At 70.5% G+C, this 57,671-nt stretch carries 44 protein-coding genes (1 of these 44 only partly in view); 31 read left to right on the forward strand and 13 right to left on the reverse strand.

Features of this window, described 5'->3' with window-relative positions; genetic code table 11:
* Positions 1 to 278: 278 nt before the first annotated feature.
* Positions 279 to 1,502, reverse strand: a complete 1,224-nt coding sequence (locus ACIBJB_RS35125; protein ID WP_398936766.1) for a cation:proton antiporter — start codon at positions 1,500 to 1,502, stop codon at positions 279 to 281.
* Between the two features lie 4 nt (positions 1,503 to 1,506).
* Positions 1,507 to 1,992: a cation:proton antiporter regulatory subunit gene (locus ACIBJB_RS35130; RefSeq protein ID WP_398936768.1), complete on the reverse strand. Its 486-nt coding sequence runs from the start codon at positions 1,990 to 1,992 to the stop codon at positions 1,507 to 1,509.
* Positions 1,993 to 2,153: 161 nt separating this feature from the next.
* On the opposite strand from ACIBJB_RS35130, the gene ACIBJB_RS35135 reads away from it, so the two are divergent.
* Together ACIBJB_RS35135 and ACIBJB_RS35140 are read left to right on the forward strand one after the other, a co-directional pair.
* Positions 2,154 to 3,101 carry a HAMP domain-containing sensor histidine kinase gene (locus ACIBJB_RS35135; protein WP_398936770.1) on the forward strand — a complete coding sequence of 316 codons (948 nt, stop codon included), beginning with the start codon at positions 2,154 to 2,156 and terminating at the stop codon, positions 3,099 to 3,101.
* Entirely contained in the window at positions 3,101 to 3,754 is a 654-nt protein-coding gene (locus ACIBJB_RS35140; RefSeq protein ID WP_266558755.1) for a response regulator transcription factor, read from the forward strand. Before ACIBJB_RS35135 ends, ACIBJB_RS35140 begins: the two co-directional genes overlap by 1 nt.
* Here ACIBJB_RS35140 and ACIBJB_RS35145 read toward each other — a convergent pair.
* Positions 3,741 to 4,190, reverse strand: coding sequence for a hypothetical protein (locus tag ACIBJB_RS35145; protein ID WP_398936773.1), 450 nt, complete (start codon positions 4,188 to 4,190; stop codon positions 3,741 to 3,743). The genes ACIBJB_RS35140 and ACIBJB_RS35145 overlap by 14 nt on opposite strands.
* 101 nt (positions 4,191 to 4,291) lie before the next feature.
* Positions 4,292 to 7,180: a SpoIIE family protein phosphatase gene (locus ACIBJB_RS35150; protein WP_398936775.1), complete on the reverse strand. Its 2,889-nt coding sequence runs from the start codon at positions 7,178 to 7,180 to the stop codon at positions 4,292 to 4,294.
* Positions 7,181 to 7,349: 169 nt separating this feature from the next.
* Between ACIBJB_RS35150 and rutA the strand changes: the two genes are divergently transcribed.
* A complete protein-coding gene (gene rutA, locus ACIBJB_RS35155; protein ID WP_398936777.1) occupies positions 7,350 to 8,423 on the forward strand; it encodes a pyrimidine utilization protein A in 1,074 nt (357 codons plus the stop codon).
* 46 nt (positions 8,424 to 8,469) lie between these two features.
* Here the strand turns inward: rutA and argG are convergent, their stop codons facing one another.
* The gene (gene argG / locus ACIBJB_RS35160) at positions 8,470 to 9,924 is read right to left on the reverse strand and encodes an argininosuccinate synthase (RefSeq protein ID WP_398936779.1); all 1,455 of its coding nucleotides are present in this window, start codon (positions 9,922 to 9,924) and stop codon (positions 8,470 to 8,472) included.
* A 450-nt stretch (positions 9,925 to 10,374) separates the two neighbouring features.
* On the opposite strand from argG, the gene miaB reads away from it, so the two are divergent.
* From miaB to ACIBJB_RS35175, 3 genes are read left to right on the forward strand one after another with little or no spacing between them, the layout of a single operon-like run.
* Positions 10,375 to 11,901 (forward strand): tRNA (N6-isopentenyl adenosine(37)-C2)-methylthiotransferase MiaB, encoded by a 1,527-nt coding sequence (gene miaB / locus ACIBJB_RS35165; RefSeq protein ID WP_398936781.1) that lies wholly within the window; start codon positions 10,375 to 10,377, stop codon positions 11,899 to 11,901.
* 39 nt (positions 11,902 to 11,940) lie between these two features.
* Entirely contained in the window at positions 11,941 to 12,237 is a 297-nt protein-coding gene (locus ACIBJB_RS35170) for a hypothetical protein (protein ID WP_398936783.1), read from the forward strand.
* A gap of 10 nt (positions 12,238 to 12,247) precedes the next feature.
* Positions 12,248 to 12,961 carry a class III extradiol dioxygenase subunit B-like domain-containing protein gene (locus ACIBJB_RS35175; protein ID WP_398936785.1) on the forward strand — a complete coding sequence of 238 codons (714 nt, stop codon included), beginning with the start codon at positions 12,248 to 12,250 and terminating at the stop codon, positions 12,959 to 12,961.
* Positions 12,962 to 13,068: 107 nt separating this feature from the next.
* On the opposite strand, the gene ACIBJB_RS35180 is transcribed toward ACIBJB_RS35175, so the two are convergent.
* Together ACIBJB_RS35180 and ACIBJB_RS35185 are read right to left on the reverse strand one after the other, a co-directional pair.
* Positions 13,069 to 13,341, reverse strand: a complete 273-nt coding sequence (locus ACIBJB_RS35180; RefSeq protein ID WP_398936787.1) for an antitoxin — start codon at positions 13,339 to 13,341, stop codon at positions 13,069 to 13,071.
* Between the two features lie 24 nt (positions 13,342 to 13,365).
* Positions 13,366 to 13,695 carry a hypothetical protein gene (locus tag ACIBJB_RS35185; RefSeq protein ID WP_398936789.1) on the reverse strand — a complete coding sequence of 110 codons (330 nt, stop codon included), beginning with the start codon at positions 13,693 to 13,695 and terminating at the stop codon, positions 13,366 to 13,368.
* Positions 13,696 to 13,878: 183 nt separating this feature from the next.
* Between ACIBJB_RS35185 and miaA the strand changes: the two genes are divergently transcribed.
* From miaA to hflX, 6 genes are all read left to right on the forward strand, one after another.
* Entirely contained in the window at positions 13,879 to 14,817 is a 939-nt protein-coding gene (miaA, locus tag ACIBJB_RS35190; RefSeq protein ID WP_398936791.1) for a tRNA (adenosine(37)-N6)-dimethylallyltransferase MiaA, read from the forward strand.
* A 108-nt stretch (positions 14,818 to 14,925) separates the two neighbouring features.
* On the forward strand, positions 14,926 to 15,429 hold the full coding sequence (locus ACIBJB_RS35195; protein ID WP_398937091.1) for a hypothetical protein: 504 nt from the start codon (positions 14,926 to 14,928) through the stop codon (positions 15,427 to 15,429).
* 109 nt (positions 15,430 to 15,538) lie between these two features.
* The gene (dapF, locus tag ACIBJB_RS35200) at positions 15,539 to 16,408 is read left to right on the forward strand and encodes a diaminopimelate epimerase (RefSeq protein ID WP_398936793.1); all 870 of its coding nucleotides are present in this window, start codon (positions 15,539 to 15,541) and stop codon (positions 16,406 to 16,408) included.
* 284 nt (positions 16,409 to 16,692) lie between these two features.
* Complete coding sequence (locus ACIBJB_RS35205) at positions 16,693 to 18,954, forward strand: RelA/SpoT family protein (RefSeq protein ID WP_398936795.1); 2,262 nt, start codon at positions 16,693 to 16,695, stop codon at positions 18,952 to 18,954.
* Positions 18,955 to 19,325: 371 nt separating this feature from the next.
* A complete protein-coding gene (locus tag ACIBJB_RS35210) occupies positions 19,326 to 20,867 on the forward strand; it encodes a M1 family metallopeptidase (RefSeq protein ID WP_398936797.1) in 1,542 nt (513 codons plus the stop codon).
* A 134-nt stretch (positions 20,868 to 21,001) separates the two neighbouring features.
* On the forward strand, positions 21,002 to 22,498 hold the full coding sequence (gene hflX / locus ACIBJB_RS35215) for a GTPase HflX (protein ID WP_398936799.1): 1,497 nt from the start codon (positions 21,002 to 21,004) through the stop codon (positions 22,496 to 22,498).
* Positions 22,499 to 22,676: 178 nt separating this feature from the next.
* Here hflX and ACIBJB_RS35220 read toward each other — a convergent pair whose 3' ends face one another.
* The gene (locus ACIBJB_RS35220) at positions 22,677 to 23,906 is read right to left on the reverse strand and encodes a trypsin-like serine peptidase (RefSeq protein ID WP_398936801.1); all 1,230 of its coding nucleotides are present in this window, start codon (positions 23,904 to 23,906) and stop codon (positions 22,677 to 22,679) included.
* Positions 23,907 to 24,299: 393 nt separating this feature from the next.
* Here ACIBJB_RS35220 and ACIBJB_RS35225 point away from each other — a divergent pair, with 393 nt between their 5' ends.
* From ACIBJB_RS35225 to ACIBJB_RS35240, 4 genes are all read left to right on the forward strand, one after another.
* Positions 24,300 to 25,889 carry a diaminobutyrate--2-oxoglutarate transaminase family protein gene (locus ACIBJB_RS35225; protein WP_398936803.1) on the forward strand — a complete coding sequence of 530 codons (1,590 nt, stop codon included), beginning with the start codon at positions 24,300 to 24,302 and terminating at the stop codon, positions 25,887 to 25,889.
* A gap of 617 nt (positions 25,890 to 26,506) precedes the next feature.
* Positions 26,507 to 28,441, forward strand: a complete 1,935-nt coding sequence (locus ACIBJB_RS35230) for an IucA/IucC family protein (RefSeq protein WP_398936805.1) — start codon at positions 26,507 to 26,509, stop codon at positions 28,439 to 28,441.
* A 38-nt stretch (positions 28,442 to 28,479) separates the two neighbouring features.
* A complete protein-coding gene (locus tag ACIBJB_RS35235) occupies positions 28,480 to 29,340 on the forward strand; it encodes a GNAT family N-acetyltransferase (protein WP_398936807.1) in 861 nt (286 codons plus the stop codon).
* Between the two features lie 410 nt (positions 29,341 to 29,750).
* Positions 29,751 to 31,769 carry an ATP-dependent DNA helicase gene (locus ACIBJB_RS35240; protein WP_398936809.1) on the forward strand — a complete coding sequence of 673 codons (2,019 nt, stop codon included), beginning with the start codon at positions 29,751 to 29,753 and terminating at the stop codon, positions 31,767 to 31,769.
* Positions 31,770 to 31,909: 140 nt separating this feature from the next.
* On the opposite strand, the gene lexA is transcribed toward ACIBJB_RS35240, so the two are convergent.
* A complete protein-coding gene (lexA, locus tag ACIBJB_RS35245) occupies positions 31,910 to 32,689 on the reverse strand; it encodes a transcriptional repressor LexA (protein WP_398936811.1) in 780 nt (259 codons plus the stop codon).
* A gap of 563 nt (positions 32,690 to 33,252) precedes the next feature.
* On the opposite strand from lexA, the gene nrdR reads away from it, so the two are divergent.
* From nrdR to ACIBJB_RS35260, 3 genes are all read left to right on the forward strand, one after another.
* Positions 33,253 to 33,828 (forward strand): transcriptional regulator NrdR, encoded by a 576-nt coding sequence (gene nrdR, locus ACIBJB_RS35250; RefSeq protein WP_057613272.1) that lies wholly within the window; start codon positions 33,253 to 33,255, stop codon positions 33,826 to 33,828.
* Positions 33,829 to 33,990: 162 nt separating this feature from the next.
* Positions 33,991 to 36,891 (forward strand): vitamin B12-dependent ribonucleotide reductase, encoded by a 2,901-nt coding sequence (locus ACIBJB_RS35255; protein WP_398936813.1) that lies wholly within the window; start codon positions 33,991 to 33,993, stop codon positions 36,889 to 36,891.
* 138 nt (positions 36,892 to 37,029) lie between these two features.
* Positions 37,030 to 37,737, forward strand: a complete 708-nt coding sequence (locus tag ACIBJB_RS35260; RefSeq protein ID WP_398936815.1) for a DUF6215 domain-containing protein — start codon at positions 37,030 to 37,032, stop codon at positions 37,735 to 37,737.
* A gap of 4 nt (positions 37,738 to 37,741) precedes the next feature.
* On the opposite strand, the gene ACIBJB_RS35265 is transcribed toward ACIBJB_RS35260, so the two are convergent.
* A complete protein-coding gene (locus tag ACIBJB_RS35265) occupies positions 37,742 to 38,266 on the reverse strand; it encodes a TerD family protein (RefSeq protein ID WP_398936818.1) in 525 nt (174 codons plus the stop codon).
* Between the two features lie 148 nt (positions 38,267 to 38,414).
* On the opposite strand from ACIBJB_RS35265, the gene ACIBJB_RS35270 reads away from it, so the two are divergent.
* From ACIBJB_RS35270 to ACIBJB_RS35280, 3 genes are all read left to right on the forward strand, one after another.
* Positions 38,415 to 39,020: a YdbC family protein gene (locus ACIBJB_RS35270; RefSeq protein ID WP_398936820.1), complete on the forward strand. Its 606-nt coding sequence runs from the start codon at positions 38,415 to 38,417 to the stop codon at positions 39,018 to 39,020.
* A 118-nt stretch (positions 39,021 to 39,138) separates the two neighbouring features.
* Positions 39,139 to 39,798, forward strand: coding sequence for a histidine phosphatase family protein (locus ACIBJB_RS35275; protein WP_125191933.1), 660 nt, complete (start codon positions 39,139 to 39,141; stop codon positions 39,796 to 39,798).
* Between the two features lie 12 nt (positions 39,799 to 39,810).
* A complete protein-coding gene (locus ACIBJB_RS35280; RefSeq protein ID WP_398936823.1) occupies positions 39,811 to 40,716 on the forward strand; it encodes an ADP-ribosylglycohydrolase family protein in 906 nt (301 codons plus the stop codon).
* A 280-nt stretch (positions 40,717 to 40,996) separates the two neighbouring features.
* On the opposite strand, the gene ACIBJB_RS35285 is transcribed toward ACIBJB_RS35280, so the two are convergent.
* Positions 40,997 to 42,544, reverse strand: a complete 1,548-nt coding sequence (locus ACIBJB_RS35285; protein WP_398936825.1) for an MFS transporter — start codon at positions 42,542 to 42,544, stop codon at positions 40,997 to 40,999.
* 187 nt (positions 42,545 to 42,731) lie between these two features.
* On the opposite strand from ACIBJB_RS35285, the gene ACIBJB_RS35290 reads away from it, so the two are divergent.
* The 3 genes from ACIBJB_RS35290 (at position 42,732) to ACIBJB_RS35300 (ending at position 44,866) form a co-directional block, all read left to right on the forward strand.
* A complete protein-coding gene (locus tag ACIBJB_RS35290) occupies positions 42,732 to 43,355 on the forward strand; it encodes a TetR/AcrR family transcriptional regulator (RefSeq protein WP_398936827.1) in 624 nt (207 codons plus the stop codon).
* An 81-nt stretch (positions 43,356 to 43,436) separates the two neighbouring features.
* The gene (locus ACIBJB_RS35295) at positions 43,437 to 44,138 is read left to right on the forward strand and encodes a ribonuclease HII (protein ID WP_398936829.1); all 702 of its coding nucleotides are present in this window, start codon (positions 43,437 to 43,439) and stop codon (positions 44,136 to 44,138) included.
* 68 nt (positions 44,139 to 44,206) lie between these two features.
* A complete protein-coding gene (locus ACIBJB_RS35300; protein ID WP_398936831.1) occupies positions 44,207 to 44,866 on the forward strand; it encodes a hypothetical protein in 660 nt (219 codons plus the stop codon).
* A 228-nt stretch (positions 44,867 to 45,094) separates the two neighbouring features.
* Here the strand turns inward: ACIBJB_RS35300 and ACIBJB_RS35305 are convergent, their stop codons facing one another.
* Together ACIBJB_RS35305 and ACIBJB_RS35310 are read right to left on the reverse strand one after the other, a co-directional pair.
* Entirely contained in the window at positions 45,095 to 45,727 is a 633-nt protein-coding gene (locus tag ACIBJB_RS35305) for a hypothetical protein (RefSeq protein WP_398936834.1), read from the reverse strand.
* Between the two features lie 293 nt (positions 45,728 to 46,020).
* A complete protein-coding gene (locus ACIBJB_RS35310; RefSeq protein WP_398936837.1) occupies positions 46,021 to 48,192 on the reverse strand; it encodes a RecQ family ATP-dependent DNA helicase in 2,172 nt (723 codons plus the stop codon).
* Positions 48,193 to 48,332: 140 nt separating this feature from the next.
* Between ACIBJB_RS35310 and ACIBJB_RS35315 the strand changes: the two genes are divergently transcribed.
* The 6 genes from ACIBJB_RS35315 to ACIBJB_RS35340 all read left to right on the forward strand — a co-directional run.
* Positions 48,333 to 50,051, forward strand: coding sequence for a DUF4192 domain-containing protein (locus tag ACIBJB_RS35315; RefSeq protein WP_398936839.1), 1,719 nt, complete (start codon positions 48,333 to 48,335; stop codon positions 50,049 to 50,051).
* A 299-nt stretch (positions 50,052 to 50,350) separates the two neighbouring features.
* Positions 50,351 to 52,351: a glycogen debranching N-terminal domain-containing protein gene (locus ACIBJB_RS35320; protein ID WP_398937093.1), complete on the forward strand. Its 2,001-nt coding sequence runs from the start codon at positions 50,351 to 50,353 to the stop codon at positions 52,349 to 52,351.
* A 144-nt stretch (positions 52,352 to 52,495) separates the two neighbouring features.
* Complete coding sequence (locus ACIBJB_RS35325; protein WP_398936841.1) at positions 52,496 to 53,254, forward strand: NUDIX domain-containing protein; 759 nt, start codon at positions 52,496 to 52,498, stop codon at positions 53,252 to 53,254.
* 38 nt (positions 53,255 to 53,292) lie between these two features.
* Entirely contained in the window at positions 53,293 to 55,296 is a 2,004-nt protein-coding gene (locus tag ACIBJB_RS35330; RefSeq protein WP_398936844.1) for an ATP-binding cassette domain-containing protein, read from the forward strand.
* A gap of 162 nt (positions 55,297 to 55,458) precedes the next feature.
* Positions 55,459 to 56,346: a FadR/GntR family transcriptional regulator gene (locus ACIBJB_RS35335; RefSeq protein ID WP_398936846.1), complete on the forward strand. Its 888-nt coding sequence runs from the start codon at positions 55,459 to 55,461 to the stop codon at positions 56,344 to 56,346.
* Between the two features lie 428 nt (positions 56,347 to 56,774).
* Positions 56,775 to 57,671: the 5' portion of an RNA polymerase sigma factor gene (locus tag ACIBJB_RS35340; protein WP_398936848.1), read on the forward strand. Its footprint extends 639 nt past the window's final position; 897 of the gene's 1,536 nt are visible here — the first part of the coding sequence; it begins with the start codon at positions 56,775 to 56,777; its stop codon lies off the right edge, out of view.

The following is a 57,671-nucleotide window of genomic DNA, read 5'->3' on the forward strand; positions in this document are numbered from 1 at the left end:
GGCGGGGGGGGGGGGGCGCCGCCCGGGGGCGGGGGGCGGGTTTTCTGGCGCGGGGCTCGGTAACGGACGCCGGCCGCTGCGGGCGGACACCCCCCACCCCGTCCCCTGCGCGCCGTACGCGGCTAACGGCCCGTCGTGGCGAACGGTCCATTGCGACGGGGGTGACTGCAACCCCCTAGGGGCGCGGGGAACTGCGCGACCAGCCCCCACCGGCCGACAGCCGCCCGACAACCTGACCCGGCACCCCCGTAGGCGCCCTGCCCAAGCCCAGCGCAGCCTTAGGCGCCGTCCCGCCCCACCGACGCCTCCGCCACTCGCGAACCGCTCTCCGTCGTCGTCGGGGACTCGCGGCGCGTCGTCAGTCGTGTTGCCAGGGGCTCCGTGTAGCGGGCTGTGAGGGGGCCGAGGATGACCAGGATGAGGACGTAGGCCGTGGCCAGGGGGCCCAGGGAGGGTTCTATGCCGGCGGAGACCGCCAGGCCCGCTATGACGATGGAGAACTCGCCGCGGGCGACCAGGGCGCCGCCGGTGCGCCAGCGGCCCTTGGGGGAGATTCCGGCTCGGCGGGCTGCCCAGTAGCCGGTGGCGATCTTTGTGGCTGCGGTGACCAGGGCGAGAGCGAGGGCGGGGAGCAGGACCGGGGGGATGCTCGCCGGGTCTGTGTGGAGGCCGAAGAAGACGAAGAAGACCGCGGCAAAGAGGTCGCGCAGGGGGCTCAGGAGGGTGTGGGCGCCCTCGGCCACCTCGCCCGAGAGGGCTATGCCCACGAGGAACGCGCCCACCGCTGCCGAGACCTGGAGTTGCTGGGCCACGCCCGCCACCAGGATCGTCAGGCCCAGGACCACCAGCAGGAGCTTCTCCGGGTCGTCGCTCGAGACGAAGCGGGAGATCAGGCGGCCGTAGCGGACCGCTACGAAGAGGACCAGGCCGGCCGCGCCCAGGGCGATCGCCAGGGTCAGGCTTCCGGCCAGCAGGCCCGCGCCGGCCACGAGGGCGGTGACGATGGGCAGGTAGACCGCCATCGCCAGGTCCTCCAGGACCAGGACGCTGAGGATCACCGGGGTTTCCCTGTTGCCGACTCGGCCGAGGTCGCCCAGGACCTTGGCTATGACGCCGGAGGAGGAGATCCAGGTGACGCCCGCCAGGACCACTGCCGCCACCGGGCCCCAGCCGAGGAGGAGGGCGGCCGCCGCTCCCGGGAGGGCGTTGAGCGCGCCGTCGACCAGGCCGGAGGGGTAGTGAGCCTTGAGGTTGGTGACCAGGTCGCCGGCCGTGTATTCGAGGCCGAGCATCAGGAGCAGGAGGATGACGCCTATTTCGGCGCCTATCGAGACGAACTCCTCGCTCGCGCCGAGCGGGAGCAGGCCGCCCTCGCCGAAGGCCAGGCCGGCCAGGAGGTAGAGAGGGATGGGGGAGAGGCGGAAACGGGCGGCGAAACGGCCCAGGAGACCCAGGCCGAGGATGATCGAGCCGAACTCGATCAGGAGGGTCGCGGAGTGCACCCTGTCACTCCCGCCCGAGGATCGCCGCGGCGGCGTCCACGCCCTCGCGGGTGCCCACGACGATCAGGATGTCGCCGCCCGCCAGGCGGAAGTCCGGTGCGGGTGACGGGATCGCCTCGGCCCGGCGCAGGACCGCCACGACGGACGCGCCGGTGTCCGTGCGCATCTTCGTGTCGCCGAGGACCCGGCCGTTCCAGCGGGAGCCGGCCGCCACCTCGATGCGCTCGGCCACCAGGCCCAGGTCGGAGGCGTAGAGGAGGCTCGCGCTGTGGTGGGAGGGCTTCAGCGCGTCGATCAGGGCGCCCGCCTCAGAGCCGGTCAGGCGCAGCGACTGGGCGCAGGAGTCGGGGTCGTCGGCCCGGTACACGCTCACGGTCCGGGCACCGTCCCGGTGCGCCACCACGGAGAGATGGCGGTCCTCGCGGGTCATGAGGTCGTACTGGACCCCGATCCCCGGCAGCGGCGTCGCCCTCAGGCGTGGTGCAGACACGTTTCTTCCCCTTGTTGTTCGTGTGATCACGGGTGCCGGATTGGCATGCTGCCAGGCCCCCGTACGGTGGCGATATGGGTGACGTGACGGATATACGCGAGCGGCGGGGACCGGCGAGGCTGGGGCCTCGGGCGTCGTACGGGAGGAGTGAGGGCAAGGCCGTGTCGCTGTTCTGGCGGATCTTCTCGCTCAACGCCGTGGGCCTCGTCGTCGCCGCCGCGCTGCTGCTGGGGCCGGTCACCGTGTCGACGCCCGTCCGGCAGGGGGAGGCGGTGGTCGTCCTTGGGGGGCTCGCCCTGCTGCTGGTCGCCAATGCCCTCGTGCTGCGGGTCGGGCTCGTCCCGCTGCAGCGGCTCGGGCGGGCCATGGCCGCCGCGGATCTGCTGCGCCCCGGTGTGCGTGCGCCCGTCTCCGGGCCTTCCGAGACGGCCGCGCTGATCACGACGTACAACACCATGCTCGACCGGCTGGAGGCCGAGCGGGCGACCGGCGCGGCCCACGCGCTCTCCGCGCAGGAGAGGGAGCGGCATCGCATCGCGCGTGAGCTGCACGACGAGGTCGGGCAGACGCTGACCGCCGTTCTGCTCCAGCTGAAGCGGGTCGCCGACCGGGCGCCGGAGGAGCTGCGGGAGGAAGTGGGACAGGCGCAGGAGGCGACCCGGGCCGGGCTGGACGAGATCCGTCGGATCGCGCGGCGGCTGCGGCCCGGTGTGCTGGAGGAGCTCGGGCTGCCCAGCGCCTTGCGGTCGCTCGCGGCCGAGTTCACCACGCACGGACTCACCGTGCGCCACCACGTCGGCGGCGATCTGCCCCGGCTGACCGAGGAGTCGGAACTGGTCGTCTACCGGGTGGCCCAGGAGGGGCTCACGAATACCGCGCGGCACTCCGCCGCCGACCGTGCCGAGGTGCGGCTCCAGTCGGTTTCGGGGGGTGTCGAACTCCTCGTACGTGACAACGGCAAGGGGGTGGGCAGGGCGGTCGAGGGAGCCGGGATACAGGGCATGCGGGAGCGGGCGCTGCTGGTCGGCGCGGTGTTCTCGGTGGCGCCGGGGCCCGGGCGGGGGACGGATGTGCGGTTGCGGATACCGGTCGTGGCGGGGGTGCGCTGATGTCCGCGCCGACGCGTGTACTGCTCGCCGACGACCACACTCTCGTACGGCGGGGAGTGCGGCTGATTCTCGAGGGGGAGCCGGACCTCACGGTCGTGGCCGAGGCGGGCGACGGTGCGGAGGCGGTGGAGCTGGCACGCGCGCGTGAGGTCGATCTCGCCGTACTGGACATCGCCATGCCACGGATGACCGGGCTCCAGGCGGCTCGCGAGCTGTCCCGGCGGCTGCCGGACCTGCGGATCCTGATTCTGACGATGTACGACAACGAGCAGTACTTCTTCGAGGCCCTCAAAGCTGGGGCCAGCGGATACGTCCTCAAGTCCGTCGCCGACCGCGATCTCGTCGAGGCGTGCCGGGCCGCCGTACGCGACGAGTCCTTCGTCTACCCCGGGGCCGAGCGGGCCCTCGTCCGCTCCTACCTCGACCGGCTGCACCGCGGCGACGACCTGCCCGCGCGGGCCGTCACCGAGCGCGAGGAGGAGATTCTCAAGCTCGTCGCCGAGGGGCACACCACGAAGGAGATCGGCGAACTGCTGTTCATCAGCGCGAAGACGGTCGAGCGGCATCGGGCGAACCTGCTGCACAAGCTGGGGATGCGGGACCGGCTGGAGCTGACCCGGTATGCGATACGGGCGGGGCTCATCGATCCTTGAGGCGGGACTGCGGCTGTGTGGCCCGACGCCGCCGCACCACATAAGCACCCGCGAGCCCTGCCCCGCCGAGTGCCAGTGCCACCCCGATCGCCCGCTCGAAGCCGGCCGGGCCCACGCTGCCACCGGACCCGCCCTGGACACCGAGCGTCGGAAGAGCCGTGGTCGGAAGAGCCGTGGTCGGAGGACGTGTGGCCACGCTCACGGCCGCGGTGTCCCTTCGGGGCAGCACCTCACAGGCGATGCCGTCGTCCCGTCCCTGGTCCTCGTCGAGCCGGTTGGGGTCGGTGCGGTCGCGGTCGAACTCCGCCTGCGCGTCCTCCTGGAAGCGGAAGTCGGCGCAGTCCAGGTCGCCTTGAGCGTGTGCGACGCCGGTCAGCGGTCCTGCGGTCGCCAGGACCGCCACCGCGGCGCCGGTGAGTGTGGTGCGTATTGCCATGGGTCGTGCCTTTCGGGTGGGGCCTCAACAGCCGTCACCGCGACCCTAGGGACGCGCCCCGGCGTCCGGCCCGTTGTGCTGGGCCGAACGGGCACACGTCGTCACAGGAGTGCGTCCCAGTCCTCGTCGAAGTCCGCGGGGTTCAGGAAGAGCACGTCCGACGGCAGGTCCGGGCCCCGCAGGGACTGTTCCGTCCAGATGCACTTGCCCGTGGGGGTGAAGCGGGCGCCCCAGCGGGTGGAGAGGGCCGAGATGAGCTGCAGACCCCGGCCGCCCTCGTCGGTCTCCGTGGCCCGGCGGATACGGGGCATGGTCTGGCTGCCGTCGTAGACCTCGCAGATCAGCTCGGTGGTGTGCAGAAGGCGCAGCCGGACGGGACCGCGGGCGTGCCGGACGACGTTGCCGACCAGTTCGCTGACCAGGAGCTCCGTGGTGGGGGACAGGTCGTCCAGGTCCCAGGCCGCGAGCTGTTCGCGGATGTGGCGGCGGGCCTGGCTCGCCGCCTTCGGGTCCTCGGGCAGGGACCAGCCGGCCATCCGGTCGGCCGGCAGCGCGTGCAGACGGGCCACCAGGAACGCCGCGTCGTCGGCCGCCTGCTGGTCCGTCGGCAGGAGCCCGGCCGTCAACGTGTCGCACAGGCGTTCAAGGTCTACGGCGGTCCCGTCGGCGTGGGCGGCCCCGAGCAGCCGCGCCAGCTCCGCCATGCCCTCGTCGATCTCCCGCTTCGCCGATTCCACCAGCCCGTCGGTGTACAGCACGAGCAGACTGCCCTCGGGCACCTCCAGCTCGGCCGTCTCGAACGGCGGCTTGGCGGCTCCCAGCGGGGGATCGGCGTCCGGCTCGGGGAAGTGCACGGTTCCGTCGGGCCGTACGAGAGCCGGCGGTGGATGGCCGGCCCGGGCGATGGAGCAGACCCGGGTCGTCGGGTCGTAGAGCGCGTACAGACAGGTGGCGTACGACGTCTCGCCCATGCCGCCGACGATGTCGTTGAGGTGGCCGAGGATCTCGCCGGGCGGCAGCTCCAGGTCGGCCAGGGTGTGCACCGCGGTGCGCAGCCGGCCCATGGTGGCCGCCTCCGGCAGACCGTGGCCCATCACGTCGCCGACGACCAGCGCGACCCGGCCGCCGGACAGCGGGATGAGGTCGTACCAGTCGCCGCCCACGTCCGCGCCCGGTCCGGCCGGCAGATAGCGCGCGGCCGCCGTGCACGCGGGCAGGTCGGGCAGCGCCTGGGGGAGCAGACTGCGCTGGAGTTCCCGGGACCGGGTGTGCTCGGCGTCGTAGAGCCGGGCCCGCTCCAGGGACTGGGCGACGAGGGCGGTGATCGTGGTGAGCAGGGCGCGTTCCTCGTCGTCGAGCAGGCGCGGCCGGTCGAAGGAGACCACGCACACGCCGAAGGTGTGCCCGGACGCCGTCAGCGGCAGGAAGGCCCAGGACTTCTTCTCGCCGCGGGCGGGGAAGCCGGCCAGTTCGGGATAGCGGGCGGCGTACTCGTGGGCCGAGGACATGAACAGCGGGAGGCCGGACGCGATCGTGTCCCAGGCGGGATCGCCGGTCGCCGCCCGGGAACGGCTGTCGAGGAGGGCCACGAAGTCCTGGGGGTAGCCGACCGCACCGACGTGGTGGAGCCGGTCGCCCTCGCTGACCTGGACCATCAGCCCGGAGGCGGCGAACGGCGGCAGCACCCGCCGGGCGACCGCGTCCACCACGTCCCGTGACGTCGTCGCCTTGGCGAGCTCCGTGGTCAGCTCGGCGATCCGCACCGCACGCTCGGCCGCGGCCCGTTCCGTCGCCTGCCGCTCCTCCGCCAGCCGGCGCTTCTCCGTGACGTCCTGGAAGTAGAGGGTGCGGCCGTCGGGTCCCGGCACCAGCCGTACGTGCAGTCGCCGCCGGCAGTCCGCGATGTACACGTCGAACCCGGCGGGCCTCTCCTCGGCCGCGGCCTCCAGACAGCCCTCCCTCAGACCCGGGACCTGTCGGGTGGCCGGCAGGTCCCACAGCAGGCGCCCGAACAGCTCCTCCTCGGAGAAGCCGAGGAAGCGTTCCGCCTCCAGGTTGGCGAAGGTGATCCGCCACTCGTCGTCCACCGCGAGGAAGCCGTCGCTCATGTGTCTCAGGGCCCTGCTGAGGGCGTCGCGCGCGGTGCGCGACTCGTTGCTCTCCCAGCCCACCCCGATCATCCGGAGGGGCTCGCCCTGCTCGTCGTAGGTGGCCCGGCCGCGGGCCTGCGTCCAGCCCCACGTGCCGTCCAGGCGCCGTACGCGGTACTCGGCCTCGTAGACGCTGTGGTCGAGGATGGCCCGCTGCGCCGCCGCCAGCGTGGGCGCCAGGTCGTCGGGGTGGACGATCCGCATCCAGTTGTCGATCCGGCCGGTGAAGTCGGTCGGGCGGGTGCCGTACAGCGCCAGGGCGGCCTCGTCCCAGATCAGGTCACCGTTGCGGATGTCCCAGTCCCATGAGCCGACCTGGACCTCCTTCAGTGCCTGCCGGAGCCGTTCGCCGCCCGGTTCCGCCTGGGAGGGGCCGGACGGCGGCGGTGCCTGGGCCATGCGGTCCTCGGTCCAGGCGACGACGTCCCGCAGGAAGTTCCAGTGCCGCGGGGTGGGTTCGCCCCGCTCACCGGCCAGGACGGTCAGCGCGCCGATGCTGCGCCGGCCGCTGAACACCGGGAGGGCGGCGAGGCCGGTGCCGGGCCAGGGGACCTCGTCCTGCGCGTCCTGGGACAGCGGCACCCAGACGCCCTCGCCCTGCTGGAGCGCGCGGGCCGGGGCCAGGGGGCCCTCCTGGTCGACGATCTCCCAGGAGCGGGTGAGGGCGGGTGGCAGACCGACGGACGACACCAGGCGCAGCGCGGACATCGGGCCGCGCAGGTGCATGGCCCCGCCGAGCGCGCTCAGCTCGCCGACCGCATGCCCGAGCGCCAGCCGGAAGACCTCGCTCTCCGTCGCACCAGGGGTGACCGTGCCGAGAAGAGCGAGCCGCGCGTTCATGGAGGGAACTTATCGTTCCCGTTTCCGTTCGAAACCTGCTTCACCGTTTCCGTCGAGCTGTCCTCCGCCCCTTCCTCACCTCAACTGCCCATACTTCACAGGAAGTTGCCGAAATCCCGGCCGTGTACCGTGCCGTCGGACCGGGCAGTCTCCGATCATGAGGAGCGGCATGGACATCGGTGTCTTCATCCCCATCGGCAACAACGGCTGGCTCATCTCCAAGAGTTCCCCGCAGTACATGCCGACCTTCGAGCTCAACAAGGCGGTCGTGCAGAAGGCCGAGGAGCACGGGTTCGACTTCGCCCTGTCCATGATCAAACTCAAGGGCTTCGGCGGCGAGACCGAGTTCTGGGACCACTGCCTGGAGTCGTTCACGCTGATGGCGGGCCTGGCCGCGGTCACCGAGCGGATCAGGCTGTACGCCTCCACACCGATCCTCGCCCTGCCGCCGGCGATCGTCGCGCGCATGGCGGTCACGGTCGACTCCATCGCTCCCGGGCGGTTCGGCGTCAACATCGTCACCGGCTGGGCACCCGGCGAGTACGCGCAGATGGGCGTATGGCCCGGCGACGAGCACTTCGGCAACCGGTACGCGCGGGCCGTGGAGTACGTGACGGTGATGAAGGAGCTGTGGAGCGAGGGCGTCAGCAACTTCAAGGGCGAGTTCTACGAGATGGACGACTGCGTGCTCTCGCCGCGGCCCACGGACGGGCACATCGACATCGTGGCCGCAGGGCAGAGCGGCACGGGCATGCGGTTCGCCGCCGGGCACGCCGACTACAACTTCATCCTGGGCAGCGGGGTGAACACACCGCTGGCCTTCTCGGACAGCGCGGCCACGCTGGTTCAGGCGGCGCGGGAGACCGGCCGTGACGTCGGTGCCCTGTCCCTGTTCATGGTCATCGCCGACGAGACCGACGAGGCCGCCCGCGCGAAGTGGCAGGACTACCACGACGGTGCCGACCACGCGGCGCTCGCCTACATGGCCGGGGAGTCGGCCACCGACACCAGCGCCGACGACTCCTCCACGGCCCGCACCATCGTGCTGCCCGAGGGCGCCGTGAACTTCAACATGGGGACGCTCGTCGGGTCGTACGAGAGTGTCGCGCGCATGCTCGACGAGATCGCCGGGGTCGAGGGGACCAAGGGGATCATGCTCGTCTTCGACGACTTCCTCGAGGGGATCGAGACGTTCGGGACGCGGATCCAGCCGTTGATGCGGTCACGGGAGGGGCGGGCATGAGAAGAGGCCGGCGCTGTCTCGCACCGGCCCCTTCGACACAGGTCACTCAGTCCGTGCCGAACTCCATGGCGGCCCGGTCCAGCAGGGCCTCGTCCTCCGAGACCTCGCCGCGCGACGCGATCGCCTCGGCGCCGCCCTCGGGCAGTTCCGGCATGGTGCCGATCAGCCCGGTCGCGGCGGCCTGGGAGGCGCCGATCGTGGGGCTGCCGGTGCCGATGAGGCCGAGACCGGCGTACTGCTCCAGCTTGGCGCGGGAGTCGGCGATGTCGAGGTTGCGCATGGTGAGCTGGCCGATCCGGTCCACCGGGCCGAAGGCCGAGTCCTCGGTCCGCTCCATCGACAGCTTGTCCGGGTGGTACGAGAACGCCGGGCCCGTGGTGTCGAGGATCGAGTAGTCCTCGCCGCGCCGCAAACGCAGGGTGACCTCGCCGGTGATCGCCGCGCCGACCCAGCGCTGGAGCGACTCGCGGATCATCAGGGCCTGCGGGTCCAGCCAGCGGCCCTCGTACATGAGACGGCCCAGGCGCCGGCCCTCGTTGTGGTACTGGGCGACGGTGTCCTCGTTGTGGATGGCGTTGACGAGCCGCTCGTAGGCCGCGTGCAGCAGGGCCATGCCGGGCGCCTCGTAGATGCCGCGGCTCTTCGCCTCGATGATCCGGTTCTCGATCTGGTCGGACATGCCGAGGCCGTGCCGGCCGCCGATCGCGTTGGCCTCCATGACCAGGTCGACGGCGGAGCCGAACTCCTTGCCGTTGATGGTCACCGGTCGGCCCTGGTCGAAGCCGATCGTCACGTCCTCGGGCGCGATCTCGACCGACGGGTCCCAGAACTTGACGCCCATGATCGGCTCGACGGTCTCGATGCCGGTGTTGAGGTGCTCCAGGGTCTTGGCCTCGTGCGTGGCGCCCCAGATGTTGGCGTCCGTGGAGTACGCCTTCTCGGTTGAGTCCCGGTACGGCAGCTGGTGCGCGACCAGCCACTCGGACATCTCCTTGCGGCCGCCGAGCTCGGTCACGAAGTCCGCGTCCAGCCAGGGCTTGTAGATCCGCAGGTTCGGGTTGGCGAGCAGACCGTAGCGGTAGAACCGCTCGATGTCGTTGCCCTTGAAGGTCGAGCCGTCGCCCCAGATCTGGACGTTGTCCTCCAGCATCGCCCGGACCAGGAGCGTGCCGGTGACGGCGCGGCCCAGGGGCGTGGTGTTGAAGTACGCGCGTCCGCCCGAGCGGATGTGGAACGCCCCGCAGGTGAGCGCGGCCAGTCCCTCCTCGACCAGCGCGGCACGGCAGTCGACCAGGCGCGCGATCTCGGCACCGTAGGCCTGCGCGCGGCCGGGCACCGAGTCGATGTCGGGCTCGTCGTACTGGCCGATGTTCGCGGTGTAGGTGCAGGGGATGGCGCCCTTGTCGCGCATCCACGCGACCGCGACGGAGGTGTCGAGACCGCCGGAGAAGGCGATGCCGACGCGCTCGCCGGCGGGGAGGGACGTGAGGACCTTGGACATAGGAAGATTATGCATCACCGCGCATGGTCATGCAAAGCCCCTCAGTGCCACCCCTCACGTGATTCACGTCATCCGTGCAGCCGCCTCGAAAGTCGGCGCCTGTCGGCCCCGACAATGGCGTGGGCGTGGGCGGTGAGCGCGCGCAGACCCCCGTCGCTCAGGTCCGCGACCACGTCCTCGATCCCGGGGTCCACGGAGGGAGCTCGCCACGTTCACCACCAGGGCCACCCCGCGCTCCAGGGGCGTGCACGCCTGCTGCGAGCGGCCGACACCACCGGCACCGGGGTTCGGGCGCTCCGCGGGTCAGGCCCGCCGCACGCCTTGCGGCGGACAGGTCCCAGGTGTCCGCTTCGTGGTGGTCGGGGGAGAGGTCCGGTCCGGAGGGGGCGGGAGCGCGGGGAGCCGCTCACCCCGGGACGGGCGCTCCCCGCAAGCGCCTACCCTTGACCCATGACCATCAGCAGCGACCGGAGCCCGGCAGTGGACGTTTCATCTCCGAAAACGTATGAAGTGCGCACGTACGGGTGCCAGATGAACGTCCACGACTCCGAGCGATTGTCCGGGCTGCTGGAGGAGGCGGGATACGTGCCCGCCCCCGAGGGCTCCGACGGGGACGCGGACGTCGTCGTCTTCAACACCTGCGCGGTGCGGGAGAACGCCGACAACCGGCTCTACGGCAACCTCGGCCGGCTCGCGCCGCGCAAGGCCTCGCGGCCCGGCATGCAGATCGCGGTCGGCGGCTGTCTCGCGCAGAAGGACCGCGACACCATCGTGAAGAAGGCGCCCTGGGTGGACGTCGTCTTCGGCACGCACAACATCGGCAAACTGCCGGTCCTGCTGGAACGCGCGCGCGTGCAGGAAGAGGCGCAGGTCGAGATCGCCGAGTCCCTTGAGGCGTTCCCGTCCACGCTGCCGACCCGGCGCGAGAGCGCCTACGCGGCCTGGGTGTCGATCTCCGTCGGCTGCAACAACACCTGCACCTTCTGCATCGTCCCGGCCCTGCGCGGCAAGGAGAAGGACCGTCGCACCGGCGACATCCTCGCCGAGATCGAGACACTGGTCGGCGAAGGCGTCTCCGAGATCACGCTGCTCGGCCAGAACGTCAACGCGTACGGCTCCGACATCGGCGACCGCGAGGCGTTCAGCAAGCTGCTGCGCGCGTGCGGGGCGATCGAGGGCCTGGAGCGCGTCCGCTTCACCTCCCCGCACCCGCGCGACTTCACCGACGACGTCATCGCGGCGATGGCCGAGACGCCGAACGTCATGCCGCAGCTGCACATGCCCCTGCAGTCCGGCTCCGACACGGTGCTGAAGGCGATGCGCCGCTCGTACCGCCAGGAGCGCTACCTGGGGATCATCAAGAAGGTGCGCGCCGCCATCCCGCACGCGGCGATCACCACCGACATCATCGTGGGCTTCCCCGGCGAGACCGAGGAGGACTTCGAGCAGACCATGCACGTGGTCCGCGAGGCCCGCTTCACGCAGGCCTTCACCTTCCAGTACTCCAAGCGTCCCGGGACCCCCGCCGCGACCATGGAGAACCAGATCCCCAAGGAGGTCGTCCAGGCGCGCTACGAGCGTCTTGTCGCCCTCCAGGAGGAGATCTCCTGGGAGGAGAACAAGAAGCAGGTCGGCCGCACCCTGGAGCTGATGGTCGCCGAGGGCGAGGGCCGCAAGGACGGCGCCACCCACCGCCTCTCCGGCCGCGCCCCCGACAACCGCCTGGTCCACTTCACCAAGCCCGACCAGGAGGTCCGCCCCGGCGACGTGGTCACGGTCGAGATCACCTACGCTGCCCCCCACCACCTCCTCGCCGAGGGCGCCGTCCTCGATGTGCGCCGCACGCGCGCGGGGGACGCATGGGAGAAGCGGAACGCGGCAGAGGCCGCCGAACCCGCGGGTGTCATGCTGGGCCTCCCGAAGATCGGGGTCCCCGAGCCGCTGCCGGCGGCCACGGGCGGCTGCGCGGCGCACTGAGCGCCCGCCGCCGGTCAGGGAGGAGAGGCGGGGCGGGGCATGGGGCGCTGGGTGGTTTTGGTCGACCGCAGTTTCGGGGACCATCACGACCTCGACGAGGTGGCGCACTTCGAGGGCACCCGGGAAGAGGCCCGCGCCCGCCTGTACGAGATCGCCTGTACCCACCGTCCACGCGTCGCTCTGCGCCAGAAGCGCCGACAGGTCTACCGGATCGGCGACGGGGACGCCTACTACGCGAACATCGAGGGCATGATGGCCACTTTTCGCGTGGTGTACCGGCTCGCCGAACTGACGTGGAGCACCCATCCCGAGTCCTGGCCGTGGGCCTGGAAGTAGGCTGCCGATCATGCTTGTAGCAGCCGCTGTCTGTCCGTGTCCGCCCCTTCTCGTGCCGCCGGTCGCCGCCGGGGCGGCGCCCGAGCTCGACGGGGCCCGCGCCGCCTGCACGGACGCGCTGGGCGTGCTCGCGGCGGCCCGGCCGGACCACCTCGTCGTCGTGGGGCCCGCCGAGCAGAGCGGGCGCGGCCCGCACCCGCAGGGCGCCCGCGGCTCGTTCCGCGGCTTCGGGGTGGACGTGGACGTGCGGCTCGGGCCGGAGCGGGGACCGGCCCCACAGCGCCCGCTGCCCGCCTCCCTCGCCGTCGCCGCCTGGCTGCTGGACCGCATCGGCTGGTCCGACACCCCGGTCGAGGGACTCGGTGTGGGGGAACCTCTGGAGCCCGAGCGGTGTATTCAGACCGGGAGGGACATCGCCGCCCGGGCGGAGCGGGTGGCGCTGCTGGTGATGGGCGACGCCAGCGCCTGCCGCACGCTCAAGGCGCCCGGCTACCTGGACGAGCGCGCGGCCCCGTTCGACGCGGAGGTCGCGCGGGCGCTGGGCTCGGCCGACGTGGCGGCCCTGCAAGCGCTGGACGCCGAGCTGGCGTACGAACTGAAGGCCTCCGGCCGGGCCTGCTGGCAGGTCCTCGCGGGCGCGGCCGAGGGCGCGGACCTCGGCGGCTCGCTGTTGTACGAGGACGCGCCGTACGGCGTGGGGTACGTGGTCGCGACCTGGTCCTGACGGCTGGAGGACCCCCAGGAGCCGTAGAGAAGTCCCGGGCGGGAAAACGGCGGCCGGCCGGGGGCGGTCCTGCCCCGCGGCCGTCCGTCGGTGTGCCGTGCTGCCGTTCAGGAAGCCGGCGGCGGTGAGGCCGGTGGCGGCGTGCTGCCGCCGCCCGGTCCCTCCGTGCCGTCCTTGTGCGCGAGTCGGTCCATGGCGCCCTTGGCCTTGCCCATGCCCGTCTGGATCTTGCCGCTGTACTTTCCGCTGGTCTTCTCGTCCACCACCTGCGCGGCCTTGTCGAGGCCGTGCTGGACCTTGTCCCCGTGCTGTTGCGCGAGGCCGGAGACCTTGTCCTTGGCCGGGCCGAGCTTGGCCTTCACCTTGTCCAGGAGACCCATCGTTCGCCTTCCCACGCGGGGCAGTTACGTTCGGGCGCCCTCACCGGCCTCACGGTCGGCCGCCTCGTCGGCGGACTGCTGCTTGGGGATCTCGACGCCCTCGGCGGCGGTGTCCTCGCCGGCCTCCGTCGCCGTCGCTCCGTCCGCGTCCTCGGCCGTGTCGGCGACCTCGGCCTCGGTCCTGCCCTCGGCCTGGGGTTCGGTCTCGACCTCGGCCTTGGCGTCGGTCGACGCCTTCGCCTCTCCCGCCTCCTCCGCCGCGGGCTCGGCCGTCCGGATGTCGGCCTGCGCCTCGGCGGTTGACGCCTCCTCCGTGGCCTTCGACCTCCGGAGAAGTCGTGCGAAAACGCCCATATCCACTCCATACGTTACTCGTGCGGGGGGAACCCCGCGTCGTCCGGAGCGCCCGATTGCGCCACCCGGATCGCCGCCTCCGCGAACAGGGCGGCGGAAACCACGCAACTGGCAACGACACCGGACCCGCGTCGTCACGTAACTCGTTCGAGGTGGTGCTCCCGGGTTTGCGAGACTGGGGCGGTGAGCAGCGCACCCCCCTCCCCCCGCGTCATCGCCGTCGTCGGACCCACCGCCGCCGGAAAGTCCGATCTGGGCGTCTTCCTCGCCCGGCGACTGGGAGGCGAGGTCGTCAACGCCGACTCCATGCAGCTCTACCGAGGGATGGATATCGGCACCGCCAAGCTGACGCCCGAGGAACGCGGCGGCGTCCCGCACCACCTCCTGGACATCTGGGACGTGACCGTCACGGCGTCCGTCGCCGAGTACCAGAGGCTGGCCCGTGCCCGGATCGACGCGCTGCTCGCCGAGGGCCGCTGGCCGATCCTCGTCGGCGGCTCCGGGCTGTACGTCCGCGGGGCGGTCGACAACCTGGAGTTCCCCGGCACCGACCCCGACGTCAGGGCCCGTCTGGAGGAGGAACTCGTGCTGCGCGGCTCCGGCGCGCTGCACGCCCGCCTCTCCGCCGCCGACCCCGGGGCCGGGCAGGCGATCCTGCCCAGCAACGGCCGCCGTATCGTCCGGGCCCTCGAGGTGATCGAGATCACCGGCAAGCCCTTCACCGCCAACCTCCCCGGCCACGACTCGGTCTACGACACCGTCCAGATCGGCGTCGACGTCGCGCGGCCCGAGCTCGACGAGCGCATCGCGCGCCGTGTCGACCGGATGTGGGAGGCGGGGCTCGTGGACGAGGTGCGGGAGCTGGAAGCGCGGGGGTTGCGAGAGGGGCGCACGGCCTCGCGTGCGCTCGGGTACCAGCAGGTGCTCGCGGCGCTCTCGGGGGAGTGCACGATGGAGGACGCGCGGACCGAGACCATCCGTGCCACGAAACGCTTCGCGCGCCGTCAGGATTCATGGTTCAGGCGCGATCCACGGGTGCACTGGTTGAGTGGGGCTGCGGCGCATCTCACAGAACTTCCGCAGCTCGCACTGGCGTTGGTCGAACGACCGGTTACAGCCTGATCACGTCCTGGCATCGGGACGCTCCGGCCGTCATCCGGGCCTCCGGCGCCGTGCCATCATCGAGCTTCGATCGACCAAGTGGAGTCCGAGTTGGGAGGGCGCGTGGCGATGGAGGCCGGCCCTCGCGACACCGCACACGGCACCGAGCCCCTCACCGCCGAGAGCGGTGAACCGGAGCAGGACGCAGACCGTCTGAGCCCCGACGGGCCCGACGAGACCCAGGGCGGTGTGACCGCCGACGGTCCCGAGCCCGAGGAGATGTTCCCGGGCGGGGAAGAGGTCGAGGTCGAGCTGCGCCCGCAGCGCCGTCTGCGGATCTGGCAGCTCGCTCCCATCGTCTCGCTGGCCGCGGTCGGCTCCCTGATGTTCGCCTTCCCCCTGGCCTTCGATTTCGGCGACAGCGGAGCGGTGATCGCGATGCTGGGCCTGCTGATCTGCTCCTGTGCGGCGGGCTGGGGCATGATGGCCGCACGCCGGGTTGGTTACACGTGGCCGGGACTGCCGCAGCGGGGATCCGGCCGCCGCGCGAACTGGCGGGTCGTGCTCGGGTACGTGTTGCTGGTAGCGGTTGTGGTCGTTCTCGCGGTCTGGCGCGTGGCGAGGCTCCGCTAGAGGCTTTCAGGGGTGCGGGGCTGTGTCGATCTACGGCTATCGCTGCGTGGGCGCGACCAGCCGATGAGCTGGGGGCCGCCCCCCACCGGCCTGCACGTACGATCGAGACATGAGCACCCGGATCCCCTTTCTCAAGGGCCACGGCACCGAGAACGACTTCGTGATCGTCCCGGACCCCGAGAACACCCTCGACCTGCCCCCCGCCGCCGTCGCCGCCCTGTGCGACCGCCGGGCAGGCATCGGCGGTGACGGTCTGCTCCACGTCGTACGGTCCGCCGAGCACCCCGAGGCCGCGCACATGGCCGGGGAGGCCGAGTGGTTCATGGACTACCGCAACGGTGACGGTTCCATCGCCGAGATGTGCGGCAACGGCGTACGCGTCTTCGCCCGCTACCTCCAGCGCGCCGGTCACGTCACCGAGGGCGACCTCGCGGTGGCCACGCGCGGGGGCGTGAAGGCCGTGCACATCGCGAAGGGCGGTGACGTCACCGTCGGTATGGGCAAGGCGCTGCTCCCCGAGGGGGACGTCACCGTGAGCGTCGGCGACCGCAGCTGGCCCGCACGCAACGTGAACATGGGCAATCCGCACGCCGTCGCCTTCGTGGACGACCTGGCGCACGCCGGTGACCTGTACTCCCCGCCGCCGTTCAGCCCGGCCGCCGCCTACCCGAGCGGGGTCAACGTCGAGTTCGTGGTCGACCGCGGCCCCCGCCACGTCGCCATGCGCGTGCACGAGCGCGGGGCGGGCGAGACCCGGTCCTGCGGCACGGGCGCGTGCGCCGTCGCCGTCGCCACGGCCCGCCGGGACGGCGCCGACCCGGTGGCCACCGGCACCCCGGCGACCTACACCGTCGACGTGCCCGGAGGCACCCTGGTGATCACCGAGCGGAGCGACGGCGAGATCGAGATGACCGGCCCCGCGGTGATCGTCGCCGAGGGTGAGATCGACGCCGACTGGCTGGAAAACACGGTTGGTTGACCATATGAATCGCAGCACTCGGACGGCCCAGGGCATGGAACCACAGCCTTCGGTCCCCTGTGCGATGCAAAACCGCGGTTGGCCGCAGGTCAGGCGGCGCGAAATCGTAAACCTGGAAGCCTTCGCTCGATTGGGTGATCCGTTTCACGCTCGCCGAGAGGCGGTCAGTCGGGCGTGATGGGCTCGGTAGCATCAAGCACCGGCCCGGACGGGGACAGATGCCATCCCCTGAGCCGTGTCCGCCATGGGGCACCCCGTCCGCCGGTCCACAGCCGGAGGTGCCCATGAGTGCGGAGGCCACGAACCCCGCGACCCCAGGTCCGGTATCAGGTGCGGCCGCCCGCTGGCGGGCGCGGATCGACCTGCGCCGCCTGGGCCGCGCCGCGCTGCTCGGCCCCGCCGCCCGAGACCGGCTGCCCGACGCCATCGGCCATGTCGCCGAGGCCCACCGCGCCCACCACCCCGACGCCGACCTCGAGCCGCTGCGCCGCGCCTGGGTCCTGGCCGAGTCCTCGCACCGCGGCCAGATGCGCAAGAGCGGTGAGCCGTACATCACACATCCGCTCGCCGTGACCCTGATCCTCGCCGAACTCGGCGCCGAGACCACGACGTTGACGGCCTCTCTGCTCCACGACACCGTCGAGGACACCGAGGTGACGCTCGATCAGGTCGGCAAGGAGTTCGGCGCGGAGGTCCGCTTCCTCGTCGACGGCGTCACCAAGCTGGAGAAGGTCGACTACGGCGCCGCCGCCGAGCCCGAGACCTTCCGCAAGATGCTCGTCGCCACCGGCAACGACGTCCGCGTGATGTCGATCAAACTCGCCGACCGGTTGCACAACATGCGCACCCTCGGCGTGATGCGCCCCGAGAAGCAGGCCCGCATCGCCAAGGTCACCCGCGACGTTCTGATTCCGCTCGCCGAACGCCTCGGTGTCCAGGCGCTCAAGACCGAGCTGGAAGACCTGGTCTTCGCGATCCTCCACCCCGAGGAGTACGAGCACACGCGTGAGCTGATCGTCGACAACGCCGCCCGCGCGGACGACCCGCTCGCCGAGATCGCCGACGAGGTGCGGGGGGTGCTGCGGGAGGCCGGGATCCCGGCCGAAGTCGTCATCCGGCCACGCCACTTCGTCTCCGTGCACCGGACGGCCCGCAAGCGCGGCAGGCTGCGCGGTGCGGACTTCGGCCGCCTGCTGGTCCTGGTCGGCGAGGACGCGGACTGCTACGCCGTCCTGGGCGAACTGCACACCTGTATGACGCCTGTCGTCTCGGAGTTCAAGGACTTCATCGCCGTACCGAAGTTCAACCTGTACCAGTCGCTGCACACCGCCGTGGCCCGCGGCGACGGCCAGGTCGTCGAAGTCCTCATCCGCACCCACCAGATGCACAAGGTCGCCGAGGCCGGCGTGGTCGCGCTCGGCAATCCGTACGCGTCGCCCTCGGACGCCTCGGAGGCGCCGAGCGCGTCCACGGGCGCGGGCGCCGACGAGGAGCGGGTGGACCCCACCCGGCCCGGCTGGCTCTCCCGCCTCCTCGACTGGCAGGCGGCCGCGCCCGACGCCGACACCTTCTGGTCGACCCTCCGTGAGGACCTCGCCCAGGACCGTGAGATCACCGTCTTCCGGCCTGATGGCGGCACCCTGGGCCTGCCCGAGGGCGCGACCTGTGTGGACGCCGCGTACGCGCAGTACGGCGAGGACGCGCACGCGTGCCTCGGCGCCCGCGTCAACGGCCGTCTGGCGACCCTGAGCACCGTTCTGAAGGACGGCGACACCGTCCAGCTCCTCATGGGGCAGGACCCCGCCGCGGAGCCCTCCAAGGAATGGCTGGAGCACGCGCACACGCCCGCGGCGCGGATCGCCATCCAGCGGTGGATCGCGACCCATCCGTCGCACGAGACGCCGGAGGAGATCGCGGAGCGGGGCGGGACGGTCGGCGTGACGACTGAGGACGTGCAGGCCGTGCAGGCCGGGCGTGGGGATTCGAACCCCTTCCGGGCCTCCGCCGCGGAGCCACCGGTTGCCGACACTCCCGACAGCGTGGGTCGGATCATCGCCGAGTCGCAGGCCTCCGACATCCCGGCCGCCGACCGCCCCGGCGGCGCCGTCGTCCTCGTGGACAAGCCCGGCGGGACGGTACGGCTCGCCGGTTGCTGCACGCCCGTACCGCCCGACGAGATCACCGGCTTCGCCGTGCGCGGGGGAGTGGTCACCGTGCACCGCGTCGAGTGCGCCGCGGTGGCGCGGATGAAGAGCGTGGGGCGCACGGAGGTCGGCGTGCGCTGGGGCGACACCGCCGGGTGCCGGGTCACGCTGTTCGCGGAATCGTTCGGCCGACCGCACCTCCTCGCCGACCTCACCGAGGCCATGGCCGGCGAAGGCGCCGAGATCGTCTCCGCGACCGTCGAACCCCCCAGCCAGCAGCAAGTACGCCACACCTACACCGTCCAGCTGCCGGATGCGGCCCGGCTGCCGGCGCTGATGCGGGCGATGCGGAACGTGGCCGGCGTGTACGACGTGAGCAGGGCCCAGACACCTGGAGCCTGAGGGACACCTCAGGGGTCGCGGTCGCGTCCGACCGGGATGCGGCCACAGGTCTGTACGCGCGTGGGAGACCGGTCCATAGGTCTGCACGCATGCGAAGGGCCGGTCCAAAGCTCTTCGTGAGCGGATGCAGGACCTCGTCGTGAGCGGACGCAGGACCTCGTAGTGAGCGGATGCAGGGTCGGTCGACGGGCCCTCACGCGCGCGTGGCGGCGCACAGGACTCACGCGCGCGTGGTCGGTCACAGGCCCTCACGCGCGCGTGGCGGGCCACAGAACCTCGCGCGTCTCCTCAACGGAACCGAAGCACCCCGTTCGAGTGGGACAGTCGCGCGTCGTCGCCATCGCGCACGCGCGCGCTGGTAGCGGTGGTGCATGCCGCTCAGCTCCCACACACACGCCGGTCCCAGCGACACGCACCCAGCCCACGCCGACCGGCTCGGCTCCGACGCCCCCCGTCGCCGTACCGGAAACGCCCGACGGCGCAAGGCGGCCGCGCTGCTCGCCTCCGCCGTCTCCGTCTGCCTGCTGGCCGCGAGCGCCCCGGCCACACCGCTCGGGGTCGGTGACCGCCTCTTCCCGCACCTCGGCAACCCCGGCTACGACGTGGCGTCGTACGACCTCTCCTTCACCTACCCCGGCGACAACAGCAAGCCGCTCACGGCCGTCACCACGATCGACGCCTGGACGACGACCGAACTCGACCGCATCAACCTCGACTTCGCACACGGCGAGGTCCAGTCGGTGGAGGTCGACGGTCTGTCCGCGGCCTTCACCAGTGCCGGCGAGGACCTCGTCGTCACGCCCGACGGACCGCTGCCCGCCGGCAGCTGGATGCGGATCACCGTCCGGCACACCAGTGACCCCGTCTCCGCCGACGACCGGGACGGCGGCTGGCTGCGCACCGCGGACGGGCTCGCCATGGCCAACCAGGCCGACGCCGCCCACCTGGTGTTTCCCTGCAACGACCACCCCTCCGACAAGGCGATGTTCACCATCCGGGTCACCGCACCCGACGGCTACACGGCCGTCGCCAACGGCCTGCCGACGGACGTGGAGCGCGCCGGCCGGGCGACCACCTGGACGTACCGCACCCGGCACCCCATGGCCACCGAACTCGCTCAGGTGTCCATCGGCCGCTCCACCGTGCTGCGCCGCAGCGGACCGCACGGACTGCCCGTCCGGGACGTCGTGCGCACAAAGGACCGCGCCAAGGTCGAACCCTGGCTCAAGAAGACCCCCGGCCAGCTCGCCTGGATGGAGGGCAAGGTCGGGCCGTACCCCTTCGAGACGTACGGCATCCTCATGGCCGCCGCCGACACCGGTTTCGAGTTGGAAACCCAAACCCTGTCCCTCTTCGAGAAGGACCTCTTCACCGAGCCCGCGTACCCCAAGTGGTACGTCGAGTCGATCATGGTCCACGAGCTCGCCCACCAGTGGTTCGGCGACAGCGTCAGCCCCCGCACCTGGTCGGACCTGTGGCTCAACGAAGGACACGCCACCTGGTACGAGGCCCTGTACGCGGAGGAGAAGGCGGGCCGCACCCTTGAGGCGCGCATGAAGGCCGCGTACGGCGCCTCCAACCGCTGGCGGACCGAAGGCGGACCGCCCGCCGCACCCAAGCCGCCCCAGCCCGGCCAGAAGATCAGCATCTTCCGGCCGAACGTCTACGACGGTGCCGCCCTGGTCCTGTACGCCCTGCGCCAGGAGATCGGCCGCAAGTCCTTCGAGAACCTGGAACGGGCGTGGGTGCAAGAACACCGGGACGGTGCGGCGTCGACCGCCGACTTCGTGCACCTCGCCTCCCAGATCTCCGGTCGCGACCTCGGCGGCTTCCTCCAGGGCTGGCTCTACGGCAAGAAGACCCCACCGATGCCCGGCCACCCGGACTGGAAGGCTGTGGCACGGGTGAAATAAGGCGGTGACGAGACGCCCCGTACCGTGCGACCATCTTCAGGTCGGCGCGGCACGGGGCGCGGGAATCTCCCGGGGTGCTCGTGCGTTGTGACACATGACCGCCGAATCGGAATCCCCATCGACGTAAGGACCAAATGACCTCCTCTTCATCCCCTTCCCAGGACACGCAGCGCCTCGCGCACACATACGCCGAAGGTCTTCGGGCCGATGCCCTGATGGAAGAGGACGTCGCCTGGAGCCACGAGATCGACGGAGAGCGGGACGGCGAGCAGTTCGACCGCTCCGAGCGCGCGGCCCTGCGCCGCGTCGCGGGCCTCTCCACCGAGCTCGAGGACGTCACCGAGGTCGAGTACCGCCAGCTCCGTCTGGAGCGGGTCGTCCTCGTCGGCGTGTGGACCACGGGGACCGCGCAGGACGCGGACAACTCCCTCGCGGAGCTCGCCGCCCTCGCGGAGACCGCCGGCGCACTGGTGCTCGACGGCGTGATCCAGCGCCGTGACAAGCCCGACGCGGCCACGTACATCGGTTCCGGCAAGGCCGACGAGCTGCGGGACATCGTCCTGGAGACCGGCGCGGACACCGTCATCTGCGACGGTGAGCTCAGCCCGGGCCAGCTCATCCACCTCGAGGACGTCGTCAAGGTCAAGGTCATCGACCGTACGGCCCTGATCCTCGACATCTTCGCCCAGCACGCCAAGTCCCGAGAGGGCAAGGCGCAGGTCGCGCTCGCGCAGATGCAGTACATGCTGCCGAGGTTGCGAGGCTGGGGTCAGTCGCTGTCCCGTCAGATGGGCGGCGGCAAGGGCGGCGGCCTCGCCACCCGTGGTCCCGGTGAGACCAAGATCGAGACGGACCGGCGTCGGATCCGCGAGAAGATGGCGAAGATGCGCCGGGAGATCGCGGACATGAAGACCGGCCGCGAGATCAAGCGCCAGGAGCGCAAGCGCCACAAGGTGCCCTCGGTCGCCATCGCGGGCTACACCAACGCCGGCAAGTCGTCCCTGCTCAACCGCCTCACGGGCGCGGGCGTCCTGGTCGAGAACTCGCTGTTCGCGACCCTCGACCCGACCGTCCGCCGCGCGGAGACCCCGAGCGGCCGCCTGTACACGCTGGCCGACACCGTCGGTTTTGTACGGCACCTGCCGCACCACCTGGTCGAGGCGTTCCGCTCCACCATGGAGGAGGTCGGCGAGTCCGACCTGATCCTGCACGTGGTGGACGGCTCGCACCCGAACCCGGAGGAGCAACTGGCCGCCGTCCGCGAGGTGATCAGGGATGTCGGCGCCACCAACGTGTCCGAGATCGTCGTGATCAACAAGGCCGACGCGGCCGACCCGCTGACGCTCCAGCGGCTGATGCGGAACGAGAAGCGCTCCCTCGCGGTCTCGGCCCGTACCGGCCAGGGCATCACCGAACTGCTCGCCCTGATCGACAACGAACTGCCCAGGCCGTCCGTCGAGATCGAGGCGCTCGTGCCGTACACCCACGGCAAGCTGGTCGCTCGTGCCCATGACGAGGGCGAGGTGATCTCCGAGGAGCACACCGCGGAGGGCACCCTGCTCAAGGTCCGGGTGCACGAGGAGCTGGCCGCGGAGCTGGCGCCGTATGTGCCGGCACCGGTGGTGGCCTGAGTGTCGTAGCAGCTCTCTGGGCCTCGGCTCTCTGAGCCGTAGCTCTCTGAGAGGCCCGCCCTTTCCCGAAGGGCGGGCCTCCAGCGTGTTCAGGTCACCGACGGTTCGTGGTCGTTGCGGTCGTTGCGGTGGTCGGGGTGGCCGGGGTCGGTCAGGGTGCTCGGGGAGGCCGAGGCCCTCACTGGCCCGCGTACTTCTCGCTGACCGAGTCGTACACGCCCTTGGCCACCTCACCCAGCCGTGGCCCGGCCAGCCAGCCCGCGTTCACCGGCCCGATCGAGGTGTTGGACACCAGGGCGGGCCGGCCGTCCGCACCGGTCGCGACCCAGCCGCCGCCGGACGAACCACCGGTCATGGTGCAGCCGATGCGGTACATCGTCGGGTCGGAGGCGTTGATGGACAGCCGTCCCGGCCTGTCCGCGCACTGGTACAGCGTCTCCCCGTCGAACGGCGCCGCCGCCGGATACCCGTCGGCCGTGATGCTCTCCACCCGGGGCACCGCCGGTGCGGCGAAGTTCACCGGCAGGGCGGAACCGACCGTCTCCTCCAGCGACTTGCCGCTGCCACCCTCCTCCGGCGTCACGTGGATGACGGCGAAGTCGTACGGGGCACCGTTCCCACCGGTCGGACCACCCTGGGCGATCCACTGGTCCGAGGTCTGCGCCCAGTCGGCCCACCAGACACCGTAAGGAGCGACATCCTTCTCGGTCGCGCTCTCCAACTCCGCGGCCGACAAGGCCTGGTCGTTGTACGACGGCACGAACGCGGTGTTGCGGTACCAGCCACCGCTCTTGCCCGCGTGCACACAATGCCCCGCCGTCCACACCATGTCGGACTTGCCCGGGTGGGCCGGGTCCTCCACGACCGTCGCCGAGCAGACCATCGTGCCCTCGGGGGAGTCGAAGAACACCTTGCCCGCTTCGGGCACGTTGTCGTGGTACGTAGGCGATACGGGCTTCGCGTCCACCGGCGCCGGCTCCGGGTCGGTCACACCCTGGTCACCCGAGAGGTCGCTCTCCTGGACACCGCGGTCGGGATCCTCGGCCTCCCGCATCCGGTCCGGGTCCCACAGGCCCTCGATGATCGGGTTGATGTAGTCCTGGGCCTCGCGCAGCCAGTCGTCCCTGTCCCAGTTCTTCCAGGCGCCGTTCTTCCACTCGTCGACATCGATCCCGTGCTCCTTGAGCCGGTCCCGGATGTCGTCCGGAATCGTGATCTTGCCGTCGCCCTCGGACGCGGCCGAGGCGGAGGCCTGCGCGTTCGCGTCCGAGTCGCCCGAACCGCAGCCGGTCGCGGTCAGCGCCAGCACGGAGGCGAGGGCCATTGCGGCGAGCGCGGGAGAGGTTCTGCGGCGCGCCCCCCTTTCGCCTTTGCCGCGAGCGGTCAAGGACAGCGGTTCGGATCGCATGCTCTGCCTCCCCCTGTGTGGACGAACCTGGGTGCGCAACCGAGGACTTCCCGCAGCCGTCCCGCGAGCTCACCCTCTGGCACCGCACCTTGGAACGGCATCACACACTATGCGCCCGTTATGGGGGACTTCCGACGGAACCGCAACAGTTCCGTCACGCCAAAGATCTTCAGGCAACCCGTAACCCCGTGAACGGTCCGGGGTTGGTAGCGGTGGGGGCTTGCTGCCGGCGGACGGGTCGGTCCCCGGCGCCCCAATCCCTGGAGATTTCGCGGCAGTCGGGACACCGATGTGCCGAGATGTCGAGCAAAGGGTCCCGGGGTTCCGTATGTCGGGGCGGGTGAGTCCGCGAGGGAACCGCTTGCCCCTGCACAGCGCGACGACGGGAGAACCATGGCCGTGACCGAGACCGCACCCGGGGAGGCCATGGCGGGGCACACCGCCGTCGAGGAACCGTCGGCGACCCGCTCCGCGCACGAGGGAATCCTGCGGCGCCAGTCGGCCCGCGAGTCGGCGGCCCGCACCTATGCCCGTGCCCTCCCGATCGTGCCGGTACGCGCACGCGGTCTGACCATCGAGGGCGCCGACGGCCGCCGCTACCTCGACTGCCTCTCGGGCGCCGGCACCCTTGCCCTCGGACACAACCATCCCGTCGTCCTGGAGGCGATCCGCAAGGTCCTCGACTCGGGCGCACCCCTCCACGTCCTCGACCTCGCGACGCCCGTCAAGGACGCCTTCATCACCGAACTGTTCCGCACCCTGCCACCCGGTCTCGCCGACCACGCACGCGTGCAGTTCTGCGGTCCAGCCGGCACCGATGCGGTGGAGGCCGCCTTCAAGCTCGTGCGCGCCGCGACCGGCCGCAACGGCATGCTGGCCTTCGCCGGCGCCTACCACGGCATGACCTCCGGCGCTCTGGAAGCGTCCGGCGACGCCTTCGACGTACGGGTCGCCCGGCTGCCCTACCCTCAGGACTATCGCTGTCCCTTCGGGGTCGGCGGCCCGCACGGCGCCGAACTCGCCGCCCGCTGGACGGAGTCCGTCCTCGACGACCCCAAGTCCGGGGTGCCGCTGCCCGCAGGGATGATCCTCGAACCCGTCCAGGGCGAGGGCGGCGTTCTTCCGGCCCCCGACGCGTGGATGCGACGCATGCGACGGATCACGGCCGACCGCTCGATCCCGCTCATCGCCGACGAGGTCCAGACGGGAGTCGGCCGTACCGGGGCTTTCTGGGCCGTGGAGCACAGCGGCATCACCCCCGACGTCATGGTCCTGTCCAAGGCCATCGGCGGAAGCCTGCCCCTCGCCGTGGTCGTCTACCGCGACGACCTCGATGTCTGGGAACCCGGCGCCCACGCCGGCACTTTCCGCGGCAACCAACTCGCGATGGCTGCGGGCACGGCCACGATGGCCTACGTCCGCGAGAACGGCCTCACAGAACGCGCGGCAACGCTCGGTGCGCGGATGCTGGACCAACTCCGAGGGCTGAGTCGGGAGTTTTCTGTGATCGGTGATGTGCGGGGGCGGGGGTTGATGATCGGAGTCGAGATGGTGGAGGGGGAAGGCGAAGGGGAGGAGTGGGGTGTCGCGGGTGTCGCTGGACGCGGGGGATCCAACGGGCCCGATGAGACTGGTGGATCCGGTGGACCTGATGAGGATCGTGGGTCCGCTGGGTCCGCTGGGTCCGCTTGGTCCGCGGGACTGCTGGGCTCGGTCGGGCTGAGTAGCGACGATGGTGCGGGAGCCGTGGCGATGCCGGGTTCCCTCCCGTCCCCTCGCCCTGCCTCGCCTGAGCTTGCCGTCGCCGTCCAGCGGGAGTGCCTCCGGCGTGGCCTGATCGTCGAACTCGGTGGTCGTCACGCGAGCGTCGTGCGCCTGCTCCCCCCTCTGACGATCACCGACGAACAGGCGGCCGCCGTCCTCGACCGACTCGCCGACGCCGTGGCAGCTGTGGCCCGCGATCGCGGCCGCGGTGCCGGGTGACAACAGCAGCGTCGGCACCGGAGCGAGGGGACGGGGTAGCTGCCGGAGTGGCGGCGGGAGCCGAAGGAGCGGCAGGAGCTGGGGTGCCGCCTGGAGCCGCACCGGGAACTGGGGCCGCAGCCAGGCCCTCAACCGGAGCGACAACTCCTCACGAAGCCGGTGGGACAGCCGCACACGGAGCCGGAGTCGGAGCCGAGGCCGGGGCCGGGGCCGGAGGGGGGGCGTGGCCGAGGCCGGGGTCGGGGCCGGAGGGGGGGCGTGGCCGAGGCCGGGGTCGGGGCCGGAGGGGGGCGTGGCCGAGGCCGGGGTCGGGGCCGGAGTTGGGACTGGGGCTGGTGCTGGAGTTGGAATCGGGGCTCGGCAGGAAGCCGGAATCGGGGCCGAGCCCATACCTGCCGCCACCTCTCGCGCCACAGACCGAGCCGCGAGCCGCTTACCGACGCCTTCGAACTGTCGCCGTCATCACCCCGATTCCTCACCGAAGCCCTCCCGAACACCACTCACCTCCACGCGATTCGACCGCTCATCTGTCCCAGATCCCCGATCAACCGGTCGCCCTTGGCACCGGCACAACAACCTCCGCCCACGAGAAGAATCACCCCCGAGGAACACCGAACTTGAACACCACCCCCATCCACTCGCTCAACCACTCCGAGACATCCCCCTCTCCGCAGCGCCGCTCCCGCCCCGAACACACCCCGTCCCAGGCCGGCCCTCCCGAACGGGAACGCCTGCCCGGTGCCACCAGCGACCCGCCGGATCACGCAGACCCGCACGCCGTGGCCGAAGCCGCCGCCGTGGAGAATCTGCTGCGCTGCTGGGCCCGCGAGATGGACCTGCCGGCCCCCACTGACGGCACTCTCCGCATTCCCCTCCGCTCCAGCGGCACCTCCCTCCTCGTCCCCGTCCACTACTGGTCGCCGACGGGGTGGCACCGCTTCGGCCTTCCCCGTCTCGCCGACGCCCCCGGCCAGGCCCCGCCGGCCGATGCGGTCACCGTCGCGGCGCTGCTCACCCGGGAGTCACTGACGGCAGAACGCCCCGCCTCTGCAGCCGGTGCCGAGGTCGTGGCCCGTGTAGCCGACTCCGTCCGCCGTACCGCCACCTTCGTCCGCGAGCACCGCAAGCACGCCGACGACGGCCCCGACCTCTTCCTCGCCGCCGAACAGGCACTCGTCCTCGGCCACCCTCTGCACCCGGCCCCGAAGAGCCGCGAAGGTCTCTCCGAAGCCGAAGCAGCCTCGTACTCACCCGAGCTGCGCGGCTCCTTTCTCCTGCACTGGCTCGCTGTCGACCCCTCTCTCCTCGCCACCGACTCGGCCTGGACCGAACGCGGCCGTCCCGTCACCGCCGCCCAGCTCACCCGACGCCTGGCCGGCCCCGACCTTCCGCTGCCCGACGGCCGCACGGCCCTGCCGCTGCATCCCTGGCAACTCCGCGAGGTCCGGCACCGCTCCGCGACCGCCCCGCTGTTCGATGCCGGACTGCTCCAGGACCTGGGCGCCCACGGCTCCCCCTGGCATCCCACGTCCTCCGTACGCACCGTCCATCGCTCCGGCGCCCCCGCCATGCTCAAACTCTCGCTGGGCCTGCGCATCACCAACTCCCGCCGCGAAAACCTTCGCAAAGAACTCCACCGTGGTGTCGAGGTGCACCGGCTCCTGCGCAGCGGCCTGTCCAAGCAGTGGCAGGCGGTCCACCCGGCCTTCGACATCGTCCGTGACCCTGCCTGGCTCGCCGTCGACGGGCCCAACGGCAGTCCCGTCCCCGGAATCGACGTGATGATCCGGCACAACCCGTTCAGCCCCACTCACGACGTCTCCTGCATCGCCGGACTCGTCTCGCCGCGTCCCGGTCCCGGCTCCGCTGCAGAGGACCGCCCGGGCAGGGACTGGCCGGACCGAGACCGTCCGGAGACGGACCGGCCGGTCTGGCGGTCCCGTCTGGCCGAGGTCGTCACCCGTCTCGCGGCCCGCACCGGCCGCCCTCGGGGAGCCGTCGCCGCCGAGTGGTTCCTGCGCTACCTGGAACACGTCGTCCGCCCGGTGCTGTGGCTCGACGGGGAGGCGGGCATCGCTCTGGAGGCGCATCAGCAGAACACCTTGGTTCTGTTGGACGCCGACGGCTGGCCCTCCGGGGGCCGGTACCGCGACAACCAGGGCTACTACTTCCGCGAGTCCCGACGAGCGGAGCTCGATGCCCGCCTGCCCGGCATCGGTGCACACAGCGACACCTTCGTCTCCGATGAGGTCACCGACGAGCGTTTCGCCTACTACCTCGCGATCAACAACGTCCTCGGCCTCATCGGTGCGTTCGGCTCCCAGCGCCTGGCCGACGAACGGCTGCTGCTCGCCGCCTTCCGCCGCTTCCTCCAAGACGTGGCCTGTGGACCCACCCGACTGCGCACCACGCTCGCCGGCCGCCTGCTCGACTCACCCGTCCTGCGCTGCAAGGCGAATCTGCTGACCCGCGTGCACGGCCTGGACGAACTCGTCGGCCCGGTCGACACCCAGTCCGTCTACGTCACCATCGCCAACCCCCTTCACTCCTGAGGAACATGACCCACCCCACCTCCTGAGAGGAGCGCCCTGTGTCTCCCACCGACGCGAGTGCCGATGCCGTTTCCGCCGCCTCGAACGACGTCGGCTCCGGCGCCTGTCCCGACGAGGGCGAGGACAGCGCCGCCCGGGGCATCGGCCGGGGCACCGACAACGAGGACACGCTGGACCTGCGTCTGCCCGACGAACTCGTCGCGCTCTTCGAGGAGGGACGGTCAGGCGCAGATGCAGCCACGGCCAGTGCTGCAGGCTGGCACGGACACGGACAACGGAGCTGGAGCGACAGCACCGCCCTGCGCGCCTCACGCGCCTCTGGCGGCGATGACCTGCTCGACGGGGTCGCCGACTGGGGCCCGATCGCGACCCCGGCAGGCGTGTTCCAACTCGTGCGCGTATGCGTCGAGCGGGACCTGGCCCTCATCTGCCGCTGGATGAACGACCCCGCCGTCACCGCGTTCTGGGAACTGGCCGGGCCCCAGAAGGTGACGGAGGACCACCTGGGGCCCCAGCTAGCCGGTGACGGGCGCAGCTTTCCCTGCCTCGGGGTGCTGGAGGGCACTCCTATGAGCTACTGGGAGATCTACCGGGCAGACCTGGACCCGCTGGCTCGCCACTATCCGGTCAGACCGCATGACACCGGTATCCATCTCCTCATCGGCTCCGTCACCGATCGAGGGCGCGGTCTCGGCAGCACTCTTCTCAGAGCCGTCGCCGATCTCGTACTCGACAGGCGACCCGCCTGTGCTCGTGTCATCGCGGAACCCGACCTTCGCAACATCCCGTCCGTCACCGCCTTTCTGGGCGCAGGCTTCCGCTTCTCCGCTGAGGTCGACCTGCCCGCCAAGCGGGCGGCCCTCATGATCCGAGATCGGTCCCTGCGCGACCTGCTGTAGCAACACGTCATTGCGCAATCACTTTTGGTACACCGCTCGCGCCGAACCGGTTCCCACCCACCGCGAGACTTTTTCAACGACCCAGCCGCACGACCCCAGCCGCACGACCCCGGCCGCACGACCCCGGCCGCACGACCCCGGCCGCACGACTCCGGCCGCGCGACTTCGGACACACGACCTCGCACCCACGGGTTCCGGCGTACCCGACCCGCCCACAACGCCTCGGTCAATTCCGGCCGCCGCCCGACCGAAGTCGCAACCGGCCGAATCAGACACGACCGACGGCGAACTGAGTCGAGCAGATCTGATCCCGCCCGCCACCTCTCCGAGGAGTTCCCGGTCTTGATCCCGCCCCTCGTCCCCGCCTTGATCACCCCTTTGTCAGTGCCGGGCCGTAGGGTGGTCGCGCTATGACGAAGCCCTCACTCCCCGAACTCCTGCATGCTGCCGTCACTGCCGTCGGCGGTACGGAGCGCCCCGGCCAGGTGACCATGGCCGAATCCGTTGCGGACGCGATCGACGACAGTTCCCACCTGCTGGTGCAGGCCGGCACCGGTACCGGAAAGTCGCTCGGCTATCTCGTGCCCGCGCTCGCGCACGGGGAGCGGGTCGTCGTCGCGACGGCCACCCTCGCCCTGCAGAGACAACTCGTCGAGCGCGACCTGCCGCGCACGGTCGAGGCGCTGCACCCGCTGCTCCGCCGGCGCCCGGAGTTCGCGATGCTCAAGGGCCGGTCGAACTACCTCTGCCTGCACCGCCTCCACGAGGGAGTCCCGCAGGACGAGGAGGAGGGGCTCTTCGACCAGTTCGAGGCCGCCGCGCCCACCAGCAAGCTGGGCCAGGATCTGCTGCGGCTGCGGGACTGGTCGCAGGACACCGAGACCGGTGATCGCGACGACCTCACGCCGGGCGTCTCCGACCGCGCTTGGGCGCAGATCTCCGTGTCCTCCCGTGAGTGCCTGGGAGCGACGAAGTGCGCCTACGGCGCCGAGTGCTTCGCCGAGATGGCCCGCGAGCGTGCCAAGCTCGCCGAGGTCGTCGTCACCAACCACGCACTGCTCGCGATCGACGCCATCGAAGGCGCCCCGGTGCTTCCTCAGCACGAAGTGCTGATCGTCGACGAGGCGCACGAACTGGTCTCCCGGGTCACCGGTGTCGCCACCGGCGAGCTCACCCCCGGTCAGGTGAACCGCGCGGTGCGCCGCGCCGCGAAGCTTGTCAACGAAAAGGCGGCCGATCAGCTCCAGACCGCGGCGGAGGGCTTCGAGCGGCTGATGGAGCTCGCGCTGCCCGGAAGGCTGGAGGAGATCCCGGAGGACCTCGGGTACGCGCTCATGGCCCTGCGCGACGCCGCCCGTACGGTCATCTCCGCGATCGGAGCGACCCGCGACAAGTCGGTCCAGGACGAGGACGCGGTCCGCAAACAGGCGCTGGCCTCCGTGGAGGCGGTGCACGATGTGGCGGAGCGGATCACGAACGGCTCGGAGTGGGACGTCGTCTGGTACGAGCGTCACGACCGCTTCGGCGCCTCCTTGCGCGTGGCCCCCATGTCGGTGTCCGGCCTGCTGCGGGAGAAGCTGTTCGCGGACCGTTCCGTGGTCCTGACCTCGGCGACCCTGAAGCTGGGTGGCGACTTCAACGGCGTCGGAGCGTCCCTGGGGCTCGCCCCGGAAGGAACCGAGGGCGAGGACCTGCCGAAGTGGAAGGGCCTCGACGTCGGTTCGCCCTTCGACTACCCCAGGCAGGGCATCCTGTACGTCGCCAAGCACCTCTCGCGCCCCGCGCGTGACGGTGACCGAGCGGACATGCTCGACGAGCTGACCGAGCTCATCCAGGCCGCAGGCGGCCGCACCCTGGGGCTCTTCTCCTCCATGAGGGCTGCCCAGCTGGCCGCCGAGGAGCTGCGCTCCCGGATCCCGGAGTTCCCGATCCTCCTGCAGGGCGAGGAGACCCTGGGCGAACTGATCAAGAACTTCGCGGCGGACCCGCAGACCTGCCTCTTCGGCACGCTGTCGCTCTGGCAGGGTGTCGACGTCCCCGGCCCCAGCTGCCAGCTGGTCGTCATGGACAAGATCCCGTTTCCGCGCCCCGACGACCCTCTGATGAGCGCCCGCCAGAAGGCGGTGGAGGACGCGGGGGGCAATGGCTTCATGGCGGTCGCCGCCACGCATGCAGCGCTGCTCATGGCCCAGGGCGCCGGCCGCCTCGTCCGGGCCTCGGGGGACCGTGGTGTGGTCGCCGTACTGGATCAGAGGCTGGCGACGGCGCGGTACGGCAGCTACTTGAAGGCGTCACTGCCCGACTTCTGGTACACCACGGACCGTAACCAGGTGCGGAAGTCGCTGACGGCGATCGACGCCGCGGCGAGGGCGACGGAAGCGGCGGAGCTCGCGGCAGAGGCCGAGAAGGCGCAGGCGGAAGTCGGATGATCGCGGGTGGGCCTGACCCGGTGATGGGTCAGGCCCCCGCGATGCGGAGCAACCCGTCACCGGGGCCGGACAGCGCAGGGCCCCGGAACCGGCGCAGGGGTTCCGGGGCCCGGTCGGATCGGCAAGGGCCGCCGCGGTGCTCAGACGCGCCGCAGTACTGCCACTACCTTGCCGAGGATGGTCGCGTCGTCGCCGGGGATCGGCTCGTACGCGGAGTTGTGGGGGAGGAGCCAGACGTGGCCGTCCTCGCGCTTGAAGCGCTTGACGGTGGCCTCGCCTTCCAGCATCGCGGCCACGATGTCGCCGTTCTCGGCGACGGGCTGGCGGCGCACGGTGACCCAGTCGCCGTCGCAGATCGCGGCCTCGATCATCGAGTCACCGACGACCTTCAGCACGAACAGCTCACCGTCGCCGACGAGTTGGCGGGGCAGGGGGAACACGTCCTCGACCGATTCCTCGGCGAGGATCGGGCCACCGGCGGCGATCCGGCCGACGAGCGGGACGTACGACGCGGCGGGCTTGCCCGCGGTGTCCGTGGGCTGTACCGAGGCGCCCTGGTCGGATCCGCGCACCTCGTACGCGCGCGGGCGGTGCGGGTCGCGGCGCAGGAAGCCCTTGCGCTCCAGTGCCATCAACTGATGTGCGACGGATGAGGTGCTGGACAGACCGACCGCCTGGCCGATCTCCCGCATGGACGGCGGGTAGCCGCGCCGCTGGACGGAGTCCCTGATGACCTCGATCACCCGGCGCTGCCGGTCGGTGAGCCCCGAGCTGTCCGCCCGGATGCCTGGAGGTCGGCCCGGGAGGGATCGCTTGTTCCCCTCGGGATTCACGGCTTCGTTCATTGCATGCACCGGCTCGAGTCGGCCCTGGGAACGGTCCTGGGCAGTGATGGTGGCACTGTCTGCGGTCGTGGTCACGTCGGCCCCTCTCGATGGTCTCCCTGCTGGACAACGGTAGTGGCTTTCGAAAGGTTGCGCCAAACACACGTTCGAGTGAAAAATCGCGAATCACCTGACGCGATCATGTGTCTGGGTGTATGGCTAACGCGCCGCCTGCCGAACAAAAGGGCCCATTGCTGTACTCTTCACCGCCGGATGGCGACCTCGCGGGCTGTTGCCCCAGTCTGCCATCCAGTGCTCAGTCGGCCGGGTACCGGCTCCCATCTCTGCGGGAATCCCACGTCCCCTCCTTGTGGCGCCCACGGTATCTCCGCATGCGCCGCAGCGATACGGCTGTGCGGCGTGTTCGCCGGGGGCCGGGGCGGTCGTATGGCACATGCCCATACAGGCGCGACATGCATGTACGGCGTGTATGCCGTGCCAATCCCTACATGTAGTGCTTGGATTGCTACAGCAGCCCAGAAGTTGTGGTCCCCCGGGTCTCCACACCCGCCGCGATCGCCTATGCTGGGGCCTGCTTCGAGGGGCCCATGGGGCTCAGCGAGGCTATTGAGTCTGCTGTGAGGAGGGTTGGGAGAATCATGCACTGCCCCTTCTGCAGGCACCCCGACAGCCGCGTCGTCGACAGTCGTACGACCGACGACGGCACGTCGATCCGCAGGCGCCGCCAGTGTCCGGACTGCTCCCGTCGTTTCACGACCGTGGAGACGTGCTCGCTGATGGTGGTCAAGCGGTCCGGAGTCACCGAGCCTTTCAGTCGTACCAAGGTCATCAATGGTGTGCGCAAGGCATGCCAGGGACGGCCTGTCACCGAGGACGCGCTCGCCCAACTCGGCCAACGGGTCGAGGAGGCGGTGCGGGCCACCGGGAGTGCCGAGCTGACCACCCACGACGTGGGGCTGGCCATACTCGGCCCGTTGCAAGAGCTCGATCTCGTCGCGTATCTGCGATTCGCCTCCGTCTACCGGGCGTTCGACTCGCTCGAGGACTTCGATGCGGCCATCGCGGAACTGAGGGAGACGGGACCCCCCGCCGCGGACGACGAGGATCGCGGAGAGGCTGTGGACGGCGAAGAGGCCGTCGCGGGGAGCCAGGAAGACGATCGCGGGCCCGGAGGGACTGCTCAGCTCCCCGAGCCCGCCCGCGCCGCCGACTGATCGGCGGGCCGGGCCGGGCCAAGACCCCGGGTCGGCCGGACGGCGGCGACCTAAGACCTGTTGCGGGCGGTAGCGAGTGGGTGCCCGCAATACCAGACAGAACACCGTGCCACGGGAACATCGGGGCACTTCAGGGCGTTTTCGCCCGTACAGGGAGGCGGCATGACAGAGACGGCGAGCGGTCCGGCACGGAGTTCCCGCGCCAAGGGCACCAAGGCGGCAGCGAACAAGGGCCTGCGCATCGAGCGCATCCACACCACCCCCGGCGTGCACCCGTACGACGAGGTGGCCTGGGCGCGCCGTGACGTCGTCATGACCAACTGGCGCGACGGCTCGGTCAACTTCGAGCAGCGTGGCGTCGAGTTCCCCGACTTCTGGTCGGTGAACGCGGTCAACATCGTCACCAGCAAGTACTTCCGCGGTGCCGTCGGCACCCCCCAGCGCGAGGTGAGCCTCAAGCAGCTCATCGACCGCATCGTGAAGACGTACCGGAAGGCCGGCGAGGACCACAAGTACTTCGCCTCGCCCGCCGACGCGGAGATCTTCGAGCACGAGCTGGCGTACGCCCTCCTGCACCAGATCTTCAGCTTCAACAGCCCGGTGTGGTTCAACGTCGGTACGCCCCAGCCGCAGCAGGTCTCGGCCTGCTTCATCCTGGCCGTCGACGACTCCATGGAGTCGATCCTCGACTGGTACAAGGAAGAGGGCATGATCTTCAAGGGCGGCTCCGGTGCCGGCCTGAACCTCTCCCGTATCCGCTCCTCCAAGGAGCTGCTGTCCTCGGGCGGCAACGCCTCCGGTCCGGTCTCCTTCATGCGCGGCGCCGACGCCTCCGCGGGAACGATCAAGTCGGGTGGCGCCACGCGCCGCGCCGCCAAGATGGTCATCCTCGACGTCGACCACCCCGACATCGAGGACTTCATCGAGACCAAGGTGAAGGAGGAGGAGAAGATCCGCGCCCTGCGTGACGCGGGCTTCGACATGGACCTGGGCGGCGACGACATCACGTCGGTGCAGTACCAGAACGCCAACAACTCGGTCCGCGTGAACGACACGTTCATGAAGGCCGTCGAGACGGGTGGCAAGTTCGGCCTGACGTCCCGTATGACCGGTGAGGTCATCGAAGAGGTCGAGGCCAAGGCGCTGTTCCGCAAGATGGCCGAGGCCGCCTGGGCCTGCGCCGATCCGGGCATCCAGTACGACGACACCATCAACCGCTGGCACACCTGCCCGGAGTCCGGCCGTATCAACGGCTCGAACCCCTGCAGCGAGTACATGCACCTGGACAACACGTCCTGCAACCTCGCCTCGCTGAACCTCATGAAGTTCCTCAAGGACGACAGCAAGGGCAACCAGTCCTTCGACGTGGAGCGCTTCGCCAAGGTCGTCGAACTCGTCATCACCGCAATGGACATCTCCATCTGCTTCGCGGACTTCCCGACGCAGAAGATCGGTGAGAACACGCGCGCGTTCCGCCAGCTCGGCATCGGCTACGCCAACCTCGGCGCCCTGCTGATGGCGACCGGCCACGCGTACGACTCCGACGGCGGCCGCGCTCTCGCCGGGTCCATCACCTCCCTGATGACCGGCACGTCGTACAGGCGTTCCGCCGAACTCGCCGCGGTCGTCGGCCCGTACGACGGCTACGCCCGCAACGCGCAGCCGCACCTGCGGGTCATGAAGCAGCACTCCGACGAGAACACCAAGGCCGTGCGTATGGACGACCTGGACACGCCGATCTGGGCCGCCGCCACGGAGGCCTGGCAGGACGTGCTGCGTCTCGGTGAGAAGAACGGTTTCCGTAACGCCCAGGCGTCCGTCATCGCTCCGACCGGCACCATCGGTCTCGCGATGTCCTGCGACACCACAGGTCTCGAGCCCGACCTCGCGCTGGTCAAGTTCAAGAAGCTGGTCGGCGGCGGGTCGATGCAGATCGTCAACGGCACCGTCCCGCAGGCCCTGCGCCGCCTGGGCTACCAGGAGGAGCAGATCGAGGCGATCGTCGCCCACATCGCCGAGAACGGCAATGTGATCGACGCCCCCGGCCTCAAGCACGAGCACTACGAGGTCTTCGACTGCGCCATGGGCGAGCGCTCCATCTCCGCGATGGGCCACGTCCGCATGATGGCCGCGATCCAGCCCTGGATCTCCGGCGCGCTCTCCAAGACGGTCAACCTGCCGGAGACGGCGACCGTCGAGGACGTCGAAGAGGTCTACTTCGAGGCCTGGAAGATGGGCGTCAAGGCGCTCGCCATCTACCGCGACAACTGCAAGGTCGGCCAGCCCCTCTCCGCCAAGACCAAGGAGAAGGAGAAGGCCGAGGTCACGGAGAAGGCCGAGGAGACCATCCGCGCGGCGGTCGAGAAGGTCGTCGAGTACCGTCCGGTCCGCAAGCGTCTGCCCAAGGGCCGTCCCGGCATCACGACCTCCTTCACGGTCGGCGGCGCCGAGGGCTACATGACCGCCAACTCCTACCCGGACGACGGTCTCGGCGAGGTCTTCCTGAAGATGTCCAAGCAGGGCTCGACCCTCGCGGGCATGATGGACGCCTTCTCCATCGCGGTCTCCGTCGGCCTCCAGTACGGCGTGCCGCTGGAGACGTACGTCTCGAAGTTCACCAACATGCGCTTCGAGCCGGCCGGCATGACGGACGACCCGGACGTGCGGATGGCGCAGTCGATCGTCGACTACATCTTCCGCCGCCTGGCGTTGGACTTCCTGCCCTTCGAGACGCGTTCCGCGCTCGGCATCCACTCCGCCGAGGAGCGTCAGCGCCACCTCGAGACCGGCTCCTACGAGCCGACCGAGGAGGAGGTCGACGTCGAGGGTCTCGCCCAGTCGGCGCCGCGCGCCCAGGAGCTGAAGGCGGTCGTCACGCCGAAGGCCGAGGTCGAGGCGGCCAAGCCCGCCCCGCAGCAGGCCCACACCAGCGCCGAGCTGGTGGAGATGCAGCTGGGCATCCAGGCCGACGCCCCGCTGTGCTTCTCCTGCGGTACGAAGATGCAGAGGGCCGGTTCCTGCTACATCTGCGAGGGCTGCGGCTCGACCAGCGGCTGCAGCTGATGTGAGTCAACCCAGGGCGGTGCAGTCGGACATCGGCTGCACCGCCTTCGGCTTTTCCGTTTCTCCACGAGACGATCACACGTTAGGCTCCCCCAGCGCACGACCGGCGCGAACGGCAGGGTGGGGGACACGGGGAACATGGCTGAGCAGCAGATTGCCGGTGCCGCAGAGAGCGTGAGGCAGTCCGAGAAGGGCCCGAGTGAGTGGGGCCAGGCCCTCGCGGCACTGGTGGTGGTCGGGGGGCTCGCGGCTCTCGTGTTGTCAGGGACCTTTCAGCAAGAGTCCAGCGACCCCGAACCGGCCGAGTGTCACACGTCGGACGACGCCCGGCCGTCGAAACCGGTCTCCGGGGTGCAGTTGTGCACGGCGCTGAACCGTGCGGACCTGCCGACGCTGCTCGGTACGCCGACCGAGTACGCGATGACCGCCAGTGGCAACGAGAGCGTGGGCACCTGGGCCGACGGCACCAAGACCGTCACACCCGAGGCGGAGGTGCAGCTGTCCACCTACTCCGTGAAGCTCTCGACGTCCGACGACGACATTCCGGTGACCGAGATGGCCGGCATCCTGGGGAGTTCGGCGGAGAACAGGACCATAGGCGGGCACCCGGCGGTCCTCTACTCGGACCGGACCATCGCCCTCAATTTCAACCTCGGTGGCGGCAAGGTCGACACCGGTCCCGGCGGAATCGCCCGCAGCCTGCTGGTTGCGAAGGACACCAAGGACGGCGGCGGCTTCTACGAGGTCTCCATATGGCGCCAGGACGACGTCCTGCCCGATGACCTCGCGTTGCTCCGCGTCGCCGAGACGGTGCTGCCGACGGTCCCGGACTGGACCGCCGGCTGACCCGTCACGCCCGGCCCATGCTCCGGGTGAACGTCGCGGGGTCGCCCTCGAAGCCGTTGATCCCGGGGTGGAAGTCCCAGGTGCCGGATTCCTGACGGACGAACTCCGCGACCTTCGCGGCCGTGGCGCCTAGGACACCGCCGAAGTCGTCCTCGGCCAGGACCGTGTAGCCCTCACGGATCCGCAGACCCGGGTTGATCACGCCGACGAAGGTGCGGTGTGCGGATCGCTGCTGGATGACGGCGCCGACGACCACGCGCGTGTACCGGGCGTCCAAGCGGTCGAGTTCGAGGGTCATGACCTCGTCCCAGCCGAAGCCCTTGCCGTCCTTGCTGTCCCGGTTGAGATAGATGGTGCCGTCGGGGGAACGGCTGTCGAAGTGCACCACATAGGCGGGATCGCCGTAGGGATCTCCCGCTACGTAGGTCGCGGCGACGATGTCCAGGTCGGTGGGCGGCTGACCCGCCGGACTCGGATCCCACTTGAGCGCGACCTCGACCTTGCGGATCCCCTTGTTGATGCCGCTCACCAGATTTCCCCTTCCCCCTGTGTCGACGGTCCGAACTGCCGGTCAGGCAGGACCGGTTGTCCATCCTGCCACGCGCGTGTGTCACTCGTGGGTCGCCTCTGGTGCCGAGCGTGACCGGCGCCACGCTCCGTGGCCTTACCATGGCGCGGTGCTGGTCAAGTGGATTCGCTGCACCGTGGTGGACCGCCGCGGCTTCGAGCGGGGGCAGCGAAAGTGGGCGGGGCTTCTGGGAGAGCCGGGGTTCAGGGGACAGGGCGGAGGCTGGAGCCGGGGGCGGCAGGGTGTGGCGCACATCTTCTCCTTCTGGGAGAGCCGTTCCTTCTACGACTCCTTCATGGCCCGTTCCCATGACCGGCTCGCGGCGGCCCAGTCAGGCACGTTCAAGGACGTCCAGGTCAAGTTGTTCGACTACCGCTTCGACGTGAAGACGGGCTTCGAGCCGCGCTTCACCGACGCCGACCTGGTGCGGTTCGCCCACTGCCGCGTCCATGAGGAGCGCGCGGAGCACTTCGCGCTCATGCAGGAAAAGGTCTGGAACCCGGCGATGGCCGGCTCGCCGGGCATGATCCGTGGTCTGTTCGGGGAGGCCCCAGGGCACGAGTTCCTGGTCCTCTCGATGTGGCGGTCGGCCGCCGAACACGGCAAGTACCGCACCGAACGCGTGGAACGGCTCGCGCTGCGCGCCCAGACCGACGCGGACGTCGCCGCCCTCACGGGCGACATCCTGGACCTCGAACCGGCCTGGACGGTTTGAAAACCGGACTCACCATAAGTGCCTCTCTGGGCGGTCGATGGCGCGGAAACGTGTGACCTACGCCGTATGGAGCCCGTACGAGTGCTCGATACGCCCTCACCCGATCTAGGGTCTTGGCATGGCACGACCACGGCGAATCGTCCTTGTCCGGCACGGGGAGTCAACGGGCAATGTTGATGACACCGTCTATGAACGCGAGCCCGACCACGCCCTGGCCCTGACGGAACGGGGCTGGCGGCAGGCGGAGGAGACCGGTAAACGGCTGCGAGAGGTGCTGGGCCGTGAACGGGTCAGTGTGTACGTCTCTCCCTACCGCCGTACGCACGAGACGCTCCGCGCCTTCCACCTGGACCCCGAGCTCATACGGGTGCGCGAGGAACCCCGGCTGCGGGAGCAGGACTGGGGAAACTGGCAGGACCGCGACGACGTACGTCTCCAGAAGGCGTACCGGGACGCCTACGGGCACTTCTTCTACCGGTTCGCACAGGGGGAGTCCGGGGCCGACGTGTACGACCGGGTGGGTGGCTTCCTGGAGAGTCTGTTCCGCAGCTTCGAGGCGCCCGACCATCCGCCGAACGTCCTGATCGTGACGCACGGCCTCGCCATGCGCCTGTTCTGCATGCGCTGGTTCCACTGGACGGTCGCGGAATTCGAGTCACTGTCGAACCCGGGGAACGCGGAGATGCGGATGCTCGTTCTCGGGGACGACGGCAAGTACGCCCTTGACCGGCCCTTCGGGCGCTGGCGAGAGCCGGAACCGTACGGGATCACCGATTAGAGGGGCAGACCGATGACTGCTGACTCCTCACCCGAGGGGCGCCTGAGCCGCGCCCTGGCCAGTTTGCGCGGCCTGGCCGTGGGGGACGCGCTGGGCTCGCAGTTCTTCGTACCGGTGAACTACCCCCTGCTGAAGAACCGCGAACTGCCGCCCGGCCACTGGCAGTGGACGGACGACACCGAGATGGCCTGCTCGGTGGTGGCCGTCCTGGCCGCCCACCACCGCATCGACCAGGACGCCCTGGCCTATTCCTTCGCCGAACACCACGATTTCGATCGGGGCTACGGCCCCGCCGTCAACCGTCTGCTGCGGCTGGTCCGCGAGGGCGGCGACTGGCGCGAGCTCGCCGCGGCTCTCTTCAACGGGCAGGGTTCCTGGGGCAACGGCGCCGCGATGCGCATTCCGCCCCTAGGAGCCTTCTACGCGGACGACCCGGAGCAGGCGACCCACCAGGCCGAGATCTCGGCGTATCCCACGCATCAGCACCGTGAGGCCGTGGTCGGCGCCATGGCCGTCGCCGCGGCCGCCGCACTGGCCGCCGCCCCCGGTGGTCCGCCCAGCCCCGGGGTGCTCCTCGACGGCGTCATCGCGCTGGTCCCGAAGAGTGCTGTCGGCGCCGGGCTGCGCCGGGCACGCGACATGCTCGACTACGGCGACGCCTCCACCGTCGCGGCCGTGCTGGGCTGCGGGCGCCGGACGACGGCCCACGACACCGTGCCGTTCGCGCTCTGGTCCGCCGCCCGGTCCCTGGGCGACTACGAGGAGGCGTTCTGGACAACCGCCCAGGTGGGCGGTGACGTGGACACGACCTGCGCCATCGTGGGTGGTGTGATCGCCGGGGGAAAGGCAGGGACCCCGCCCGCCGAGTGGGTGCACCGGACCGAGACGTTTCCGGAGTGGCTGCGGGTCCCGGGCTAGGAGCGCTACGCCCGGCCCCCGACCGCATCGTCGAAACTCTCCGTACACGCTGGGAACTCTGCGTAATCGCCTGCTCGTTGTCGTGACGGTTGCCGTGCGACGGATGGACCGGTGCACGCACAAGACACGTGAGAGGCGCGGTGGTGTGGCCATGGGGTGGTTGGCGGTGTTCGCCCTGCTGTGGACGGTGGTTGTCGTGCGGATGGCCGGGCTCTCGTCCTCGCCGTCGATCCCCCGGACCCGGCCCGGCCATCCGCTGCTCATCGCGAGCCCGGCTCCGTCAACCGAGGCCCGGACCCGCCGTGCCGGCGAGCGCCTCCAGATCACTCTTGCGGACCTTGATCACCAACCAGGCGCTGGCCAGGGCGAGTACGGCCATCGAGGCAGCCGCCACGAAGCCCGACGAGATGCCCTGGGCGAGCACTTCGTGCCCCCACGGGGCGGGCAGCTGGTGCGTCTTGGCGAACTCGGCCTTCTGCTCCGCCGAACCGTCGGCCATGAAATGCGGCAGCTGCTTCTCGGCCTCATCCTTGCTGGCCGACCCGAACACAGTCGTCAGGATGGACAGACCGAGCGAACCGCCCACCTGCTGCGTGGCGTTGAGCAGCCCGGAGGCCGCGCCGGCCTCATGCTGGGCGACGCCGGAGACTGCGGTGATCGTCAGTGTCACGAAGTTCAGGCCCATGCCGAAGCCGAAGATCAGCATGGGGCCGAGAACTCCACCGACGTAGGAGCTGTCGGAGCTGATGAGGGCCTGCCAGGCGAGCCCGGTCACCGCGAGCGCCGAACCCGTGAGCATGAACGGCTTGGGGCCGAGTACCGGCAGGAACCGCTGCGACAGGCCTGCCCCCAGCGCGATCACGACCGTCACGGGCAGGAAGGCGAGACCGGCCTGGATCGGGCTGTAGTCCAGCACGTTCTGGACGAAGAGCACGATGTAGAAGAACATGCCGAACATCGCGGCCGCGAGACTCAGCATGATCACGTACGTGCCCGAGCGGTTGCGGTCGGCGAACATCCGCAGAGGGGTGATCGGCTCCTTGGCGCGGGACTCGATGAACGCGAAGGCGAGCAGGAGTACCACGGCGATGCCGAAGGACCCGATGGTCAGGCTGTCCCGCCAGCCCTCGTCGGCGGCGCGGATGAAACCGTAGACGAGCAGGGCCATGCCTCCCGTGGAGGTCAGGGCGCCCGCGATGTCGAAGCGGCCGCTGTGGCGCTCGGACTCGCTGATGTACAGCGGGGTGAGTACCGCGATCAGCACGCCGATCGGCACGTTGACGAAGAGCACCCATCGCCAGTCGAGCCACTCGGTGAGCATGCCTCCCGCCAGCAGGCCTATGGCACCGCCGCCCGCGGAGACGGCGGCGAAGACGCCGAAGGCCCGGTTGCGTTCGGGCCCTTCGGGGAACGTGGTGGTGATCAGCGCCAGCGAGGTGGGCGACGCGATCGCGCCACCCACGCCCTGCAGGACGCGGGCGGCAAGCAGCTGCCAGGGCTCCTGGGCGAGTCCGCCGAGCAACGAGGCGAAGGTGAACAGCAGGATGCCGGTCATGAAGACCCGGCGGCGCCCGAGGATGTCACCGGCGCGGCCGCCCAGAAGGAGCAGGCCACCGAAGGTGAGCGTGTAGGCGCTGACGACCCATGTGAGGTCGGTGGTGCTGAACTTGAGAGCGTCTTGAATGTGCGGCAGCGCGATGTTCACAATCGTCGCGTCGAGTACGACCATGAGTTGGCAGGCAGCGATGACGGCGAGCGCGATGCCGGGTCGCCCTTCCCGACGGGCGGCACCTGGTTTCTGATCCTTGATCAACTGAGAGGTTGTCACTATGGGTCCCCCACAAGCGCGTTAGTGAACGATGGCGTTCACTGTTGCGTCAACGGTAGTGAGTCCCCAGTAGTGAACGCAAGCGTTCACTTAAGTTTGTTGGCGCGTGGCGAGTCCCCCTGTGTCGCCGCGCGGTGTTCCGTCCCTCCCCGAAATCCCCGCTTCCCTGTTCGCTGGAGTCACTCAGATGGTTACCTCGCGCTGGACGGCCGCCCCCGCTCAGGCGGCCTCCCTCCGTCGGCGCGGCGCCGTACTGGAGCGTGCGATCCTCGACGCCGCGCTGGAGCAGCTCAGCACGGTCGGCTGGAACGGCCTCACGATGGAAGGTGTCGCCGCCGGAGCCCAGACCGGCAAGGCTGCGGTATATCGCCGGTGGCCCTCCAAGGAGGACCTGGTCGCAGACGCCCTGCGGGCCGGACTGCCGCGTTTCGAGGAGGCGCCCGATCTCGGTGGTGTGCGCGAGGACTTGCTCGAACTGTGCCGCCAGGCACGCGAAGCGATGTTCTCGCGGCCCGGCTTCGCGCTGCGCTCAGTCATTCACGAATGCGACCAGGCTCAGGCTGAACGCTTCCACGCCGTGATCTTCAACGGGGTCGTGGAGCCGAGTGTCAGGCTGCTCCGCGAGATCATCACCCGCGGAATAGAGCGGGGTGAGGTGCGTCCTGACGCGGCGAACGACTATGTCTTCGATGCCATCCCCGCCATGATGATGTATCGCTCAAAGATGCGCGGGAGCGAATGGGGTGACCGGGATGTCGAAGAGATGATCGACCAATTCCTCCTGCCGCTGCTGCGGGCGACCGGACGGTGAGTGCTGATCGTGGACGTCCGGTCCCCGTTCGGGGAAACCGGGTGTCGCAGCGTGATCCGGGCGGCGTAGGCTAAGGGCGCCATGCCGTACGAACCACCTACTCACACCGTCGAGCGCTCCCTTCGCGCCACGACCGGAGCGAAGATCATTGCCGGTGTCGACGAGGTGGGGCGAGGTGCCTGGGCCGGCCCCGTCACCGTCTGCGCGGCCGTCACCGGACTGCGTCGACCGCCCCAAGGCCTCACCGACTCCAAGCTGCTCAGCGTCAAACGCCGTACTGAACTCGCGGAGATACTGCGGACGTGGGTGACGTCGTACGCCCTGGGGCACGCCAGTCACGAAGAGATCGACGACCTGGGGATGACGGCCGCCCTGCGGATCGCTGCCGTGCGCGCCCTGGAGGCACTCCCGGTCCGGCCGGACGCGGTGATCCTCGACGGGAAGCACAATTATCTCGGAGCGCCCTGGAATGTCCGGACCGTGATCAAGGGCGACCAATCCTGTGTCGCGGTCGCGGCCGCCTCGGTGATCGCCAAGGTTCAGCGCGACAAAATGATGGCCGAACTGGGTATCGACCATGCAGACTTCGGTTTCGCGGCCAACGCCGGGTATCCGTCGCCCGTGCACAAGGCCGCACTGGAGGTTCGGGGCCCCACCCCGTACCACCGGTTGTCGTGGGCGTATCTTGATGCGCTGCCTCAATGGCGGCACCTCAAGAAGGCCCGCAGCTGGGCGGATGGAAGCGTTCCGGAGATCGAGGGCCAGCTGGGCTTCGACTTCTGACGATTCCGCTCGCACTGATGTGCCACCCGCTGACGCGAGCCGCACCAACGTTTGATAAAAATCAGCCCATGCCTCTCATTCCCGAGGAGCCTCAGATTCACGAGAGTGCCCAGGGTCCCCGCGCCACTCCGGCCAGCGGCCGCACCGCGCCGACCCCTCGTCCCGTACCCGGTCCACGCCCCGCGGCTCCGCCGCGCCCCGGTCGCCCCGGCCCGCTGCGGCCCGCGCCGCCGGTGCAGCGGACGCCGCACGACGTCGCCGTGGCCAAGCCCGGAGTGCCGGGCCCCGCTGTCCCTGCCACCGCCGCCGCGACTCCGGCCCCGGCTTCGGCTTCGGCCGCCCCGCAGATCCAGCTCATCCCGGCCACGGCCGCCGGTGCGCTCGACGCTGCCGAGGAAGCCGTGGACCTCCTGCTGGAGTCCGGCCGTGCCCCCGGTGAAGTGCTGGTGATCACCACTGGCGAACACCATCCGTGGGCCGCCCATGAACTGTCCTTCGGTGAAGCCGCCTACTGGGCGCAGCACGACGCCGGTGACGACGTGTTCTACGCGGACGGCACGGCGGTCTCGCGTGCCGCGTCCCGTCCGGTGGTCGTCGTAGCCGTCAACGGCGGTTCCGCCGCCGCTGTCGCCGATGCGCTGCCTCTCGCCCACGCCCGGGCCGGTGCCCTGCTGATCGTCTGCGGTGACCCGCAGCAGATCAACTCGGTACTGGGCGCCGGCGTCTGAGCCGGTTCCGGTACGTCCGGAGTGACGCCGGGGTGAGGAAAGGTGCCGCCTGCGCGGCACCTGCACAGTGAGTCCTTCGGCATGCGCGCGTCCAAGCGGTGTCCCCTCACCAGCCGCGCCATGCCAGTGCCAGGAACGCGTGCGCCCGGTGCGCCACGACGTCGTGGGCCGTACGTCCGGGACGTGCGGCCGAAGAAAGGCGACCGGGCCGGTCTCGGCGCTCAGCCCTCAGCGAGCCGCCACGCGGCGCAGGACCTCCGAGGCGGCGCCGCCGGTGCGTGGCAGCAGGGGCGGTGCCTCGGACGTGGCGAACGGCTCCGGCGCGGAGTCCGCGTTCGGCCGGCGTCCGCCGCGTCCTTCGCCGAGCACCTGCCAGCCGTCGCGCGTCAGCGTGATGTACGCCCCGCAGCGCAGCCCGTGCAGAGTGCAGGCGTCACGCAGGCCCCACATCCACGCACCGTCCTCCTCGGTCCAACGGGCGTCGCCCTCACGGCAGTAGAGCAGCACAGCAGTGCGCACGGGGGTGCGGCGCCGCAGGTCGTGCGGGATCACTCGGCGCAGCTGGGCAAGCAGCGTGTTCCGGAACATCCAGCCGTCGGCCGGTGCCGGACGGCGCGTGAACGAGGCGCTCGCCCGCACTCGTTCGTCCGGGTCGAGGACCGCCACGATCGCGGTGGCCGGTTGGGGGCGGTGCCGGGAGTGCAGCCCGCTGACGACCTCACGCGGATTGCGCAGCAGCGGGATGCCGGCCTCGGCCCACTCGGCGGGTTCGAGCAGACGGGCCAGAGGGTTGGCGGATGCGGCGGACAGGTCGGTTGACGACGTGGACGCCGCGGAGGACGGAGCGAATCCGAAGGTCACGGTCCTCCCTTCGGCTACGCGCCCATACGGCGGGCGGGGTCGGATTCGGGGGAGCGCGCACCGCAGCAGAGCCCTACCGGTCAACGGACGGGCCGTGCGGGGAGCGGACCTCAATTCTTCCTGTCGAACTTGGTTGCGGCAACGAGCAATTGGGTCCGCCGACACGAATCTGACGGTTCGTGGCTTATATCCCTACCCAGTGTTCGACCGGCGATGCCAGGGACCTCCGAGCACGGCCGTTCGAGGCCCGCATCGGTACGCGCGCGTGGCGCGCTGTCGCCTCCGGTGTCCGCTCAGCCGCGGACGGCCAGCACCAGAGGCAACACCCCCTGGGCACCAGACTTCACCAGCAGCCGGGCGGCGACCGCGAGGGTCCAGCCGGTCTCGGTCATGTCGTCGACGAGCAGGACGGGGCCCCCGGCTGCTTGCAGCGCTTCTCGCAAGGGCGGAGGCACGGTGAGCGCTCCGTACAGGGCCCGCAGGCGCTGGGCGCTGTTGGAGCGGGGCAGCAAGAGGTCGTCGGAGTGATCCGTGTATGCGAGGGATCCCAGGAACGGGATGCGGCCGACAGCGGAGATTCGGCTCCCGAGGGAGGTGACCAACTGGGGCCGGCTGCGGGAGGGAACGGTGACCACCCCGACGGGGCGGGCCGGTGCGTCCGGGGCACTGGACGCCCAACCGTCGGGCGACTTGGCCCAGTCGGCCAGCACGGTCACGACGGCGTTCGCCACGTCGTCGGGGGCGGGAGCGTCCGGAGTCTGGGGTGCGAGCAGCGGGCGGAGACGGTTGCCCCAGCCGATGTCCGACATCCGCCCGAGCGCCCGGCCCGGCAAGGCCTGTTCGCCGGCCGGAATACGGCCTTTGAGGTCGACGCCGATGGCAGGGAGGCCTGTGGGCCACATTCGGCGGGGCTCCACCACGACACCGGCACGGGCGAGCGAGCCGCCCGCCGTGTCCAGGGCGGCCGAGGAGATGTCGGCGGTGAAGCGGGGGCCGGCGCAGTTGTCGCAGCGGCCGCAGGAGGTCGCCTGCTCGTCGTCCAGCTGCCGCCTCAGGAACTCCATACGGCAGCCCGTGGTGGTGGCGTAGTCGCGCATGGCCTGCTGCTCGGTGGCGCGCTGCTTGGCGACCCAGGCGTAGCGCTCGGTGTCGTACGACCAGGGCGCTCCGGTGGCGATCCAGCCGCCCTTGACCCGGTGGACCGCACCGTCCACGTCCAGCACTTTGAGCATGATCTCCAAACGGGTGCGGTTGAGCTCCACCAGCGGTTCGAGTGCGGGCAGTGACAGCGGCCGGTCCGCGCGGGCGAGGGCGTCGAGGGTGCGCCGTACGGATTCTTCGGGCGGGAAGGCCACGGAGGCGAAGTATGACCAGATCGCCTCGTCCTCGCGGCCCGGCAGGAGCAGCACCTCGGCGTGCTCGACGCCTCGTCCGGCGCGGCCGACCTGCTGGTAGTAAGCGATGGGGGAGGACGGCGAACCGACGTGGACGACGAAGCCGAGGTCGGGTTTGTCGAACCCCATGCCGAGCGCGGAGGTGGCCACCAGCGCCTTGACCTTGTTCGCGAGGAGGGCTTCCTCGGCCTGCTGGCGTTCGGCGTTCTCCGTCTTTCCCGTGTACGAGGCGACGGTGTGTCCGCACTGCCGGAGGAAGGCGGTGATCTCCTCGGCTGCGGCGACCGTGAGCGTGTAGATGATCCCGGAGCCCGGCAGGTCGTCCAGATGATCGGCGAGCCAGGCAAGACGGTGGGCGGCGTCGGGGAGCTGGAGCACACCGAGGCTGAGGCTCTCGCGGTCGAGCGGGCCCCGCAGGACCAGTGCGTCCGAGCCGGTGCCGGTGCCCAACTGCTCCGCCACGTCGGCAGTGACCCGGGCATTGGCCGTGGCGGTGGTGGCCAGCACAGGCACCCCCGGAGGGAGATCGGTGAGCATGGTGCGCAGACGGCGGTAGTCGGGGCGGAAGTCATGGCCCCAGTCGGAGATGCAGTGCGCCTCGTCGACGACGAGAAGGCCGGTGGCGGCAGACAGTTCCGGCAGGACGTTGTCGCGGAAGTCCGGGTTGTTGAGCCGCTCGGGGCTCACGAGCAGCACGTCCACGGTGCCCGCGGAGACCTCGGCTCGGATGGTCTCCCACTCCTCGGGGTTGGAGGAGTTGATGGTCCGGGCGTGAATGCCGGCTCGGGCGGCGGCCTCGACCTGGTTGCGCATGAGCGCGAGCAGCGGAGAGACGATCACGGTCGGCCCGGCACCGCGCTCACGCAGCAGGGCCGTCGCCACGAAATACACCGCGGACTTGCCCCACCCCGTGCGCTGCACGACCAGGGCCCGGCGCTTGTCGGCGACCAGCGCCTCGATCGCCCGCCACTGGTCCTCGCGCAGGCGTGCCGATCCGGTGCTGTCCCCGACGAGCCGGACGAGGATCCCGTCGGCAGCCTCGCGCAACTCCGTCTTGCTCGTGTGCGTCATGCCTCCATACAACAGGACGCCTCCGACAGCGGGGCCTCGCGGCGACCGGGCTGTGGACGACAGAATGGCTTTGTCGTGACCCTGATCGGACTTATCCACAGGGCCAAACAGAGCGTCGCGATCCGCGAGATCGTCTGCGCATGACGAATCACAGCGAAACGACCGGACCCGCAGCAAACGGCAATAACGGCGGACGCAACAATGGCGGACCCAACAACGACGGACGCAACAACGACGGCTCGGGGATCGGCGACCGCGTCGGATTCGACGCACATGGCGCCGAACACCAGGTCACGCTGCGGACGCCGGGCGAACTGGCCGATGCCCTGCCCTACCTGCTCGGGTACCGGCCCGAGGACAGCATCGTTCTGGTCGCCCTGCACGACCGGGGCGGCCGCGGCCGGTTCGGTGGGCGAGCCCGGCTCGGCATTCCCGCCAACAAGGACGATTGGGCGGCCGTGGCCCGGCAGTTGGCCCACGGACTGATCACCGGCAGCGAGCGGCGGGGCGCGCGCCCCGAGCAGATGGTCGCGTACCTCTGCCAGGAACCTGCGGCCGGTGAGACCGGCAGGCAGATCACGGAGCGGCTCGCTCCGCTCGCCGCCCTGCTGCGCACGGAATGCGGCCGGCTCGACGTTCCTGTGATCGAGGCGTTGTGCATCTCCGGCGGCCGCTACTGGTCCTACTGTTGCCCGAGCGAGGAATGCTGCCCCGTGGAGGGGCTTCCGATGGGTCTGCCAGGCACCTCGGTGCTCGCCGCGGCGGCCACGTACGCCGGACTACAGGTGCGCGGCACACTGCGCGAGTTGCGGGCCCGGCTGCAGCCCTGGGAGACCGCAGCCGCGCTGGAACAGGAAGTCGCTCTGGACACCGCAGGCATGGCCCTGGTCCCCAGGATGCTCGACATGACGGGCCGGGCGGAGGTGGCCGAGGAGACGGTGCGCCTGGCCAGGCGCACCATGGCACGCTTCGCCGAGGCCGCGCCCGTGTCGGGCGCGCTCCAGGCCGACCTGCGAGACGACGAACTGCTGGGGCACGAAGAGGCGGCGGAACTCATCCTCGGCCTGCAGGACCGCACGACCCGGGACCGTGCGGCCGAGTGGATGGAGGCCGAGGAGGCCGGACCGGCACTGCGCCTGTGGCGCGCATTGGCCCGCCGGTGCGTCGGCCCCTACGGCGAGCACGCGGCGGCGCCGCTCACCCTCGCCGGATGGGTCGCGTGGGCCGCGGGCGACGAGATCGAGGCCAGGGAAGCGCTGGCCATGGCCCTGGGGGCGGATCCTGGGTACCTCTTCGCCCGGCTCCTGCATCAAGCCTGCAACGAGGGACTGGACCCGGAGTCCATTCGCCGCTGTCTGCGCGCGGAACGCGAGGGGCGCGAGGCACGCGCGCGGGCGGAGATCGCTCCCTCCGCCGATGTGGACGATGTGGAGACGACCGACGATCTGGTGCGGCCGAACGCGCCCGTTCCTGGTCAGGTGGCAACTCAGCCCGGGTCCGACGGATTCGTGGCTGGCAAGCTTGTGCCCGGCAAGCACAACGACACGCAGTCGGAATGCCCGTCCCGTGCCGAAAGCGCGCTGCCGCAGTGCCCGTCCGGTTCCGACAGTTCTCTGCCGGTGCCACCGCCCGCCACGGCCTCCCGCCGACGTAAGCGTGTGCGTCCCGGTACTCGGCCCGACGGCCTTCCGCAGGCCGTGGAGGCGGAGGGGCGACAGCCCTGCGCGGAGGAATCTCGCCCGCGCTCTCGCCCGGCCCGCGGTAGGCGTCCCGGTGCCGTCCGCCGCACCACGGGCAGGGGCGACGTGCGCCGATCTGAGGGCACACGGCCCGGGGGTGCCACCGAGGAGGAGGGATGAGCGACCGCTGGAAGTGTGTCGCACGCGGATGGTCCCGCCTGTGCCGCAGGGTGGCGGTTCCGGGCCGCCGCCATTCGGTCGGCTTCCGTGCTGGTGGGCGTGACCCTGAAGAGGCCCGTCCCGTTCACCTGAGTGGCGGAACGCCCGATCGGGCCGTACCGCCGCAGCACCCATGTCCTGCAGGAACCAGACACCGGGCGCCGAACACGCCCGAGCCGCGCAGAGTGCAGAGGAAGCGCCCCTTGCATCAGCCGACTCCGCCCTCCAACGACGACGGCCGTTCGGCCCTCGGCGCGCCGATGACGGTAGGGAAAACAAGCGCCGGCCCGGCGCCGCGGCCCGCGGCCACCGGCTCTGAACTTCCCCCGGCGCACTCGGTCATCATCTGCGTGGGCCTTCCGGGCCTCGCCATCTCCACGGATCAAGGGCAGCTGAACGGTCACGGACTGGAAGGCTTCTACCGCGCGGGCCGGCGCGTGCTGTCCCGGTGCCAGATCCGTATCGCAGGCCGTGAGCCTCTCGCAGTCCAGGCGCGGACGACCGCGGCGGACCGCGCGCGTTTCGTGGCCACCGCTCGTCTCTCCCCGGGCGGGGGCCCTGACCCGGACGTCGTCGTCGAACGCACACGCCACGCGGACGGGACGGAGCGCATCACGCTGCACAGCGCCGCCGTCCGTCCTCTGCGACTGCCGGTGGAGGTGGCACTCGGTACGGATCTGGCGGATCTGGGCGCGATCGCGTCGGGCCGAGCGGGACCCGAATTGTCCGCGAGCGTCCACGACTCCGGACTGCGCTGGTCCTGCGCAGCCGGCGGGTCGTCGGTCACGGCCGACCCACCGCCCTCCGACGCGCTGGCGTCGGCAGGCCTTTTGCGCTGGGAGTTCGACCTGCCCCCCGGAGGCACAGCCGGCCTTGAGTTGCGGGTACGCCTTGACGGGGCGGGCCCCGTCCGGGCCGCGGGGCGCGCGGCGACCAGCCCCCTGGCTTCCGCGCGCGCGACGGGAGACCACCCCGCGATCCGGCCGCTCCTGGACACGAGCATTGACGATCTGCAGTCCTTGCTGCTGCGCGACCCGGCACACCCCACAGACACCCACCTCGCGGCCGGAGCCCCCTGGCGGTGCGGCCTGGCCCCGGCCGACGCGCTCGTCGCAGCCCGTATGACACTGCCGCTCGGCACCCGGCTCGCCGCCGGGACCCTGCGCACTCTCGCGCGTACCCAACTCCGGGGGCAGACAGCGCGGTCCGGCATGATCCCAGGGCCGCGCCGGGACGCGGGCGCACACCTCCCGGCCGGTTGTACGGGCACCGAGGCCACCCTGCTCTTCCCCGCACTTCTCGCGGAGGCCTCCCGATGGGGGCTCTCCCGACAGGAGACAGAAGAACTGCTCCCGACAGCCGAGCGTTGTCTGGGCTGGCTGCGGGCGACCGTGGGGGAGGGGACCTATCTGTGCGATCCACAGCCCGGCGGCGCCGCCCGCTGCGAGACCCAGGCGCACGCGCATCGCGCGGCCGTCCTAGGTGCCGATCTGCTCGACGCGTTCGACAGACCCGGAGGGGCGGCGCTGCGGCAGTGGGCCCACGAACTGCGCTCGGCCTTCCGTGAGGAGTTCTGGGTCGACGACCGCGGCGGTGGCCGGCCGGCGGCCGCACGTGCTCCCGACGGACGGCTCGTGCTGCAGCTCGGTGCCGCGGCCGTCCATCTCCTGGACACCGGCCTGCTGGGCGGGGGCGAACAGGCGCCCGGCCTGCTCGACAGGGCGCAGACCGAGCAGCTCGCCCGACTGCTCGGAAGCCCGGTCATGGACTCGGGCTGGGGGCTGCGCGGACTGGGTACGAAAGAGGCGGGATACAACCCGTTCGGCCATCGCACCGGTGCGGTACGCGTCCACGAGACGGCGATCGCCGTCGCTGGTCTGGCCGCCGCCGGGTACGAAAAGGAGGCCGGCTCGCTCCTGCGGGGCCTGCTGGCGGCGGCTGAGACCTTCGGCCACCGGCTCCCCGAGATGTACGCGGGTGAGCAGCGCACCGACGGTAGCGCTCCCCTTCCCCACCCGGCGGCCTGTCGTCCGGCGGCCACGGCAGCGGCGGCGGGAGTCCTGCTGCTGAGCGCCCTCGCCGGAATCCGTCCCGACGCCCCGGCGGGGACGGTCACACTGCGCCCCGTACGCAGCGCGCCACTCGGTGAGATCGGTCTGACCGGACTGAGGGTCGCGGGGGCCCCGTTCTCGGTACGGGTCAGCAGACTGGGGCTCGCCGTGGTGGAGGAGGCCGACGGGAGGCTGCAGCTGAGGTCGTGACGTCGGACGACACGGCCTCCGGCAGGGGCCGGGTGCAGGGGACTTGACCTGGGGACCTGACCTGTTCGGAGACAGAGTGGATCAGCTACCGATGCGGCCGACGAAGGGAGTGTTTATCGTCAGGCAGACGACTATGATCGCCGCATGCCCTACGACCCGTCAGCCTTTCCGCCCTTCGCCGTCACCGTGGACCTGGTCGTACTGACCGTGCGCCGCCACGCCCTGTGTGCGCTCGCGGTGCGCAGGGGTGAGCCGCCGTTCCAGGGGCGCTGGGCACTTCCCGGCGGTTTCGTACGGGCCGACGAGGATCTGGCGCAGGCCGCGGCCCGTGAGCTGGCCGAGGAGACCGGGCTGCGCGCTCATGACCCGGCCGTCCCCGTCCAGGACAACGGAGCACACCTGGAACAGCTCGCGACCTATGGCGACCCCAAGCGAGATCCACGGATGCGCGTGGTGAGCGTCGCGCACCTCGCCCTCGCCCCCGACCTGCCCGCCCCACGGGCCGGCGGTGACGCCAGCAACGCGCGGTGGGCGCCCGTCGAGGAGCTGTTGCAGCAGGGCGGTTACGGTCGAGACGGGGAACCGGTCGCGCCGCTCGCCTTCGACCATGCGCAGATTCTGTCGGACGGAGTGGAGCGCGCCCGCTCGAAGATCGAGTACTCGTCGCTGGCCACCGCGTTCTGCCCGCCCGAATTCACCGTGGGCGAGCTGCGCCGCGTCTACGAGGCGGTGTGGGGCGTGGCTCTGGACCCGCGCAACTTCCACCGCAAGGTGACGGGCACCCCGGGCTTCCTGGTCCCCACCGGTGGCACGACCACACGACAGGGCGGCCGCCCTGCCCAGCTCTTCCGGGCCGGCGGTGCCACACTTCTCAACCCTCCGATGCTGCGCCCCGACGTGTGACGGCCCAAAACCGGACATAACGCGCTATCTTGCTACGGGTGATCCAGGCCTTCGGACTGACCAGCAACTCCCGCAAGGAACTCCCGCCCGCGGTCGACGATGTGTCCTTCGAAGCCCGTGCGGGCAGTGTCACCGCGCTTCTCGGAGCGACGGGTGCGGGCAAGACGACAGTGCTCAGACTGATGCTCGAACTCCAACAAGGGCGTGGCCTCACCTACTTCAGGGGCCGCCCGCTGCACCGCATCGCGCATCCCTCGCGCGAGGTCGGCGTACTCATGGGCGATGTGCCCGGCCATCCCGCGCGCACGGTCCGCGGCCATCTGCGCATGCTGTGCGCCGCGGCCGGCGTGCCGGTCCGGCGCGCCGACGAAGTGCTCGAAGCGGTGGGCCTCGTCAGCCTGCGCGACGAGCGGCTCGGCACCCTGTCGCGCGGCATGGACCGCCGCCTGGGCCTGGCCTGCGCCCTGTTGCCGGACCCCCACACACTCGTCCTGGACGACCCTGCTGACGGGCTCTCCACGCGCGAGAGTCACTGGTTGCACGGCATGCTGCGAGCGCACGCCGCCCAGGGAGGCTCGGTCCTGTTCACCACGTCCGAGCCCAAGGAGGCCGCGCACGTCGCAGATCACGTCATCACCCTCGAACAAGGCCGACTCGTCGCGGACCAGGAGGCCACGGAGTTCGCCCGCACCAGGCTCCGCCCACGTGTCGCCGTCCGCACTCCCCACGCCGCCCGCCTCGCCGCCCTGCTCGCCAAGGAGGCCCGTACGACGCACCGCTCCGTCGAAGTCGTTCGGGAAGGCGGCAACCGTCTGTCCGTGTACGGCAGTACGTGTGCCGACGTCGGCGAGACGGCTTTCCGCCACGGCGTTCTGGTCCACCAACTCGCCGACGAGATCGGGGACATGGGACCGGGAGCGGGGGCGCTTCCCGTCGAGGCCGCAGCAGCCACACTGGAGCCGCGGGCGGGAGTCACGGGGCCGGAGACCGGCGAGCTCCTCGGTGCCGGGGCTCTCGGGTTGGCCGGGCCGGAAATGCGAGGCGGTCCTGCTGCGCACGACGACTTCGCATCACAGAGCGACTCGCACATGGGCGGTGCCCAGGTGGTGCCCGCAGCCCCGGAAGCGCACGGCGATCAGGTGTCCCACAGCAGTCGGGACACCCACAGCGGCCCGGCTGAGGGAAGCGGTCACGCCGCCCTCAGCCTCGCCACAGCCTCCAGAGGCCCCGCCCCCCTGCCCCCCCTCCCGCCTCCGATCTCCGTCAGGTCCGCCCCCAGTCCCTTGCGCCCCCTGCGCTACGAACTGCGCCGCGCGACTGGGATCGGCACCGGGTTCCTCACCGGCGCCGCCGTACTCGTCACGTCCGCCCTCACCGCCGTACTCCTGGCACGGGTCGGTCACACTCCACAGGCGCGCCTCCTGGCCGCATGGCCAAGAGAGCTGCCGCTGCCCCCGGCGGCGCTCGGAGCGGGACTGCTCGGCGCGCTCGCCTTCGGTGACGAATTCCGCCATCCCGCCCTCGCCGCGGACCGCGGCACCGTCCCCCGCCGACTGGGGCTGCTCACCGCGAAACTCGTCGTCGCCGCCGTCACCGCGCTGGCACTTGCCCTTCTCGCGGTGGGCTGCGACGCCGAAGTGCTCTATCTCGTCTACGGACGGGAGCTCACGGAAGTTCCCGCCGACTGGTTGCTGCTCAGCGCGAGTTGGTTCGGGCTCGTGGTGGGATGCGCCTGGGCAGGTGTTCTGGCCGCCGGTATCTTCCGGTCCACCACGGCCGGGCTCGCCGCGGTGGTCACCGTGCCCATTCTCGTCGTACCTCTCGTGCGGAAAGCGCTGGGCGGGGGGTCCGTGGGGACGGCGGCCGGACTTTCGGCGCGGCTGCGCGAGGTTCTCCTGCTGCAATGGCCCTTCGGCGGAGAGCGCTATCTGGCCGGAGCGGTGCGTGTGGTCGCCCAACCCGTGGGCGGCGCGCTGACGTTGTCGCTGACCGCCCTGCTGTGCGCATATCTGCTCACGGCCCTGCGGAGCAGGGTCCGATGACGACCTCCCGTGCGCTTCCGGTCCCGACCTGCGCACAATCTCCCGACGAAAGCGCATTTCTTTCCGATAAGGCGTCAATTGCGACGGCGTGAGCGATCACCCTTTCGTGTGCTTTTCACCAAAGACCTCAAGGGAGTTGGAGGCGACGCCGACAAAGGATCCGTGAGTACCCTTGCGCACACCATGATGACCGCCGCCCGCTCCGCCGATTCCGGTCTGGCCGGCCCGGGCGAACTTGACCGCTACCCCTATGCCGAGGCCCCGGCCGCAGGCCGCGTCGGAGCCTCCCTCTGGGACGGCTCGGACCCGGAACTGGGCCGCGTGGGCCGACGGGCCGCAGGCAGCCGCGGGCGCGGACTGCACGGCCAACTCGTCCAGCAGCTGGGCCAGATGATCGTCTCCGGTGACCTGGGGGCGGACCGGCCGCTGGTGCCCGAGGAGATCGGCCAGCGTTTCGAGGTCTCCCGTACCGTTGTCCGTGAGTCGCTCCGCGTCCTGGAGGCCAAGGGCCTGGTCAGCGCCCGCCCGAACGTGGGCACGCGCGTGCGTCCCGTCAGTGACTGGAACCTCCTGGACCCGGACATCATCGAGTGGCGGGCATTCGGGCCGCAGCGCGACGACCAGCGCCGTGAGCTGAGCGAACTGCGCTGGACGATCGAGCCGCTCGCCGCACGCCTGGCCGCGGGACACGGCCGCGCGGACGTCCAGCAGCGCCTCGGCGACATGGTCGAGATCATGGGGCACGCCATGAGCCAGGGTGACGCGCTCACCTTCTCCCGTGCCGACGCCGAGTTCCATTCCCTGCTCATCCAGCTCGCGGGCAACCGCATGCTGGAGCATCTTTCCGGGATCGTCTCCGCTGCTCTCCAGGTCTCCGGCGGCCCGGTCACCGGCTGTGACCGACCGAACGAGACGTCGCTCGCCCACCACGGCCGGATCTCCGACGCCCTCGCTGCCGGCGACGGTGCGGCGGCCGAAGCGGCCATGCGCCAACTGCTCGCCGTCCATCCCGAGGTGGAGCGCGTGGTGCCCGCCCCGCGCGAGCACTGACCGCACACCGCGGGCAGTGCGGCCGAGGATGCCCTCCCCCTCCAGTGGCGTCGTTCGGCCGCCGAACCGCCTCCGTCGGATCCCGCGGGTCCCCCAGGGATCCTGCGGGGTCCGACCGGCGCGGCGCGGTGTTGGCACACCGGGCGCTGCTGGTCGGGACTGGCCGGTGACCTTGTCTGCCCATGTCTGACCGTTTTTGGTTGCTTACGGGGTGTGACTCGGGCCACGCGGATTGGGCGTAACGCTCTCGGGAACAGCGCGATGACCTAAGAGGTGACAGCCGCGGAGGGAATACGGACGCCGTTTCAGGCGCTGTGCATCTTCCCGGCCCCACGCCCGCGCCGTCGGCCACTCCCAGGCCGGTGGTCGGCTCCTGTCCGCCATGGACGGGGCCGGAAGCCGTTTTCCAACGTTCCGAGAGGTTGTTCGTGTCGGCCAGCACATCCCGTACGCTCCCGCCGGAGATCGCCGAGTCCGTCTCTGTCATGGCTCTCATTGAGCGGGGAAAGGCTGAGGGGCAGATCGCCGGCGACGACGTGCGTCGGGCCTTCGAAGCTGACCAGATTCCGGCCACTCAGTGGAAGAACGTACTGCGCAGCCTCAACCAGATCCTCGAGGAAGAGGGTGTGACGCTGATGGTCAGTGCCGCGGAGCCCAAGCGCACCCGAAAGAGCGTCGCAGCGAAGAGTCCGGCCAAGCGCACCGCCACCAAGACGGTCGCGGCGAAGACGGTGGCCACGAAGAAGGCCACCGCCACCGCCACCCCGGCGGCGCCTGCCGCCGAAGCCTCCGTCGAGGAGGAGGCGACCGTGAAGAAGGCCGCAGCCAAGAAGACGACGACCGCGAAGAAGGCGGTCGCCAAGAAGACGGTCGCCAAGAAGACGGCGGCCAAGAAGACGACCGGCGGCAAGGACGACGCCGAGGTCGCCGAGGACGAGGTCCTCGAAGAGATCAAGCCCGGTGAAGAGGAAGAGGAGGGGGCCGAGAACAAGGGCTTCGTCCTCTCCGACGACGACGAGGACGACGCGCCGGCCCAGCAGGTCGCCGTGGCCGGTGCCACCGCGGACCCGGTCAAGGACTACCTCAAGCAGATCGGCAAGGTCCCGCTGCTCAACGCCGAGCAGGAGGTCGAGCTCGCCAAGCGCATCGAGGCCGGTCTGTTCGCCGAGGACAAGCTGGCCAACGCCGACAAGCTCGCCCCGAAGCTCAAGCGCGAGCTCGAGATCATCGCCGAGGACGGCCGCCGCGCCAAGAACCACCTCCTGGAGGCCAACCTCCGACTGGTGGTCTCCCTGGCCAAGCGTTACACCGGCCGCGGGATGCTG

This window comes from Streptomyces sp. NPDC050759 (assembly GCF_044456945.1).
GTDB lineage: Bacteria > Actinomycetota > Actinomycetes > Streptomycetales > Streptomycetaceae > Streptomyces.

What these genes read in the sequence shown, in the direction of transcription:
- ACIBJB_RS35140 (WP_266558755.1), top strand. Translation starts at nt 3,101, where the DNA reads ATGTCCGCGCCGACGCGTGTACTGCTCGCCGACGACCACACTCTCGTA.
- ACIBJB_RS35145 (WP_398936773.1), bottom strand. Translation starts at nt 4,190, where the DNA reads ATGGCAATACGCACCACACTCACCGGCGCCGCGGTGGCGGTCCTGGCG.
- ACIBJB_RS35150 (WP_398936775.1), bottom strand. Translation starts at nt 7,180, where the DNA reads ATGAACGCGCGGCTCGCTCTTCTCGGCACGGTCACCCCTGGTGCGACG.
- rutA (WP_398936777.1), top strand. Translation starts at nt 7,350, where the DNA reads ATGGACATCGGTGTCTTCATCCCCATCGGCAACAACGGCTGGCTCATC.
- argG (WP_398936779.1), bottom strand. Translation starts at nt 9,924, where the DNA reads ATGTCCAAGGTCCTCACGTCCCTCCCCGCCGGCGAGCGCGTCGGCATC.
- miaB (WP_398936781.1), top strand. Translation starts at nt 10,375, where the DNA reads ATGACCATCAGCAGCGACCGGAGCCCGGCAGTGGACGTTTCATCTCCG.
- ACIBJB_RS35170 (WP_398936783.1), top strand. Translation starts at nt 11,941, where the DNA reads ATGGGGCGCTGGGTGGTTTTGGTCGACCGCAGTTTCGGGGACCATCAC.
- ACIBJB_RS35175 (WP_398936785.1), top strand. Translation starts at nt 12,248, where the DNA reads ATGCTTGTAGCAGCCGCTGTCTGTCCGTGTCCGCCCCTTCTCGTGCCG.
- ACIBJB_RS35180 (WP_398936787.1), bottom strand. Translation starts at nt 13,341, where the DNA reads ATGGGTCTCCTGGACAAGGTGAAGGCCAAGCTCGGCCCGGCCAAGGAC.
- ACIBJB_RS35185 (WP_398936789.1), bottom strand. Translation starts at nt 13,695, where the DNA reads ATGGGCGTTTTCGCACGACTTCTCCGGAGGTCGAAGGCCACGGAGGAG.
- ACIBJB_RS35195 (WP_398937091.1), top strand. Translation starts at nt 14,926, where the DNA reads ATGGAGGCCGGCCCTCGCGACACCGCACACGGCACCGAGCCCCTCACC.
- dapF (WP_398936793.1), top strand. Translation starts at nt 15,539, where the DNA reads ATGAGCACCCGGATCCCCTTTCTCAAGGGCCACGGCACCGAGAACGAC.
- ACIBJB_RS35205 (WP_398936795.1), top strand. Translation starts at nt 16,693, where the DNA reads ATGAGTGCGGAGGCCACGAACCCCGCGACCCCAGGTCCGGTATCAGGT.
- ACIBJB_RS35210 (WP_398936797.1), top strand. Translation starts at nt 19,326, where the DNA reads ATGCCGCTCAGCTCCCACACACACGCCGGTCCCAGCGACACGCACCCA.
- hflX (WP_398936799.1), top strand. Translation starts at nt 21,002, where the DNA reads ATGACCTCCTCTTCATCCCCTTCCCAGGACACGCAGCGCCTCGCGCAC.
- ACIBJB_RS35220 (WP_398936801.1), bottom strand. Translation starts at nt 23,906, where the DNA reads ATGCGATCCGAACCGCTGTCCTTGACCGCTCGCGGCAAAGGCGAAAGG.
- ACIBJB_RS35225 (WP_398936803.1), top strand. Translation starts at nt 24,300, where the DNA reads ATGGCCGTGACCGAGACCGCACCCGGGGAGGCCATGGCGGGGCACACC.
- ACIBJB_RS35240 (WP_398936809.1), top strand. Translation starts at nt 29,751, where the DNA reads ATGACGAAGCCCTCACTCCCCGAACTCCTGCATGCTGCCGTCACTGCC.
- nrdR (WP_057613272.1), top strand. Translation starts at nt 33,253, where the DNA reads ATGCACTGCCCCTTCTGCAGGCACCCCGACAGCCGCGTCGTCGACAGT.
- ACIBJB_RS35255 (WP_398936813.1), top strand. Translation starts at nt 33,991, where the DNA reads ATGACAGAGACGGCGAGCGGTCCGGCACGGAGTTCCCGCGCCAAGGGC.
- ACIBJB_RS35260 (WP_398936815.1), top strand. Translation starts at nt 37,030, where the DNA reads ATGGCTGAGCAGCAGATTGCCGGTGCCGCAGAGAGCGTGAGGCAGTCC.
- ACIBJB_RS35275 (WP_125191933.1), top strand. Translation starts at nt 39,139, where the DNA reads ATGGCACGACCACGGCGAATCGTCCTTGTCCGGCACGGGGAGTCAACG.
- ACIBJB_RS35280 (WP_398936823.1), top strand. Translation starts at nt 39,811, where the DNA reads ATGACTGCTGACTCCTCACCCGAGGGGCGCCTGAGCCGCGCCCTGGCC.
- ACIBJB_RS35290 (WP_398936827.1), top strand. Translation starts at nt 42,732, where the DNA reads ATGGTTACCTCGCGCTGGACGGCCGCCCCCGCTCAGGCGGCCTCCCTC.
- ACIBJB_RS35295 (WP_398936829.1), top strand. Translation starts at nt 43,437, where the DNA reads ATGCCGTACGAACCACCTACTCACACCGTCGAGCGCTCCCTTCGCGCC.
- ACIBJB_RS35300 (WP_398936831.1), top strand. Translation starts at nt 44,207, where the DNA reads ATGCCTCTCATTCCCGAGGAGCCTCAGATTCACGAGAGTGCCCAGGGT.
- ACIBJB_RS35310 (WP_398936837.1), bottom strand. Translation starts at nt 48,192, where the DNA reads ATGACGCACACGAGCAAGACGGAGTTGCGCGAGGCTGCCGACGGGATC.
- ACIBJB_RS35315 (WP_398936839.1), top strand. Translation starts at nt 48,333, where the DNA reads ATGACGAATCACAGCGAAACGACCGGACCCGCAGCAAACGGCAATAAC.
- ACIBJB_RS35320 (WP_398937093.1), top strand. Translation starts at nt 50,351, where the DNA reads ATGACGGTAGGGAAAACAAGCGCCGGCCCGGCGCCGCGGCCCGCGGCC.
- ACIBJB_RS35325 (WP_398936841.1), top strand. Translation starts at nt 52,496, where the DNA reads ATGCCCTACGACCCGTCAGCCTTTCCGCCCTTCGCCGTCACCGTGGAC.